Source organism: Morganella sp. HMSC11D09 (assembly GCF_001807955.1).
Taxonomy (GTDB): domain Bacteria; phylum Pseudomonadota; class Gammaproteobacteria; order Enterobacterales; family Enterobacteriaceae; genus Morganella; species Morganella morganii.
This window is the reverse complement of sequence record NZ_KV791697.1, coordinates 6,013-63,683: the sequence shown is the minus strand read 5'-3', so window position 1 is coordinate 63,683 and position 57,671 is coordinate 6,013. Positions and strand designations below refer to the sequence as shown.

Genomic DNA, 57,671 nt, shown 5'->3' with positions numbered 1-57,671 from the left:
ACGTTGCGGTCAGCCTGAATATCCAGACGGACAGCCACCAGGTCACCGCTGCTCAGGCGGTCAATACTGATCGGGTTACCGTTCAGATCCATATACGTCCGCTTGATCTTCAGTACTTCAGATGACGGGTGCGGTGCCTGTAACGGATAACCGGTGATATTCACACGACCGAACAGCTCCGCATCACCCCGGTTTGCGACACTGATGCCGTTATTCAGTTGTGCCGCAGTGAGGGTTTCACGCAGTGCGCTGTCACGGCTGACCGCAGGGGCCTGTCCGTTGATCAGGGCAGACCACGGTTTTTCGCTCTGATTAATGTACTGACGGCCTGCCAGATACAGGGCGTTGCTCTCCTGAGTGGAGAAGTAACGGTTATTCTGTATCTCCGCAGAGAGTGCCTGCAACTTGCCGTAACGCTGATCCGCATTGGAATCCGCCTCACTCAGCAAAGCAATAATCATCGCATCATCACGGATGGTGCTGCCGTAATCGCCGGTGTAGACGCCGTCACGGTTCTTCATCACACCCAGACGGATGGCTTCGTTACCGCGATCCGCATCCCCCATTTTCTTCAGGGCGATACCCAGCTGTACCAGTGCCAGTCCGCTTGCGGCATCGTCACGGCGCTGATAGACCTGACGCAGTGCACCGAGCGGTGCTTTCTGCTGCTGTGCCAGCACATAACCGGCATACGCCTGTACCGCAAAGCGCATCTGGTCGCTGTTGCCGTAATAGTTGCTGCTGATCACCGAGCGATCCTGCAGATAACGCAGCAGGCGGTTATTGGCGTTACTCAGGGCATCCGCCGGGACATCAAACCCGCGCTGTCCGGCACGGAACAGGAAATCTGTCGCGTATGCGGTCAGCCACGGTTCTTCCGCGCCGCTGTTATCCCACAGGGAGAAACTGCCGTCACTGCGCTGCATACCGAGCAGATGCGGGATACCGGTCATCACCGCCTGACGGCGTCCGGCGTCCGTCTGGGTTTTGATGCCCAGTTTTTTCAGTTCAGCCTCAGAGGAGTACAGAGACGGATACAGCCCGCTCACTGTCTGCTCCAGACAGCCGTACGGATAGGCATAGAGTTCACGGATGTAACGCGAGATATCCAGCGGCGGACGGCTGGTCAGCGTCATTTCACCGGACACAGTACCGGCATCCAGATAACCGATCTGATCTGCCGGTAACGCCCATTCCCCGCCATTGCCGAGTGACATCGAGTAAGAAACGGTTTCAGCCGGGTATGCCGGACGCACGCCGATTTTCCAGCTGTTTTTATAGGTGTTGCTGCTTTCATCAGGCAGTTTCAACCCTTTGACCGTCATAAACACCTCGCCCTGACCAAAGCCGTTGGCAGCCTCAACCGGGACATTCACGGAGGTGCGCTGGCCTTTCGCCAGGGTGACTTCTTTCTCTGTCGCCCCTTTGAGATGCACCATGCCATCCGCACTGAAATTCACCGTCAGATTCTGTGTTTCATCGGTCAGGTTGGTCAGATCCAGCGTCAGCTGTGAACGGTCACCACCGGCCATAAAGCGCGGCAGTGCCATCTGGCTGATCACCGGTGCGGCAACAATCACTTTATTCTGTGCATGGCCGAAATCTTCATCCGTCCAGGCCTGAGCCATCAGGCGCAGTTCGCCGTTGAAATCCGGAATCGACAGAGTAACTGTCCCTTCACCCTGCGCATTCAGTTCCACCGGTGCTGCCTGCTGCGCGATAATCTGCACTTCGGTCAGCGGTTTCAGGCCGCCGCGATCCAGTTCATCACCGCCGTCACCACCAAACCGCAGTGTGCCGAGACGACCGCTGCCCTCAATCAGCTGACCATAGACATCATACTGGTCCACGCTGTAGCGCTTGCGGCCGAAGAAGGCGTCATACGGATCCGGCGTTTTGTAGTCGGTGATATTGAGCACACCGGTGTCCACAGCGGAAATCAGTACATTCACTTTTTCCGGTGCCGCTTTGCCGTCCTGTGCTTTCGCTTTGATTTTAACGGTCAGATCCTGATTCGGACGGATGCGGGCCGGCGTATCCAGTGTCACATCAATCTTACGGGCCGGGTCAGCCATCGGGATATGCAGAATGCCGACCGCGCGTTTGACGGTCGCCTGACGGGAGCTGTCCCCCGGACGGACAACCACCGCAGTCGCGTACAGGTCGTGGCGTGTCCACTCTTTGTTCAGCGGGACTTCCACATCGATGCCGCCTTCCGGCACATCCACTTCCTGCCACCACAGCGGGCCGTCACTGGATTCCAGAAGCACATAGCCTTTACCGGCCTGCGGTGCGGTCACATTCAGTTTAACTTTATCACCGGCGTGATAATTTGGTTTATCCAGTTTCAGTTTCACCTGGTCCGGGCGAACCGCACCGGTACCGCCGGTGTTATCCTGCCAGGAATAGCCCGCCCAGAAACGCACACTGCTGGTCAGCCCGGTAGACGGATCCACCACTTCCAGACGGTATGCCCCCCAGGAGACCGGGACGGTCACTTTTGCGGTACCGTCTTTGGCGATACTGATTTTGTCATCAGACATCACGAGGTCTTTCTGATCATAACCGGATGACCAGCCTTCGGAGTCGGACCAGCGCCAGTAATAGTCGCGGCGCTCATAAATCAGACGCGCATTCAGATCATCCGCTTTTAACTTATTACCCTGACGGTCGGTATAGACAATTTCGAATTCAGCCAGTGAATCTTCATCCATGCTGTACTGCGACACATATTTGTCAGTGCGGTAGTCGTAAACCTCTTTTTTGGCGAAGACCGGACGAATACCGGCCATTTTCGCGGCTGGCCATACCGCGACATCCGCACGGCGGGTCACCGGACGGCCGCCGGTTTCCATCAGGCTTGCCTGGAGGATTAATTTAAACGGCGATTTCACCTCTTTCCAGTAATCATTACTGATGGTGAATGCGAGTTCACCGCTGTCATCCATGGTTTCGTCGAATTCATCCAGGGTGCGGGTCAGGTTCTCTTCCTGAATATTACCGAATTCAAAGCCCGGCAGTTTGGCGGACGCTTCGCGATCCGGACGCATAAAGAGTTGTCCGGTCAGTTGGTTACCGGCTGCCGGTGCACCATAGAGATAATGGCCTTCAATCTCAAAATCAGCGGATTGCTGTGTGGTGATCGGCTGTTTGTCGGTTTTGATTTCCATCGCCATGCGCTCAGGCATGAAATCTTCCACATTGACGCTGTAGAAGCGCGGTGTGTTATCCCCGAGATCAAAACGCAGCGTCAGCTTACCGGTTTCAATATTTTCCGGAATCGCATACTGATACTGATAAAGGCCGTTTTCCGGCTGCCAGACGAAGGTGGAAGCCACCTGACCGTCGTTTTTCAGCACATCCACTTTGACAGGCTGATCTTTGACCGGATGGCCGTCACCGTCACGCAGCAGACCGTTAATTACCAGAGTTTCCCCCGGACGGTACAGATCACGCGGACCAAAAACGAAGAATTGTTTTGCATAGCCCTGCGGACCGGCGATATCAAACTCTGCCAGGTCAAGCGCCGGGTTTTTCAGGTCGATCATACTGGTCTGGCCGTTGTTAATCGCCAGTAACAGCGCGGCATCCGCCCCGCGATCCAGTTTTGCATGACCGCTGCTGTCGGTTTCTGCTTTGCCCAGAAGCTGACCTTTGCTGTCGAGCAGACGGATTTCCACGCCTTTCAGTGCACTGCCTTTCGCCAGCGACTGAGTAAATACATCCAGCTCATTAAGATAGCTGTGCATGGAAACGCCGATATCACTCAGGGTAAAGAGTGTGGCCGGCATGGTGTAGCTGTAACGCCCGGCCTGCTGCATCACCGCCAGATACACGCCCTCTTCCTGTAACGGCTTGATATCCTTCAGCGGGATCTGCATATTTTCACGGGTGTTTTTCTGCGGATTGAGATCAAAACGCCCGGTATAGACCAGATCGGTATTATTCAGCAGGTCATCAGAATTCCAGTACTGGAGATTGTTGCCGTACTGCCAGCTGGCGAGGAAAGACGCCAGGGAATCCGGTTTGATGCGGTAAAAATTGACATCAATACTGTCCACGTTCAGCGCGAATACCGGCAGTCCCTGCAGGACATCAGCCGGGAACAGCGAGCCGCGGCTGGCAAAACCGACACTCGGTACCACATCCGCAGTGGTCAGTTTTAAGTCATAACCATTAACCAGTGTGCGCTCATTGATACCGCGCACGCCGCGATCGATACTCAGTTGCAATTCCCGTGACGGCGGCAGATGGCGCATGCGCAGTTCCATCAGGTTATCCGACAGCTCCCAGGCACCTTCCAGCTTGCCGTTTTTCACGTCCACCAGACGGGCAAACTGACTGAAATCCTGGTTCGGATCCAGCGGAACAGAGAAGGTCACCACCATCGCATTTGCGCCGTCGAGCTGAATCTCAGAGGCGTCGATGATAGTCACATCTTTTCCGGCGTAGCGCTTACTCAGCTCTGCCAGTGATGCGGCATCCTGTGTTTTTTTCGCAGACGGAGAGGAAGCAGATGAAGAAGACGAGTTTTCTTTATTATTATTGGCCGGCGCGCTGTCATTGCTGCCCGCCGCCGTGGTTTTACTGCCGGTGTCATCACAACCCATGAGCGCCAGCGCTGATGCAAGAAGCACTGCAATGCAGCGTTTTTTGCCGGGACCCTGTCCTGCAATCGGAGAACGCATAATCAATCCTTTCTGGTGAGCCCGGAAAACGGGCACTTGTTCGGTATTATTTCACGAAGTGTAAACAAAGCCTAAACAAGCGTATAGTGCATTATTCTGAATATATGCACTACACATATTCACCATCCGGATAAATTATTGTTACGCTTCTGTTACCGGAATGGCGTTACGCAGCCAGCCACCGAGACGGCGCTGATAGAATGCCTGAGTGTGCTGTGTCAGGAAGTGCGTCAGCCCGTCATTTTCATCCGGATTTAACAGACAAAAATCAATATGCTCCCCGTCAGCAAGGTGCTCCATCGCAGCCTCAGCCGCCTGACGGATCACGGTATCCGCTTCCTGCTCTTCACTCAGCTCCAGCACAATCAGCAGCACCGGTTCATCCGGGACAGTATTGTTTTTTTCGGCTGCCATTACCCAAAATGCACGGCGCACCGGTTTGTGCTGTTTAAACACGCCGGTCAGCGCATCCAGCACCGCGTCCGGTTTGTTTTCCGGTACGCTGAGCAGCAGTGCGCTGCCCTGTTCAATCATCACTTCCTGCACCGGGAGTATATCCGCCATTACAGAACTCCTTATTTCAGCATCTGTCTTCTTAAATATCACAGAAAAACGGCCACATGTTTATGTGACCGTTTTACAGCAGAATCAGCAGGGCAATGCCCGGTTACTGTCCGGCTTTTTTCAGCAGCAGTGCCGCCACAGTGCGCACACCGTACCCGGTTGCACCCGCAGACCATAAGTCTGACGGCGCTTTGCGGTAAGTGGCTGAGCAGTCAATGTGCAGCCAGTTTTTGCGGTAATCTTCCACAAAGTGAGACAGGAATGCCGCTGCGGTACTTGCCCCCGCAGTATTCGGTGCCCCGGTGTTGCTCAGATCCGCAAAGGAGGACGGCATCTGACGGCGGTGGAATTCTGCCAGCGGCAGGCGCCAGAACATCTCTTTTTCCTGATCAGCGGCTGACATCAGTTCATTGTACAGCGCATCATCGAAGCTCATCACAGAGTGATAGTCGTTACCGACGGCAGTTTTCGCCGCCCCGGTCAGGGTCGCTGCATCAATGATAAACCCGGCGTTATCTTTGTCCGCTTCAATCAGACCATCCGCCAGCACCAGACGCCCTTCCGCATCGGTATTCATGATTTCAACGGATTTACCGTTGCTGTAACGGATAATATCACCCAGTTTGAAGGCATTGCCGCTCACCAGGTTATCCGCGATGCACAGGTACAGTTTGACACGCTTTTGCAGGCCGCGGCTGATAGCCATTGCCAGTGCGCCGGTCAGGGTGGCTGCGCCGCCCATATCGGATTTCATGGAGTCCATGGAGGACGTTGGTTTCAGGCTGTAGCCGCCGGAGTCAAAGGTGATCCCTTTACCGACCAGGCTGGCGAACACCGGTGCATTTTCCTGTTTGCCCGGATTGTAATCCAGCGCCAGCAGTACCGGCGGACGAACAGAACCACGGCCGACCGTATGGATCCCCATATAGCCCTGCTCGCGTAAATCTTCCCCTTTGATGATACGGTAACCGACAGAATTGCAGGAGACGCCGCACAGCAGATCAACCGCACGCTGCGCCAGCTGTTCCGGGCTCAGTTCTTCCGCAGGGGTATTGATAACGTCGCGTACCCAGTCGATGATGCGGATACGGTGTTCCAGTTCGGTTTTATCCGCTTCCGGTAATTCCGGCCATTCAATCGAGCGTGCGCCTTTCGGACCACGGAAGCCCTGCCAGAATGCCCAGCTGGTTTCCAGATCCCAGTTGCTGCCGCTCAGCACCACATTGCGGATGCCCTGACCGTCGATTTTGCGGCCCGCGCTCTGCACGGCGCACAGCATCCCTTTACGGCTTAAATGAACGGTCATTCCTTTGTCAGTCGCGCTGACCAGGGCTTTCTCTCCCCACGCCGGAGAAGCAGGTTCATACGATAAGGTTACAGGCATGATGAGTTGCGTCATTTCGTTCTCTCTTTTGACTTTTAGACTGCCTTAACAGTCAGATTTTATTTGAGGAATGCACGGCGTGCCGGTCTGCACAGGAGGCGGTAACAGCATACGCGCATCAGAGACCGCACGCTAACACAATTGTGCGGCCTGATGCGCGTAACAAAAGACATCATTCAAATTCGTCGAGCCAGACTAACAAAATTGCTTCTAATACTTTTTCGTTAGATTTTTCAGGGGCATCGTCAAATTCTTCCAGTTCGCAGATCCACTGGTGCATATCGGTGAAACGCACGGTTTTCGGATCTGTGTCCGGGTACAGATCATACAGAGCTTCGCCGATTTCACGGCTGTCCTGCCATTTCAGTCCCATTTCAGGCTCCTTTATCAGTGCTCACGCGCGTGGTTGATGGTGTATTTCGGAATTTCCACCACCAGGTCTTCATCCGCGACTTTCGCCTGACAGCTCAGACGGCTTTCCGGTTCGAGTCCCCAGGCTTTGTCCAGCATGTCATCTTCCAGCTCACTGCTCTCTCCGAGGGAGTCAAACCCTTCGCGGACGATACAGTGACAGGTTGTGCAGGCACATGATTTCTCACAGGCATGTTCAATTTCGATACCGTTACGCAGGGCAACATCCAGAATTGACTCACCTTCATTTGCGTCGTATACCGCACCTTCAGGGCATAATGACTCATGCGGTAAAAAAACAATCTTAGGCATAATCTTCCCGTTATATCTCATCCACAGAGTGGCCCGCGAGTGCCTTGCGGACAGAATTGTCCATCCGGCGCGCCGCGAATACCTGTGTTTGCTTGTCCAGTTGTTTAATTGCGTTTTCAATGGCGGCTGGTGAGTCGCCTTCAACGCTCTCAATAAGCACACCGACTGCCGCATCAATAGCGGCATTTTCGTCGTCGCTCAGTAAATTGCCATCCTCTGAAAGCGCCTGAGTCAGGCTCTCCAGCAGGCGGGCAGCTTCCACTTTTTGTTCCGCCAGACGGCGGGTGGATAAATCGTTTTCTGCGTTTTCGAGTGAATCTTTGATCATCCCGGCGATATCGGTATCGCTCAGGCCGTAAGACGGTTTGATCTGAACTGAGGCCTGCACACCGGTGGATTTCTCCAGTGCACTGACACTCAGCAGCCCGTCCGCATCCACCTGGAAGGTGACACGGATATGGGCATTACCGGCGGCCATCGGCGGGATGCCGCGCAGGGTAAAACGTGCCAGGGAACGGCAGTCGCTGACCATTTCCCGCTCGCCCTGCAGCACATGAATGGTCATGGCGGTCTGGCCGTCTTTAAAGGTGGTAAATTCCTGGGCACGGGCTGCCGGAATGGTGGTGTTGCGCGGAATGACTTTTTCCACCAGGCCGCCCATAGTTTCCAGCCCCAGCGAGAGCGGGATCACATCCAGCAGCAGCATGTCGCTGTCCGGTTTGTTACCGGCCAGAATATCTGCCTGAATCGCGGCACCGATAGCAACCACTTTGTCCGGGTCAATCGAGGTCAGCGGCTCTTTGCTGAAGAACTCACCGACCAGCTCACGCACCAGCGGCACGCGGGTTGATCCGCCGACCATCACCACTTCGCGGACTTCATCCTGATCCGTTCCCGCATCTTTCAGGGCACGGCGGCAGGTCATCAGGGTTTTTCTGACCAGCGGACGAATGAGTTCCTCGAAGGTCTCACGGGTCAGCACACCCTGCCAGCCATCCAGGGAGATGGTGGTTTGTGCGGCATCAGACAGTGCAATTTTGGCTTCCGCCGCCGCATTTAATACTTCGCGGTGCTGCGAATGCCCCTGTGACTGAATGCCGCGCTGCTCATAAATCCAGTCAGCAATCAGATTATCGAAATCATCACCGCCGAGCGCGGTATCACCGCCGGTGGCCAGCACTTCAAATACACCACGGCTCAGACGCAGCACAGAGATATCAAACGTACCGCCGCCGAGGTCATAAACCGCAATCACCCCTTCCTGACCGGAATCCAGCCCGTAGGCGATTGCCGCCGCTGTCGGCTCATTCAGCAGACGTAAAACGTGTAATCCGGCAAGGCGGGCGGCATCTTTGGTGCCCTGACGCTGCGCATCATCGAAATACGCGGGAACAGTGATCACCACGCCATCCAGTTCACCACCGAGGGTTTCCTGCGCGCGCTGTGCCAGCACGGACAGAATATCCGCCGAGACACGGACAGGATCTGTCAGCCCGGCCGCAGTGCGGATGATTGGCAGGCCGTTTTCACCCGCCTGCAACTGATACGGCAGATCAGGATAGCGCTCAGTGATATCGGTCAGCGAGCGCCCCATCATACGTTTGACAGAGATAATCGTATTCTGAGGATCGGCCGCCGCATTTGCGCGGGCATCCCAGCCGACCCGGCGGCTGTCCGCGCTGTACTGCACGACAGAAGGCAGTAAATAACGCCCTTCGTGATCGGGCAGCACATCGGTTTCACCACTGCGCACAGTGGCGACCAGTGAATGGGTGGTGCCTAAATCGATACCCGCGGCAAGGCGGCGCTGATGCGGGGCGGGAGCCTGTCCCGGTTCGCTGATTTGTAACAGTGCCATATTTTTCCCCTAGAAACTGTCGAGCAAACGTTCTTCAAGATTTTCAATTTGTTGCGTCAGTTTACTCAAAAATCGTAATTTACGCACGCTGTCCGCTGCAGCGGTCCAGTCTTCGTCATCCAGCTGATGAATCATCTCTGCCATCCGGGTTTTTGTCATTTTAGTGATAGTGGCAGCAAAACCGGCCAGTGCATCACTGTCCTGTTTCTGTTCGATGATATCGAGGGCTTCGCGCAGCTCCAGCTGCTCCATCAGAAATGCAGTATCATGCATTGTGTGCTGTTCATTATTGATATCAATATCATGTAACAGCAGCATGTATTCCGCACGTTTCAGGGGATGTTTCAGGGACTGGTAGGCGTCATTGATGGTCGCGGCCATTGTCAGTGCCTGCGCTTGTTCTTTCGCATCACCGGCGGCAAATCTGTCTGGGTGATACTGGCGCTGCAAATCCTGATAACGACCGGCAAGTGCCTGTGTGTCAAGGTCATAACGCACAGGCAGGCTGAACAGGGAAAAATAGTTCATCGTGTTCTCTTCGCGGATAAATGGATCAGTTAAACGTGAAAACTCTCGCCGCAGCCGCATTCGCTGTTGACGTTCGGGTTATTGAATTTAAACCCTTCGTTTAACCCTTCCTTCACGAAATCCACTTCCGTGCCGTCAAGATACACAATACTTTTTCCGTCGATGATCACTTTTACGCCGTGATCTTCAAAGACGATATCATCTTCATTAATGACATCGGCAAATTCAAGTACGTAAGCCATACCAGAGCAACCGGAGGTTCTCACGCCTAACCGCAGACCTACTCCTTTACCGCGGTTTGCCAGAAAACTGGTGACCCGGTTTGCCGCACTTTCTGTAAGAGAAACGGACATTACACACCTCGCTCTATAAACCAGTATGGCGGATGACCGATGGGATCAGTATCCGCCATTATTTTATTGTTTTACCTGCTGCACACCGGCAGCGGCGGGCTATTAGTTGCCCCGGCGTTTACTTTTGTAATCCGCAATTGCTGCTTTGATCGCATCTTCAGCCAGAATCGAGCAGTGAATTTTCACCGGCGGTAATTCCAGTTCTTCCGCAATCGCGGTATTTTTGATGGCTTCCGCTTCATCCAGGGTCTTCCCTTTCATCCACTCAGTCACCAGTGAGCTTGACGCAATCGCCGAGCCGCAGCCGTAGGTTTTGAAACGTGCGTCTTCAATCACGCCGTTATCATCAACTTTGATCTGTAACTTCATTACGTCACCACAGGCCGGTGCACCCACCATGCCGCTGCCGACAGTCGGGTCTTCGTTGTCGAATGAACCGACGTTGCGCGGGTTTTCGTAGTGATCGATTACTTTATCGCTATAAGCCATTGTTTATACTCCTGAAACCGTCTGATTAATGGTGTGACCATTCAATACTGTTAATATCAACACCTTGCTTGTGCATTTCCCACAGCGGGGAAAGATCGCGCAGGCGGCCAATTGCGTTATGGATAAGTTTGATAGCATAGTCAATCTCTTCCTCAGTCGTGAAACGACCCAGAGAGAAGCGGATTGAGCTGTGCGCCAGTTCGTCGGTCATACCCAGGGCGCGCAGAACATATGACGGCTCCAGGCTGGCGGACGTACAGGCAGAACCGGATGATACCGCGAGATCTTTCAGCGCCATCATCAGGGATTCACCTTCAACATAGTTGAAACTGACGTTAAGAATATTCGGTGCGGAGTGCTCCGGGCAACCGTTCAGATAGGTTTCTTCGATATCTTTGATACCGTTCCACAGACGCATACGCAGTGCGGACAGACGCTCAGCTTCCGCTGCCATCTCTTCTTTGGCGATACGGTAAGCTTCACCCATACCGACAATCTGATGGACTGCCAGTGTACCGGAACGCATACCGCGCTCGTGACCACCGCCGTGCATCTGCGCTTCAATGCGGATACGCGGTTTGCGGCGGACATACAGTGCGCCGATACCCATCGGGCCGTAAATCTTATGGCCGGAGAAGGACATCAGATCCACTTTCAGTTTACTTAAATCAACCGGCACTTTACCAACGCTCTGGGTGGCATCCACATGGAAAACAATCCCTTTGCTGCGGCACAGTTCACCGATCGCTTCGATATCCTGAATCACACCGATTTCGTTATTCACATGCATGATTGAAACTAAAATGGTGTCTTCACGCATTGCAGCTTCGAGTTCAGCCAGGTCGATCAGGCCATTACGCTGCGGCGCAAGATAGGTTACTTCAAACCCTTCGCGCTCTAACTGACGGCAGGTATCGAGTACCGCTTTGTGCTCAGTTTTACAGGTAATAATGTGCTTGCCTTTTTTCTCATAGAATTTGGCTGCACCTTTAATCGCCAGGTTGTCAGACTCGGTGGCACCGGAAGTGAACACGATTTCACGCGGGTCAGCGCCGACCAGATCAGCAATCTGGTTACGGGCAATATCGACAGCCTCTTCGGCCTGCCAGCCAAAACGGTGAGAACGTGACGCCGGGTTGCCGAAGATGCCGTCCATTGTGAGGCATTGCATCATTTTTTCAGCAACACGCGGATCAACCGGGGTGGTTGCTGAGTAATCTAAATAAATCGGTAATTTCATCGCTCAATTGCTCCATGAACTACGGTTGCGTTGTTAACGCAGGTTTCTGCTTATGCTTGCAGATTGATAATCGTTTCGTTAATTGCCAGATTATGTGCACGACGTTTATCATCCTGGCGATCAGCAACATCAATCACTTCTTTATGATTTACTAACTCTTCCAGACTGATACTGCTTAAGAAATCAGTAATACGGTCACTCAGGTCACGCCACAGCGCGTGTGTCAGACAGCGGTCACCGCCCTGACAGCCTTCCTGGGTTCCCTGACAGCGGGTCGCATCAACGGATTCATCGACGGCCGAGATGACCTGAGCAATGAAAATCTCACCGGCACCGCGTGCCAGAAGATACCCGCCGCCCGGCCCGCGAACGCTGGAAACCAGCTCGTTTTTACGCAGACGGGAGAAGAGTTGCTCAAGATAAGAGAGGGAGATACCCTGACGTTCAGAAATGTCAGCCAGTGGTACGGGCCCCTCATGGGAGTGCAGCGCTACGTCGAGCATAGCGGTTACCGCATAGCGCCCTTTTGATGTCAGTCTCATAACCGGATCCCCGTGATAAATGGTGAAGAAATTGTGTCATTCCTGAGTAATTTAGTCAACTATTTAACCCAGTAATTTACTCAACTATTTTTTCGCCCATTTCTCAACAGAAGTCAGGATTCCACGCAGGATATTCAGCTCCTGTGTTTCCGGATGCGCGCGGGTAAATAAGCGGCGCAGACGGTTCATAATCTGACCCGGGTGTGCTTTGCGGATAAAACCGGATTCATTCAGTACCGATTCCAGATGCGTGTAAAACCGCTCCATATCATCCGCCGGCGGATAGTGTACCTCATCTGCCTCATCATTATTTGCCGGTTCGCTCTCATTCTGAGAGGCAAGAAATGCCATCCGGATCTCATAACTGACCAGCTGCACCGCCATCGCCAGGTTCAGCGAGCCGTATTCCGGGTTGGTCGGGATATAAAGATGATAATTACACTTCTGCAATTCATCGTTGGTCAGCCCGACACGTTCACGGCCGAAAATAATCGCGACCGGTGCGGTCTGTGCGATTTTAACACTTTTTTCCCCGCATTCACGCGGTTCAACCATCGGCCACGGCAGTGTGCGTGACCGGGCACTGGTGCCGATCACCAGTTCACAACCGGCAATCGCCTCATCCAGGGTGCTGACAATCTTTGCATTGCCGATAACATCACTGGCACCGGCAGACAGCGCGATGGCGTGAGAGTCCGGCTGTACCTGCGGATTGACCAGATAAAGGCTGGATAACCCCATTGTTTTCATAGCCCGCGCAGCGGAGCCCATATTGCCTGTATGTGAGGTTTCAACCAGGACGATTCGGATATTTTCGGACATAACACACTTTCTTTGAGAAATTATCGCAATATCTTAACACAAGAATAGTCAGATTGACGATCACCTGTTATACTCTGCCGCGTTTATTTTCGTTCTTTAACATCCCGGTGGACAACCCCATGCATCCGATGCTTACCATCGCCATACGTGCTGCACGTAAGGCCGGCAACCTGATTGCCAAACACTATGAAATGCCTGACACTGTTGAGACAACTCAGAAAGGTTCCAATGACTTTGTGACCAACGTGGATCGCGAAGCCGAGCAGATGATTATCGAGATCATCCGCAAATCTTATCCGAAGCACACCATTATCTCCGAAGAGTGTGGTGAGTTACCCGGTGAAGAACATGATATGCAATGGGTGATTGATCCCCTGGATGGCACCACCAACTTCGTCAAACGTCTCCCGCACTTCGCGGTATCTATCGCATTCCGTATCAAAGGCCGCACTGAAGTGGCGGTTGTTTACGATCCGATGCGTAACGAATTATTCTCTGCGGTCCGTGGTCAGGGCGCACAATTAAACGGCTACCGTCTGCGCGGTGCGACTGCCCGTGATCTCGACGGCGCGGTACTGGCTACCGGCTTCCCGTTCAAAGCCAAACAGCACGCTGATACCTATATCAAAATGCTCGGCAAACTGTTTACCCGCTGCTCAGACTTCCGCCGTACCGGCTCTGCCGCACTGGATCTGGCTTATCTCGCTGCCGGCCGTGTGGACGGTTTCTTTGAAATCGGCCTGAAGCCGTGGGACTTCCTCGGTGGTGAACTGCTGGTCCGTGAAGCGGGCGGTATCGTTACTGACTTCACCGGTAACCACCGTTATATCGACAGCGGTAACATCGTTGCGGGCAGCCCGCGTGTGGTCCGCGAACTGCTGGCAGAACTGCGTGATGAGCTGACTGAGTCTCTGAAACGCTGATTCTGTTCCGCCAGATGTGAAAAAGGGTTATGACTTTCGTCATAACCCTTTTTTATTATGCGTTTTCCGGGGTCTGCGGCCGGACTTTCGGGCGCAGGAACAGTGCCGGAAGTACTGTCAGTGCCATCAGATAAAATATGCCGCCGTGGATATCCTCATACAGATACCCCGCCACCAGCGTCATCACCGCAATCGCCCCGCCCATTGCCAGCGCAGAATACGCCGCCTGTAACGGAATGATTTCCGTGGATTTGCGCGCACCGATAAAGCGCATAGCCGCCAGATGACACACTGTATAGGTACCGCTATGCAGGATCTGCGCCGCAATCAGCACCGGCAGTGCCGCCGACATGCCCAGCAGTGACCAGCGCAGAATACCGCAGATACCGGAAAGCAGTAACAGATTGGCCGCACTCCAGCGGCGGAACAGCTTATTACTGAAGGTAAAGACAATCACTTCCGCCACCACACCCAGCGACCAGAGATAGCCGATCGCGGCATCAGAGTACCCCACCTTCTGCCAGTAAATCACACTGAAGCCGTAATAGGCGGCATGCGCCCCCTGCAACAAACTCACACACAGCAGAAAGCGGACTACCGCATTGTCTTTCAGCAGAACACGGAATTTTACCTGCGGCCCGCGCTGTTTCATTTCCCCGGACGGCATAATGCGCGGGCGCAGCAGTGACGTCAGCAGCAGTGAGCCGGTACTGACCACCAGCGCCGCCAGGATCACCTCATGCTTCCAGATATCCATCAGCATCCCGGTAACCGAGGTGGCGATGATAAATGCCACCGATCCCCAGACACGGATCGAGCCGTAATCCATCGGAAACTGTTTTTGCCAGGTTGCGGCGAGGGAATCCCCCAGCGGGATCATCGGCGAGAAAAAGAGGTTGAATCCGGCCATAACAAAAAAGAGCCAGAGCCAGTGAGAACCGAAATAAAACGCCACCGCGAACAGGAAAGAACAGAGCGCCATCAGTCTCAGGGCAAAAATCAGCCGTGACGGGTCTTTAAACAGCGGTGTGATAAACAGGCTGCCGACGAACCGCGCCACCAGCCCCACACTGAGCAGCATACCGACCGTTGCCACATCATGCCCTTCACCTTTCAGCCATGCGCCCCAGTAGGGAAGAAAAATCCCGTAGGAAAAAAAATACGTAAAATAATCAAGCGCCAGCCAGAGCGATGACGGAACAAACATCTGCCTCTCCTTTCAGGAATACAAAAAACCCGCTCGCGGCGAACGAAGCGGGTTTTGGTTACATCAGATTGGTAACGCGATTATGCGTAAACCGGATATTTCGCGCAGATAGCCAGAACTTTTTGTTTCACAGCTTCAATGGTCGCTTCATCATTGAGGTTATCTAACACGTCACACATCCAGCCGGCCAGTTCACGGGCTTCTGCTTCTTTGAAGCCGCGGCGGGTGATCGCCGGGGAACCGACACGGATACCGGAAGTCACAAACGGGCTCTTCGGATCGTTCGGCACACTGTTTTTGTTGACAGTGATGTTTGCACGGCCCAGTGCCGCATCCGCATCTTTACCGGTGATGTCTTTATCGACCAGATCCACCAGGAACAGATGGTTCTCAGTACCGCCGGACACCACTTTATAACCACGGTTCAGGAAGACTTCAACCATTGCTTTGGCATTTTTCACAACCTGGACCTGATTTGCTTTAAATTCAGGCTCCATTGCTTCTTTTAACGCCACGGCTTTACCGGCGATAACGTGCATCAGCGGACCCCCCTGGTTACCCGGGAATACCGCTGAGTTCAGTTTTTTGTACAGATCTTCATCACCGCCTTTCGCGAGGATCATCCCGCCGCGCGGACCCGCCAGGGTTTTGTGCGTGGTAGTGGTGACAACGTGAGCATGCGGAACCGGGTTAGGATAAACACCCGCAGCAACCAGACCGGCTACGTGGGCCATATCAACAAACAGGTAAGCACCGATGCTGTCAGCGATTTCACGCATTTTCGCCCAGTCAACCACACCGGAGTAAGCAGAGAAGCCGCCGATGATCATTTTCGGCTGATGTTTTTTCGCCTGTTCAGCGACATCGTCATAATCGATTTTACCGGCAGAATCGATACCGTAAGGGACGATATTGTACAGTTTACCGGAGAAGTTTACCGGAGAGCCGTGAGTCAGGTGACCGCCTTCCGCTAAGTTCATCCCTAATACTGTATCGCCCGGTGACAGCAGTGCGGAGTACACTGCAACGTTAGCCTGGGAACCTGAGTGCGGCTGAACGTTGGCATAGTCTGCGCCGAACAGTTCTTTTGCACGGTCAATCGCCAGCTGTTCAACGATATCCACATATTCGCAGCCGCCGTAGTAGCGTTTGCCCGGATACCCTTCTGCATATTTGTTGGTGAGCTGGGAGCCCTGAGCTTCCATAACGCGCGGGCTGGTATAGTTTTCAGAGGCAATTAATTCAATGTGCTCTTCCTGACGACGATCTTCGTCTTTCATCGCCTGCCAGAGTTGTGGGTCGTAATCTGCAATATTCATTTCACGCTTTAACATTCGCTTCTCCTGACTCGCCTGATGCCGATAAAAAAACACCCCTTTCCGGGGACGAATGCCCTACAGTGTAAACCCTTTTTCTGAATTGAGATAGCCCCGGAAACAAAAAATACGCAAACGATTGCATAGCGGTAAAATCAGGTAATTAGCATGCTTATTATTTCATAAGAATATCCTGTCCATCGGACACAATACCGGATTTGTGATCCCCTCTTACCCACGCTCACTGATCAATTTCGCTATTTTCACCGGATTTTCAGAAACAGCAGAAAAATTTGCGCTTTACAAATTCTGCCCTGTATTATAAGTTGCATAAAAAATACATGTTATAAATTTCACACTGATGTGATGCTTTTTCAGGAGCCCTGCTATGCTCGATGCACAAACTATCGCCACCGTAAAATCCACCGCCCCACTGATTGCCGCCACCGGCCCGAAACTGACCGCCCATTTCTATGACCGCATGTTTCGTCAGCACCCGGAGTTAAAAGATATCTTCACCATGAGCCACCAGCAGAACGGCGCACAGCGTGAAGCGTTGTTTAATGCGGTCTGCGCCTATGCCATGAATATTGATAACCTCGGCGCACTGGGTGCGGCAGTGGAAAAAATTGCCAACAAGCACGCCAGTCTGATGATCAGACCTGAGCATTATCCGATTGTCGGGGAAAACCTGCTTGCCACCATTGAAGAGTTGCTCAATCCGGGTGAGGAAGTCCTTACCGCCTGGGGGAAAGCGTACGGCGTGCTGGCGGATATCTTTATTCAGCGCGAAGCCGGGCTGTATCAGGAAAAAGCGGCTTTACAGGGCGGATGGGAAGGACTGCGTGAATTCCGCGTGATCCGCAAACAGCCGCAGAGTGAACTTATTACCAGTTTCGAACTGGCGCCGGTTGATGATAAGCCTGTCGCGGATTACCGCCCGGGGCAGTATATCAGTGTCTATATCAATGATGATGCGCTGGAAAATCAGGAGATCCGCCAGTATTCCCTGACGCAGGCACCGGACGGTAAAACCTACCGGATTGCGGTCAAACGTGAAGACAAAGGTACGATTTCCGGCTGGCTGCACGCTAATGTGCAGGAAGGCGATGTGGTCAGACTGACACCACCGCTGGGGGATTTCTTCCTGGAGGCAGAAAAAGAAACCCCGGTGGTCCTGATTTCAGCCGGTGTCGGCTTAACACCGATGATGGCTATGCTGCAGACACTCGCCGCACAACAGCATCCGGCGGATGTGACCTGGCTGCACGCGGCAGAGCACGGCGGCGTGCATGCCTTTGCGGAGGAAGTAAACCGGTTTGGTGCGCAGTTGCCTGCGTTCAGCCAGACCGTCTGGTACAGAGAGCCGCGCGCAGATGAAGCTCATCCGCACCTGACCGGGCTGATGGATTTAACGGCTCAGCAGGATGCTCTGCTCAGTAAAACCCGCCACTATTACCTGTGCGGCCCGGTAGCCTTTATGCAACACATTGCGCGTCAGCTGACTGCAATGGGCGTTAATGCAGACCAGATCCATTATGAATGTTTCGGTCCGCACAAAATTTTATAATCGCGACAGAACAACAATAACAACACGCTGGATATTCAGCGTATGTGCTTAAGCTGAAGCACATTTGAGTAACAGTGACATAACCGCCGAATTTATATCTATCCCATCCTTTCGCCCGGTTCACTGTTACTCTTTTTTTTGCCCGTCAGTTTTTATACCGGGCCCGGTTCACACATTTTTTTACTGCCTGTGAGAAATACATCACCTTGGCCGAATTGATACACGTTTCCAGCTCATCCTGTTCTTCTTTATTTAAATTCATCCCGGAAACCTCCGCAAAAAGTGCCGGTAATTCATGCTGACCGGGGTCTTTCATTGCTGACTGCAGAATAATAATACCGGCCATAACCAGAATAATAACCACAACACACACCGCCACTATCCATTGTATTGCCCGCACATGTATTGTCCGCACAGTCTTCTCCTTTTACTGACAGATAAAAGAATCCGGCGGTGTCAGAAATAACAGCCGCCGGATACGTTTGATTTGCAGGGATGCTCAGCAGAACTCAGATAGCATCTTCATCCTGTTCCCCGGTACGGATCCGGACAACCTGTGCCACATCGAACACAAAGATTTTACCGTCACCGATCTTACCGGTCTGCGCCGTCTGCATAATGGTTTCCACACAGGTTTCGAGAATGTCATCGGCGACAACAATTTCAATTTTTACCTTCGGCAGAAAATCCACCATATATTCCGCACCGCGATACAGTTCCGTATGCCCTTTCTGACGGCCGAAACCCTTCACCTCTGTCACGGTCATCCCGGTGATCCCCACTTCGGCCAGAGCTTCGCGGACATCATCGAGTTTAAACGGCTTAATAATTGCCTCAATCTTTTTCATTGTCAGATCCTGTTACCAATTTTTGCGGCCAAACCCGGATGTAATCGGGTAACGGCGATCTTTGCCAAAGTTCCGGGCGGTAATGCGCGGTCCCACCGGTGACTGGCGGCGTTTGTATTCATTGATATCCACCAGCCGGATAACCTTGCGGACCACCGCTTCATCAAACCCGGCGGCGATCAGTTCATCTGCGGACATATCTTTTTCAACATACCCGGCCAGCAGGGCATCGAGGATGTCATACGGCGGCAGACTGTCCTGATCCAGCTGACCCGGTGCCAGCTCTGCTGACGGCGGACGGGTGATAACCCGCTCCGGAATCGCCGGAGAGAGTGTGTTGCGGTATCTTGCCAGTTCAAACACCATAGTTTTCGGCACATCTTTCAGGACATTAAAGCCCCCGGCCATATCCCCGTACAGTGTGGAGTAACCAACCGCACACTCGCTTTTATTACTGGTGGTCAGCACAATGCGGCGGCGTTTGTTGGACATCGCCATCAGGATCACCGCACGGCAGCGTGCCTGTAAATTCTCTTCGGTGGTATCAACCGGTGTTCCGGCGAATTTCGGTGCCAGTTCGTGCATAAAGGCTTCAAACATCGGCTCAATAGACACCACATCAAATTCCACACCCAGCAGCTCTGCCTGCTCACGGGCATCGTGGATACTGATATCCGAGGTGTAACGGAACGGCATCATCACCGCCTGCACTTTGTCTTTACCCAGTGCATCTGCAGCAATGGCGACAGTCAGGCCGGAATCAATCCCGCCGGACAGGCCCAGCAGCGCTCCCTGAAAACCATTTTTGCGGACATAATCCCGCGTTGCCAGCACCAGTCCCTGATAAACCTGAGCCAGAACAGGTAACGACGGTGCCGGATCCACCATCGGCGTGATGGTTAAATCCGTAAAGTGACACTGCGCGACCTGCTCTGAAAACGCAGCAAGACGATGCGTTACGCTGCCATCTGCGGCGAAAACAGCGGAATCACCATCAAAAATAAGTTCATCCTGCCCGCCGACCTGGTTGAGATAGACCAGCGGCAGCCCGGTACGGCGGCAGTGTGCCTGTATCAGCACATCCCGGGTATCAATTTTATCAGTGGAATACGGTGACGCATTCAGTGTCAGAATGATTTCCGCACCGGCCGCTTTCAGGGCATCAACCGGACCGTCAGTCCAGATATCCTCACAAATAAGTAACCCGAGGCGGTAGCCGCGAAAATCAATCACACAGGTTTCTGTCCCTGCCGTAAACCAGCGTTTTTCATCAAACACGCCGTAGTTCGGCAGTTCCTGTTTGAAATAACGGGCGCGGAGTTCCCCTTTCTCAAAGAAAGAGAGGGCGTTATAAATGTGACCGTTTTCCTGCCACGGGTGTCCCACCAGCACAGCACAGTCACCGCTGGCCTGTTGGATCCGGGTGAGGCTCTGCACTATCCGCTGATGAAAATCGGGACGGAAAACCAGGTCTTCCGGTGAATACCCGGACAATGCCAGTTCGGAAAACATGACCAGGTCAGCCCCTGCCGCCTGCTGTTCCGCCATGGTTTTCAGAATACGTTCACCATTGCCTTCGATATCTCCGACCAGAAAATTCAGCTGGGCCAGGGCGATATTAAGTGTACGACGCATAAAATCCTGCTCTCCCGGGATAGATCTCACCGTATGTAAAAATTAATAATAAAACAGCTAATAATGAAGATGATAGCAAAATGTGCCGGTTCACACCGATTCTTTGCTTATTCTTTAAAGTCGGCCGCATCCAGCTCATGACGGGACAGTAATTTATAGAACTCTGTCCGGTTACGCCCTGCCAGACGGGCAGCATTGGTCACGTTACCTTTGGTCATCTGGAGAAGTTTGCGTAAATAATTGAGTTCAAACTGGTTACGGGCTTCCGCAAAGGTCGGCAGCGCCGTATTTTCTCCTTCCAGCGCCTGAGTCACCAGAGCCTCACTGATCACCGGCACGGTGGACAGCGCCACACACTGCTCGATAACGTTAAGCAGCTGACGGACGTTGCCCGGCCAGCTCGCGCCCATCAGGCATTTCATGGCATCCGGAGAGAAGCTGCGGACAAACGGCTTATGCTTTTTCGCCGCTTCGCGCAGAATATGATTGGCCAGCAGCGGGATATCTTCAGCCCGCTCATGGAGTGTCGGAATTTTCAGGTTAACCACATTGAGGCGGTAGTAGAGATCTTCACGGAATTCGTGTTTTTCCATCGCCTTGGGTAAATCGCGGTGTGTCGCGGAAATGACGCGGACATCAATATCAATGTCGCGGTTACTGCCGAGCGGGCGCACTTTGCGCTCCTGCAGAACACGCAGCAGTTTGACCTGCAGCGGCATCGGCATATCCCCGATTTCATCGAGGAACAGTGTGCCGCTCTCTGCCGCCTGGAACAGCCCTTCCCGGCTGCTCACCGCGCCGGTAAAGGCACCTTTGGCATGGCCGAACAGCTCGGATTCCAGCAACTGCTCCGGCAGTGCACCACAGTTGATGGCGATAAACGGTTTTTTCGCTCTCGGACTGGCTTTGTGGATAGCCTGGGCCAGTACCTCTTTCCCGGTACCGCTCTGACCATTGATCAGCACACTGACATCGGATTGCGCCACCATACGTGCCTGTTCCAGCAGACGCAGCATCAGCGGGCTGCGGGTCACAACCCCCTCACACCAGGATTCATCACTGACCGTGGTGGAGAGTGCCAGCGCATCGTCAATCGCTTTATATAAAGCATCGCGATCCACCGGTTTGGTCAGGAAGCTGAACACGCCCTCACGGGTGGCAGCCACGGCATCCGGAATGGAGCCGTGAGCCGTCAGGATAATCACCGGCATGCCGGAATGGGTTTTCTGGATCTCGGCAAACAGCGCCATACCATCCATTTCATCCATCCGCAGGTCGCTGATGACCAGATCGATTTTTTCTTTATTGAGTACCTTCAGCGCTTCAGGGCCGCTTTCTGCCGTTGATACCCGGAAACCTTCACTGCTCAGGCGCATACCCAGCAGTTTCAGTAAACCCGGATCATCATCAACCAATAATAAGTTTGCGCTGCGGCGTGCTGTCATGCCGGGGTTACTCCTTTTTTTCCTGTGCCGGTTTTGTTTCTGCGGCTTTTGTTTCTGCGGCAGCCGGTTTGGCTTCTGCCGGTTTGACATCCGCAGGTTTTGCTTCCGCCGGTTTCGGCTCTGCCGTACCTGCTGCCTCTTCTAATGCCTCACGGCGCTCCTCGAGCGCATTTTCCAGTTCCGCATCCGCTTTGGTCGGCTGTTTGCGGCCGGCCAGCTGGCGCTCAATGTTGCTCAGGTTATCCAGCTTGCGGGTGGTATTCTGTAATTCAAACTGCAGGCGGGAGTTAACCGCACGCAGCTGATCAATTTTGCCGTCCGTATCGCTCTGCAGGCGGCGGTAGCGCTGGCGTTCGTCACTCAGGGCAATCGCCTGTTTCAGTTGATCACGCCACAGGGTCATCAGCGGACGCAGAGAGACCGGGAACCCGGCACTGTAGGCATTCAGGGTCTCGAGCACCTTACGCTTGTCATTGGCGGAGGTGCCGGTGTTATTAAGCAGAATGCTCTGACGCAGTGCAGTATCCCAGCTGTCCGGGGTGATTTTCCCCGCCATAATGCGGGCTGTATCACTGCTGAGCAGATCAGCACAATCCATCATCCGCAGCCAGTAAAGCGCGTTTTCTGTCGCGGCCGCAGAGTTGAGTTCCCAGATAGCGTGGCAGTCCGCAATCCGGTAATCCGCCGTCCGCTCCTGCGGCAGGACAACAGAGGCCAGCGCGGAGAGATCCGGCGGCGTTGCGGTTTTTACGCAACCGGCCAGCAACAGCGGGACGGCGGCAATCAGGGACTTAAATGTCATTTTCAAGTTAATGCTGACCTGTTATTCCAGTAAGGTGTGGAACGGAAGCTGAATACGGAAGCACACATCCGCACCTTCAGAACCGACTAATATCAGTTCGCCGCCCATCCGGTTAATACAATCCCGGGCAATACTCAGTCCCAGCCCGCTGCCTTTGACAGCACCTTTGCGCTGAAGCGAGCCCTGATAGAACGGTTCGAAGATCATTTCCTGCTCTTCTTCCGGGATCGGCGTACCGGTATTGGCGACATCAATCTGTATATGCTGACCGGCTTTCCGGCTGGTTATCCGGATCTTACCCGATTCAGCGCCATAGTGTACCGCATTTGAGTAGAGATTATCGAGTACACGTGTTAATAAGACGGGTTCAGCCCAGACACTTGTTTCATCCAGAGCAAGGTCCGTAGTGATTTCTTTGCTTCTCGCCGGTAAGCTGTGGGCATTAACCACCTCATGCACTACCGTATCGAGGTTAACCCATTTGGCTTCTGTCGGGCTGTCCACCAGCGTGCGGTTATACTCCAGCAACTGTTCAATCAGCACCTGCAAATGGCGGCTGCTTTCACTCAATATTGATACCACATCTTTCTGATCCGCCGTCAGCGGCCCCGCGACTTCATCCGCCAGCAGTTCGGTACCTTCACGCATACTGGCCAGCGGGGTTTTCAGTTCATGGGAAATATGACGCAGGAATTCATGACGCTGGGATTCCAGCCAGTCGAGGCGCTCACTCAGCCAAACAATCCGCAGCGCCAGCGAGCGCAGTTCTCTCGGGCCGTTAAAATTATCAAGGCGCTGAATCAGATTGCGCCCTTCCCCCAGGCGGTTAACCATCCGTTCAATCACTTTTACCGGCCCGATAATCATGCGGGTAAACAGAATGATAAGCCCGGTGCTCAGGACAAACACCAGCAGGCTCTGCCAGCCGAATGACTGGCCTTTGCGGGCGATGGCATTCTGAAGTTCCTCACCGCGCCGGAAATTCGCCTCACGGATAGCCTGCACCAGATCAGCGTTACTGCGGGCAAAGGCTTCCAGGTGAGTGGTCATCGCCGCAACCGGCTCGCCGTTCTCACACTGCAGGACAGACAACTGTCCGAGGCTGCCGGCGATATCATCAGTATAACGCGGATCCGGGGTGGATTGTTTCTGGCGGGCGAGATAGTCCTCATAGCGGAGATACTGTTTGTGCCAGACATTTTTCAGGGTTTCATTACCCAGCACACAGTACTGGCGGTAGCTGCGCTCCATTTCCAGCGCCAGGCTCGACATTTCCTCACTGCGCCGCGCATCCTGTACAGTTGAGATACTGATTTGCGCCGCCTGATTACTCAGCTCATCAAAGCTCTGATACGCCTGCCATGCCAGTCCCAGCAACGGCAGCAATACCAGACAGAATGCCACCACAACCAACTGACGCAGCGAGCGCGGAAATAATCGCCATTTTTTCAAGATTGTCATCTCTTAACCTGTTGTCATGTGCATGATGCTAACCGGATCCGGGATAAGAGAAAAGGATCAGGATGCATCTGTGCGAAAAAGAGAACAGAAAGAATGCAGGGAAGGTATAAAATGATGACGGGACGACAGTTTCCTGCCGTCCCGTCAGTGAGATTAAGGTGGTGCCTCACTCAACGTGTCGCCCTGTGTCTGATAAAGCTTGCGCAGTTATCGGTATTAACGGACGGTAGGCACCTTACTCTGGCATCATTCCCGGGCTTATGTGGCATGTTTCCGCCATATTGCGGGCCGACATAAAAAATTGAATGAGCAACTGCAGAAGATATTGCAACTGATGTGCCAACTTTGAAAAATAAAATTCAATACACTGTTATTAAAGGGAAAATATTTTTATCTCCTGATAAAAATAGTCCGGAATACCGTTATCAGTGTATTACCTTCCGGTTTATTCCCTGTTTTACAAAAAAACGTCTCTGATTTGCGACAGTCTTTTTTGCTCTTTTTTACCTCTTTAAATATCAATGCATTAGATGTCTCCTTTTGGAGACATTAAAAATGATGACTGTCGTTATTTTATGACACAGGTGATTTTTTATACCGGACATGCAAACAAACACGCAGTTTACTTAATAAAATCCACCGTCAGGACAATGCTTTTGTCCAACCCCGGCGGCGGAATTCCTACCGGCTGATATTTATTGACCGCACTGAGCGCAATTTTATCCAGTATCCGGTTCCCCGAACTTCTGATCACCACGGGGTCAGAAAGTGCACCGGTTCCGGAAATACTGACATTAATATCAACGGCTGCGCTGACCTTTCTGATTCTGGCAGGATAATAAATATACCGCAGGATCTCTCTGCGCATTTTTTCCCGGTATAACCACAGCTCGTCGTCACTCTGCTGCCCGGCAACGGTATCGGCTGTTGTCAGGTTATGATTTCCGGCCGACAGAGATGACTGTAAACCGGTATCCGGAACCTCTGCCGGTTTATGCACATCTTTATCATGCCGCGGTGCAGTAACCGGCTTTTTAATTTTCTGCCGCAGTTTATTCTCACGTTTTTTTCTGTTTTTTTCCGCCTGCCATTCTGATTTTTTATCCGCTGCCGGGCTTATCACCGGTAACAGGCTTTTCTCGCTCTGTTCCGGTATATCCGGAGAGTGTTCCTCCGCCTTTTCCGGCGCAGGCAGCAATAACATGGCACTGCGGTTATCCGTCCTTATATTGTCGTTTTCCGCATAATCAGTCTGGCTGATACAGAATAAAAAAATAAGCAGTCCGCCGTGAAGACACAGAGAAAAGAATAAACCGGCCAGTTTGCAGCGATTCATTGATTACTCCGCAGGCAGTAATACCGCATGGAATTTTCCGGCATGACGTAAAAAGTCCTGTAAAACCATTTCAGTCTCTTCCGGAGATGCCTTTTCATTTGCCCGCAGTGAAGCGCCGATTAATAACGGGCCGCCGGTCAGCATATAACTGCGTTCAATATCTTCCAGTATGCCGGTCACCGAATTATGGGTTCGCTCAAGAATATTGCGGCTCTGAACGATTTTATTTCTGAATACCTGCCGATCAATCCCGTTGTGCTCAAATTCCGTCAGTACGCGTTCACTCAGGGCAATCAGTTCATCCACCCGTTCCGGTGCACAGGTGAACATGATCCGTCCCTCATCCTGTATTTCAGACGGGTTGTGCCAGAACCATGCGGTGACACTGTAAACACCTGATGCTTCCTCACGTAATTTTTCCCGCAGTTTTTCCTGAATCACCTCACCGCCGATCTCCAGATAATAGGCATTATCCGGCCGCCAGCCATTTTTGCGGACAAGATAGATCTCCACTTCAGCCCGCGGCTCCTGCAATCCCCTGACAATTAATGGTGTTTCCGGTGTTCCGGCTTCAATCGCAACGGGTTCTCTGCCATCCTTTTTTACACCAACAGATGCCAGATATTTTCCTGCAATTTTTTCCGCATCGCGGGGCTGAATATCACCGGTAATAAAATACGTAAAATCGGTTTTATTACTGATATAACGTTCATACAATTGCGTCAGTTTTTCCGCACTCAGTACGTCAAGATCCTGCTGTGTGGCATCATATATGGTATGTTTACCCGGATAACGCAGTGATGATATTTTCTGCATAAAGAGATGCTGACTGTCTTTATTATTCTCAGCCAGCTGTTTATCCATTTCCGATTTATATTTACGCCATACTTTTTCCGTTACCCGGCTTTCATTTAATTTCAGATGAAAAAGCGTCAGAATTTTTTCAAGATTATCCGTCTCTGCCCAGCCGGAAAAACCCTGCTGATGCTCATCCAGGAATGTTGACATTACCACCGGACTCTTATTAAAAACAGCCTGTAATGCGGATAGCGGATAACGGCCAAAACCGGTTTCATCCGTCAGGCTGACGGCAATCCGCAGCGCATGATAATCGTCATCCGGTACTGACCGTAATCCGCCGGGTGTCAGCGCCTTAAAGAACACTTTTCCCGGATTATCATTATTGTACTGATAGATTAACCGGCTGCCGTTACTCAGCTGATATTCCCTGATATTATATTCTTCAGCCGTTCTGATAAGTTTCACACTACCGGCCGTGACATTAATATCCGGTAGTTCTGTTATTTGTTCTGCGGCCGGGTCCCATTTTTTCTGTGGTAACCGGTGACTTTCAATCCAGTTTTTTTCCAGTGCTGCCGCATCCATGGCCTGCGGCTGTATTTTCTCCGGATGCGTTATCATCACCAACCGGGATTTCACGGCTGTCATAGTATGAAATGCGCTGTTCACATCGGCTAAGGTGATATTTTTCAGATAATAGCGATTGAGAAGAAATTTATCATTCTGCCCTGCAAGCAGCTGATGACTGGCTGCCGCCGTCATCATATCCGCCGCAAGATCAATACTGTAAATGGTTTTATCTTTCTGTTTTTCATTAAGGCGGGTTAACCGCTCAAGCTCTTCATCCAGTTCAGCCTGTGTAAAACCCTGCTGCTCAACAGTAGCAAGAAAATTAAAAATACTCAGTGTGGCTTCATCATATTTTTCATCTGATAATTGCAGGGAAAATACAGATTGTATGGTTTCCCGTCCGGTCGCTGAAGAGTAATAATTCGCGGTACTGATAAACTCATCATTCTCTTTTTCCAGGTGTTGTAACCGGATATTTATCAGCCGGGTCATAATCTGATTAACCAGATCATCCTTATAACGGGCCAGTGAATAATCCTCCTGATAAGGACTGAAAAAACTGATTTCCACCGCCGGTGTCCGGATTTCATCTTCATGAACAAAAGCCGTACGCCAGTGTTCCGGCAACGGTACAGAATAATCAATCATCTCAGGCGGATCTGTTCTGACCGGAAGCATCGTTAATTTTGTTTTCAGCAGAGACAGGATGTGTTGTTTATTAATATCCCCGGCGACTACCAGAGACATATTATCCGGTCTGTACCAGCGATAATAAAAATCAGCCACCCGTTTACGGCTGACATTCTGTATTGTTTCCGCATCCCCGATAGGGTCACGTAATGCATAGCGCGACCCCGCCATCTCAATGGCGCTCTTTTTATCCCCCAGCCGCAGTATAGCTCCCAGTCTGGCGCGCCACTCTTCCAGAACAACGCCCCTTTCTGCATCCAGGTCCGCCTGATTTATGGTTACCCGCCCTGCCCAGTCAGCAACAATATCCAGCGCAAGGTTAATTTTTACCGGGTCATTGTCCGGCAGATTTAATGTGTAGACCGTATTTTCAAAATCCGTGAATGCATTAATATCAATACCGAATTTTAATCCCGCTTTTTCCAGGTCACGGATCAGCTTATTACCGGGGAAATGCGTTGTTCCGTTAAATGCCATATGTTCGACAATATGTGCAACGCCTCTCTGGTCATCATCCTCATTCATTGATCCGGCATTAACAACCAGCCGGATATACACTTTTTTCTCCGGTGTGCTGTTTTCCGCCAGAAAATAACGAAATCCGTTATTCAGCGTGCCGGTTTCTATTGCCGGGTCATACCGGAGTGTTTTCATTTTCAGCAGGTCATTAACCTGTGTCTGCTGACCGGAACAGGCGGACAAAATAAATAACATGCCGGTTATCAGTAGTATTCTTTTCATAAAATCAACCCGGGCTTATCATTTCTCACGTCTTCCCTGTGAGATATTTCGATAATATGACTGTGAGCCAGTTTTTCCCTGAGTAACCGGCTCAGTGTTTTATAATTTTCCTCATCGAGTGCGGATAAGGCCTCATCGAGAAACAGCCAGGCCGGTTTTTGTATCAGACACCGCGCCAGCATTATTTTCTGAAGTTCTCCGCCGGATAATGTGTGCTGCCAGTTTTTCCCGGTATCCAGTTCAGGAATAAAATGACTGAGTCCCACATCCGTTAATGCACCGGCCAGCAATGCATCGTCATATTCCCCGTGAATATGGGGATATATTAAAATTTCCCGCAATGTGGCTTCCGGTAAATACGGTTTCTGGGGAATAAACATGCAGTTATTATCCGGAGGCATGGATAATGAACCTTTATAATGCGGCCATAATCCGGCGAGTGTGCGCAGGAATGTACTTTTCCCGCATCCCGACGGGCCTGTTATTGAGCTGCTGTCCGGAAAGGCACCGGACATATTTTCCTGAACCGGGCGGTTATCCGGTAAAAATACTGATAACTCAGACCATTCGGGAGAATCAGACTGACGGATTGTGCCGGTGCCGGTAATAGAATCCAGCTGCGAACTGAATGTCACCAGACGCCCGGTGACTGCCCGCCAGTTTGCCACTGACTCATAAGAATCGACAAACCAGCTGAATGCTTCCTGTACCCGGTAAAATCCGGTTGCGGTCTGCATCATATCCCCGAGTTGCAGGCTGCCGCTCATCAGCCGCGGCGATGCCACCAGATACGGGAAAATGCGGGCGACCTCATTATATCCGCTGTTAAAGGCCTGATATTTCATTTTCATTCCGGTCAGATATTGCCAGTTCTGCCATATTTTCCCGAATAACCGTTTTGATGAGGATAATTCCGCCTTTTCACCGCGCAGAAAACTGATCGATTCCGCGTATTCTTTTACCCGCATCAGATGAAAACGAAAATCGGCTTCACATTTTTCCTGCTGAAATGTCAGCGGGATCAGTTTTCTGGTAATTTTATGGGTGAGCCATGTACCGATAACGGAATACAATATTGCCACCCATACCATATATCCCGGTATTACCCATGTCATTCCGCCCAGTTCAAATGTCAGTATTCCGGAAAGATTCCATAAAATAACGGTAAAAGACACCAGACTGGTGATAGTCCGCAGTAATCCCAGTCCCAGCTGCAATGTCTGATCGCAAAATTCTTTTATATCCTGAGCAATACGCTGATCCGGATTATCACTCTCTTTGTATAAAAGCTGATGCCGGTAAATACGCTTATGGCTCAGCCACTGCGTAAGAAACCGCTCTGTCAGCCAGCCCCGCCAGCGGATACGTAATGTCCGGCGCAAATATTCTTCAATAAGATCGACAGAAGAATAAACCACCATGATCAGAACAAACTGACTCAGCATCGGCCAGAAATTATCCCAGTCCTTATTCTGCATAAGATTAAAAAAATCACGGTTCCAGTCGCTGTATTTCACTGCAATTTCAACAACAATATAATTAAGTGCAATAACAGAAATAATCAGCGGCCAGGCTATTTTCCATTCCCGGCTTTTCCAATACGGACAGGCCAGGCTCCAGACCTGTTTGATAAATTTATTTTTATTTAATTCAGATTTACTATTCATACTGTGTTTTGTCATGGGCTGCCGGCAGAAAACAGAATTTCCGCCGGCAGTTTCTTATGTCTCAATTAAAATTCATAACCGACTTCAAGCCAGAATTCACGTCCCGGAGTATAAATTCCGTACTCATTTGAACTGTAGCCTTTATTTTCCATTTTCCTGACCTGGTTCAGCACATTGAGTACTTCGGCACGGAAATAAAGCTGATGTGAACCGTAAATAGCCGGCTGCCAGCTCAGGCTGGTATCCCATTGAGTATGTGTTCCGAAGTTCTGCGTTTTATAAACAGTAATATCATCCGTACTGTTGGTTTCTGCATAAGAATGGACCGGTGCTTTAATATAAAATTTATTCGACCAGGTAATATTATTATCCGGGATCTTCATATCAACACCCAGACGGACCATCCACTCCTCTTCATTATTATTGACTTCTTTTTCCATCTGAGCACGGGACATCAGACGTCCATCAAGAATAACCGCCTCATCCGGATCTAATGTTTTCTCAAGATCGGCTCTGCCGGTATTCAGCCAGTCAGCACCTAATGTGGTATTCCACTCTGTCGCACCAAGAGTCCACGGTGTTTTATTGGTTATTTGCAGCGTATAAATCTGAGCATTAAAATCATCGCCGTTGATGAATGAATCAACTTTCTTATCATCCTGAGTACTGCGCTTAACCACAATCCGCTGCTTATACTTTCTGTATGTATAATCTGCGGAAATACGCCAGTTATTCCAGTCCTGATTAACCCCGAAGTTCAATTCATCGGAATGCGGCGTACTTAAATGTGTCAGTGAACGGTAATCCCGGGTACGATCCTGATTCAGTTCCAGTATTTTCCCGGATAACTTCATCGTGGCAAATGAACGTCCGTAATAACGATTAAGTCCGAACTTAAACCGGGTATCCGGTAATGCCTGCCAGTAAGCCGTAAAACGGGGAGCGATATTTGTGTTACTTAAATAATTATCCCGTTCCAGACGTAAGCCGGGACGGAATGTGAAATCACCGGTTTTAATCGTGTCCTGAGCATAAAGTGCATAATTCTGATGAGAGGTATTTACGGTTCCTTTTGACGCGGTCAGTTCACTTAAAAGAACATCCCGGCCGGTACTGTCAATTAATGATACCGTTGAGTGAACATCTTCATCCCGCTTAAACGCATATGCCGTATGACGGTAATCTGCCCCTGTATTGAAAACGTGCTCTGTATTTCCGAAGAATACGGGGTCAGCATTATAATCCAGAATTAAATTGATATTTTCCTGCGTCAGCTGACTGTTACCATAACCGCCTTCTTCAAAATCAAGACCGGTATCCAGGTCAGTCACCACACTGGCTTCGGTACTGTTGGAACGGCGTTTATCGGAAAACTTGTCATATGCTGCCGTTGATGTCAGTTTACCGCCCGGCACAGACTGAATATACCGGATCGTCGTACCGTAAGCCTGATGGGTATCATTGACGTTATTATCAATATTATTGGCGTAAAACTTACCCTCTTTATAATCTGACATGCGGAACCCGGCTTCCAGTGTCCGGCCGGTATCCGGTGTCCAGTTAAAATTGACCAGCATATTATCGGAACGGCGGGTGTGATTACGGTTATCCGTCTCTCCTTTCGAATTCAGCATCCGGGTCTGGCGGATATCAGAATCACGGCGGCTGAAGCCGAATACCATACCGGTATTCTCCGTTAATCCGTATTCCGCCGTCAGATTAAAGAATTCCTTTTTATAAACGGGCTGAAATTCTGCATTCATTCCGTTGGGGACTTTTTTATCCAGCGCGTCTTTTACAGCCTCATCCGCTTTTAATGATGCCCAGGAGGACCGGGTGGTACGGTAACTGACTGATGCGTGATTTTCCCCGCTGTACTGCCGGGTTTCCGCCACAACTGCCCCGCCGGTAAATCCGCCCAGGTTTGCCGGAACGTTATTACTGTAAACCGTTATTCCCGAAAGTAGTTTCGCATCAAAGAAATAAGCCTGCTCTGAACTCTTATTCGGATTGACGCCCATGGTGCCATCAAATAAGGAGGAAGCCGGGTCAATATCGTTATTAATATTCACCCCGTCTATCATATACGCCGTCTGTTCTGAAGGCGCACCGTTAATGGAAACAGAGAGCGGTTTAATTTCACCATTGGTAAATCCTGTTTCTGATTTACTCTCCACACGGGCACCAGGGACGGCTTTCAAATAATCACTCAGGTTACTATTAGATGATGGTGAATCCTTTATTTCCTGCTCTGTTATCGTTTGAGACGACAGAGGATCATCTGTCTCTGCGTGTGCATCCGATTTAACCGCAACCTTAATATGGTTATCGGGGTTATATTGAGCTGCATGTGTATAAAAACTACAAAATGAACTGCCTGTAATAGCTGCAATAAGTAATTTATCTGTATTTTTCATTGGGTTAACTTTATTTGAAAGCAAATGATATCTATTCGCATTATCATTATTGTTTGCAAATGCTAACATGGTGAAACTACGTATTCAACGAAAAAAATGATAATGAAACTATGTTTCATCACATTACTGATAAAATCATTATTGAATATAATTGGATGGCAATATCGATACAGTGGAATTTTAAACTGGCTAAAATACTATTTTTAAATAGATTATCTTATTATTTATGTTTGTATTCAGGTGGGAACTAATTAATAACGATTATCAATACTGTTCAGCAACTGACAGAAGCAGAGAGGATTTATTATTGCGGTAATATTATTGTGGTAAGTAAAAAAGCGGGTAAAACTGAAAAGTTATACCCGCGTGTTTATCAGCCTAATTGTTTACGGGCATTACGGAAGATCCGCAACCACGGTCCGTCCTCACCCCAGTTCTCCGGATGCCAGGAGTTGCTGACGGTACGGAAAACGCGTTCCGGATGCGGCATCATAATAGTGGCACGTCCGTCATCGGTCGTGACCGCCGTGATACCGTCCGGTGAACCGTTCGGGTTCGCCGGATAGCGTTCAGTGACCTGCCCGTAGTTATCCACATATTGCAGAGCCACCAGGCCGCGTTCCGTCAGCGCCTGCTGATGTGCAGCATCACGGAATTCCGCCAGCCCTTCGCCGTGAGACACCGCAATCGGCATCCGCGAACCGGCCATGCCGCTCAGCAGCAGAGACGGGCTTTGTGCCACTTCAACCAGACTGAAACGCGCTTCAAAACGTTCAGAGCGGTTACGGGTAAAGCGCGGCCATAAATCCGCCCCCGGAATCAGATCCCGCAGGTTTGACATCATCTGACAGCCGTTACAGACCCCGAGTGATAAGGTATCCGGACGCGCAAAGAACTGCGCAAATTCATCCCGTACCTGCGGATTGAACAGAATCGATTTCGCCCAGCCTTCACCGGCACCCAGTACGTCCCCGTAAGAGAAGCCGCCGCAGGCAACCAGCGCCTGAAAACTGTCCAGCGGAAGGTGCCCGTTCAGCAGGTCACTCATATGCACATCGATGGCATCAAACCCGGCACGGTGGAAGGCGGCCGCCATTTCCACATGGGAGTTAACCCCCTGCTCACGCAGCACCGCGACACGCGGACGCACGCCTTTTACAATATATGGCGCGGCGATATCGTCATTCTGATCGAACGTCAGTACCACATTAAGGCCGGGGTCTGTCAGATCCTGCTTGGCTTCATGCTCTTCATCCGCACAGGTAGGGTTATCACGCTGACGCTGCATCTGCCAGGTGGTTTCCGCCCACATGATCCGCAGTTCACGGCAGGACTGGTGATAGACTTCTGTATTATGGCTGCGGACAACAAAATCATCCCCCGGTACAGCTTCACCGAGAACATGCAGCATATCTGCCAGACCGGCATCGGTGAAGGCCTGCACTACACCATCCAGATCTGCTTCCCGCACCTGGAGCACGGCACCGGGCTCTTCGGTAAACAGCGCGCCGAGGATATCCTCATCAAATGCACTGATATCCGCATTCACACCGCAGTGTCCGGCAAAGGCCATTTCCGCCAGTGTGACAAACAGGCCGCCGTCTGAGCGGTCATGATACGCAAGCAGTTTTTCATCCCGCACCAGGGTCTGCATGGTGTCAAAGAATGCACGCAGCGCCTGCGGATTGCGCAGATCCGCGCCTTTCTGTCCCAGCTGGCGATACACCTGCGCCAGTGCGGTGGCACCGAGGGTATTACGGCCTTCCCCCAGATCCACCAGCAGCAGACGGTTCGGCACATCGCTCCGCAGTTGCGGCGTGACGGTCCGGCGCACATCATCCACACGGGCAAATGCCGTGATCACCAGTGACAGCGGCGAGGTCATCTCACGCTCTTCGCCCTGCTCGTTCCAGCGGGTTTTCATCGACATGGAATCTTTACCGACCGGGATAGTCAGGCCGAGCGCCGGACATAACTCCTCACCCACTGCTTTCACCGCTGCATATAACCCGGCATCTTCGCCCGGATGCCCGGCTGCGGCCATCCAGTTGGCGGATAATTTAATCCGCTTAATATCGCCAATCTGCACACCGGCAATATTCAGCAGCGCTTCCGCCACCGCCATACGCGCTGAAGCGGCAAAATCAAGCAGAGCAACCGGCGCACGTTCACCGATGGACATTGCCTCGCCATAGTAACTGTCAAGGCTGGCAGTGGTCACCGCGCAATCCGCCACCGGAATCTGCCACGGGCCGACCATCTGATCACGGGAAACCATGCCGGTCACCGTGCGGTCACCGATGGTGATCAGGAAGGTTTTTTCCGCTACCGCCGGTAAGTGCAGCACGCGTTTTACCGCTTCATGCAGATTAATATCGCGGCGATCAATCGGTGTGCCTTCCGCAGTCAGTGTGGTGACATCGCGGCGCATTTTCGGGGTTTTACCCAGCAGGATATCCAGCGGCATATCAATCGGCTGATTATCAAAATGGCTGTCATTCAGGATCAGGTCACGTTTTTCTGTCGCTTCACCAATCACCGCATACGGCGCGCGCTCGCGCTGACAGAGTGCCTCAAACAGCGGCAACTGCTCAGGCGAGACCGCCAGCACATAGCGTTCCTGGGATTCGTTACACCAGATTTCCAGCGGGCTCATACCCGGCTCATCACTGAGGATATCGCGCAGCTCGAAACGTCCGCCGCGCCCGCCGTCACTGACCAGTTCCGGCATGGCGTTGGACAGACCACCCGCACCGACATCATGGATAAACAGAATCGGGTTGTTATCCCCCAGTTGCCAGCAGGCGTCGATCACTTCCTGGCAACGGCGCTCCATTTCCGGGTTATCGCGCTGCACAGAGGCAAAATCCAGATCCGCATCCGACTGACCGGATGTCATGGAAGATGCCGCACCGCCGCCCAGGCCGATATTCATCGACGGGCCGCCTAGTACAATCAGCTTCGCCCCGGGCGGGATCTCTCCTTTCTGTACGTGGTCAGCACGGATATTACCGATGCCGCCCGCCAGCATAATGGGTTTATGGTAACCGCGCAGTTCCTCGCCGTTGTGGCTGCTGACTTTCTCTTCATAGGTCCGGAAATAGCCGAGCAGTGCCGGACGGCCGAATTCGTTATTAAATGCCGCGCCGCCGAGCGGACCTTCAGTCATGATGTCATAGGCGCTGACAATGCGGTCCGGTCTGCCGAAATCCTGCTCCCAAGGCTGGGTAAAGCCCGGGATACGCAGGTTGGAGACAGAAAACCCGGTTAATCCCGCTTTTGGTTTGGCACCGCGCCCGGTCGCACCTTCGTCACGGATTTCACCGCCGGAACCGGTTGCCGCCCCCGGCCACGGGGAAATGGCGGTCGGGTGGTTGTGGGTTTCCACTTTCATCAGGATATGAGTCTCTTCCTGATGATACTGATAACTGCGGTCTTCCCCCTGCGGGAAGAAACGTCCGGCGGAGGAGCCTTCCATCACCGCCGCGTTATCTTTATACGCGGACAGCACATGATCCGGTGTCTGCTCGAAAGTATTTTTAATCATCTTAAACAGGGATTTCGGCTGCTCTTCGCCGTCAATCACCCAGTCCGCATTAAAAATCTTGTGGCGGCAGTGTTCGGAGTTTGCCTGGGCAAACATATAGAGTTCCGCATCGGACGGATTGCGGCCGAGTTTCGTGAATGCATCCGCCAGATAATCGATTTCATCTTCCGCCAGCGCCAGCCCCAGCGATATATTGGCTTTTTCCAGTGCCGCGCGGCCCTGACCCGCGAGGTCAATCACGGTCAGCGGTGCCGGTTCATGACGGGCAAACAGCGCCTGTGCCTGTGACAGTTCGCTGAAAACCGTTTCTGTCATGCGGTCATGCAACAGCGCACTCAGTTGCTGATGTTCATTCTCTGTCAGCCCTGTGGTAGTAATATAGTAGGCGATTCCCCGCTCCAGCCGGGTAACGGCTGACAGACCGCAGTTATGCGCGATATCCGTGGCTTTCGATGACCAGGGAGATAATGTTCCCAGGCGCGGCGTGACAAGAAACAGGATCCCTTCCGGCGCATGCTCTGCCAGCGACGGGCCGTAGCGGAGCAGCTGCTGTAATTTGGTGTGCTCATCGTCGGTCAGGGGTGCGGAAAGATCAGCAAAATGCACATATTCCGCATAGATGTTGGTCACCGGCAGGTGGTGTTCAGTGAACGCGCTGATAAATTTTGATACGCGAAACGCAGATAACACAGGTGAGCCACGCAAAATTTCCATAGTTGTCAGTTCTCTCTTTTTAACACGCAGAGCCATCGGCCCGGAGGGGAAACGGGCACATTATAGAGCAATACTGACGCCGACGAAACCGTTTGCGTGACGTTTTTTCCCGGGGGGATTTTTTCCGGATTTCAGCCCCGGAAAACGGAATAAAGTTGCACAGTGACAAAATGTTGAGCAAAATGTCCGATTACTGGAAATATAACCATGGTAATTTATGCCTCAGAATGAATCCTTTTGTGTAACCGGTGAGATGCGCCTTTGGTACATAAAAAGCTAAATTATGTCGTTATCGTCGTCGTCGCGCTGTTCGCGGCGGCGCTGATCGCCATCAATATCAGCTGGCCATCGCAGCAGCCGCAGCTCAACCGTATTCTCGCGCGGGGGGAACTGCGTGTCAGCGCAGTGGCATCACCGCTTATCAGCTTTAATAAGCAGGGACAGGCCAGCGGTTTTGATTACGAACTGGCGCAGCGTTTCGCGGACTACCTCGGGGTAAAACTGGTGGTGCGGGAACGCGACGGTGTCAATGACCTGTTCAGCGACCTTGCCAATAATGATGCCGATCTGCTCGCCGCAGGGCTTATCTATAATGAAGACCGCCTGGACAACGCGCTGAGCGGCCCGACATATTACACCGTCGCACAGCAGCTTCTCTACCGCATGGGTAACAAACGTCCGCGGGATTTGGGCGATCTCGGCTCTCCGGTCTGGGTCACAGCCGGCAGTGCTCACGCCCGCCTGCTCCGCCAGCTCAAAGCAGATAAATATCCGGATCTGGATATCCGTGAAATTGCCGATAAAAACAGCAGCCATCTGCTCCAGCGCCTGGCAAAAGGTGAGATTGATTATGTCGTCAGCGATTCTGTCAGCGTGGCACAGGAACAGCATATTCATCCGAATGTCACGGTGGCCTTTGAGGTCACAGAAAACCAGCCGCTGACCTGGTATCTGAAACGCAGTGAAGACAGCAGCCTGAATGCCGCCCTGCTCGATTTTTTCAACCAGACACGGGAAACCGACACCCTGGCGCGTCTGGAAGAGAAGTATTTCAGCCACATGAATCAGTTTAATTATGTGGATACCAAAACCTTTATTAATGCCATCAACACCCAACTGGCCACTTACCGCCCGCTGTTTGAAAAGTACGCGGGGAAAATGGACTGGCAGGTACTGGCTGCGATAGCCTGGCAGGAATCACACTGGAACCCGACCGCCACCTCACCGACCGGCGTGCGCGGCATTATGATGCTGACCCGGCCGACGGCGGATTTCTTCGGGATTGAGGATCGCCTTGACCCGGAGCAGAGCATCAAGGGCGGCGGGACATATATAAATTACCTGATGGACAAACTGCCGGATTCCATCCCCGATGATGAAAAAATCTGGTTTGCCCTCGCCGCTTATAATATGGGCTACGGTCATATGCTGGATGTCCGCAAACTGACCGAGATGCAGGGGGCGGATCCGGACAGTTGGCTGGATGTGAAATCCCGTCTGCCGCTGCTGAGCAAAAAAGCCTATTATCAGTCTCTGCCGTACGGCTATGCGCGCGGTTACGAAGCTTACCGCTATGTGGAAGGGGTGCGTCGTTACCAGCTCAGTTTACAGGGCTATCTCGATTTACATCAGGAAGAGCTGCTGTTACAGCAGCCGCAGGAAGAAACGGCAGAGATTCTGACCTCTGCCGCACCAAACTGATCACTCATTCTCTGATTTCTGACTTTCCGCATGCTGTTTTTTCAGGGCTTTTTTCTCCGCACGGCGGTGGCGGAAAAATTCACTGAGCATTGCCGAACACTCCTCCCCCAGCACGCCCCCTGTCACTTCCATATAATGATTGAGACGCGGTAAGGTCAGCAAATCAATAAATGACCCCGCAGCACCGGTTTTCGGCTCTGCCGCGCCGTACACCAGACGTTTGATCCGGCTGTGGATCAGTGCCCCGGCACACATCATGCAGGGTTCGAGGGTGACATACAGTGTGGCATCGGTAAGACGGTAATTTTCCAGCACCGCCCCGGCCCCGCGCAACGTAACAATTTCAGCGTGGGCTGTCGGGTCATGGCTGAGGATCGGCTGATTGAAACCACCGGCAATGCGCTGATTATCTTTCACCAGCACAGCCCCGACCGGGATCTCTCCGGCCAGCGCCGCCTCTTCTGCCAGCGCCAGCGCCTGTCTCATCCAGAATTCATCATTATTATAAGGTGTTGTACTGTCAGTCACGTGGATACCTGCTTATTTAAAATCAGGCACAGTATAGCGTCACTTTTGTCAGGCAGGCAGTTTCTTTACGCCGTAAACAGCGCCAGTTTGGCGGCAAAGCCCATAAAAAACAGTCCGATGGTGCTGTTGCCCACTTTTGCCGCCTGTTTTTTGTGGCGGAAGAACTGTGATAATTTAGTGCCGCTGTAAATTAAAAAGGAGAGATACAAAAAACTGACCGTTTCCAGAATCAGCGCCAGCACGCCATAACTCACCGCCGGATGAGAATAATTAAAATCAATAAACTGGATAAAGAAAGAGACATAAAACAGAATCGCTTTCGGGTTTGTCAGGCTCAGGATCAGGGCTTTATTAAAGGCATTTTCCGCTTTCAGCGGCTTATCCTCATGATGCCCCTTCTTCTGCATAAAGGTGGCATAGAGGATTTTCAGTCCCAGATACAATAAATACGCGGCACCGAGGTAACGCACGGCGGTAAATAATGCCGGAGAGGCTTTAATCACTGAGGCCACGCCCAGAAATGACAACATGATCAGTACCGCATCACCGGTAAATACGCCCAGTGCGGCCTGGTAACCTTTTTTATATCCGAATGTCGCACTGGATTTAAGGACATACAGTGAGTTCGGCCCCGGCACAAGGATAATAAAAATAACGCCGATAATATAAGTACCGATATTCAGTATGCCCAGATTTTCAAACATAACGCCTCCGTGGTGTGTGCAAATTTACTGCTGATTTTTATTATTTTGTGTTCAGATTAATAAATCACAAAATACATGCCACGGATATACCCACTCTGTTATAAGGTTATTTTCCCGTTTTCCTACGGCATTTTGCGGCCGCGGGGATAAAATATCAGGATAAATACCCATACTGCCGATAATGCTGCGCCTGCCATTGCCAGATTAAACCCGCCCGCAAAGGCTTCATAAACTGTATTCTGCACGGCAACTGTCAGTTCTCCGCTCTGTGCGCCGGTAATAAGCTGCTCTGCAGACGGCAGCTGACGGTGCTGCGCAATACTGACCGCCCGCTGTATCATCAGTGTACCAAGCAGTGCCACCCCCAGCGTCATACCGGTCTGGCGCATCATATTCAGTGTCGCCGATGCCACGCCGGAACGCGCCGGATCAGCGGCATGCATAATCAGCGCCCCGGTGGCGGGAATCGATAATCCCATACCGGTGCCGAGCATAAACAGCATCAGCCCTGTCAGCGGATACGGCGTATACGGCGTCAGTAAAGTCATCAGCCCGCAGGCCGCTGCGGTCAGCAGCAGACCGGTGCCGAGGATCAGCCGGATACTCAGTTTGCGGGCGATCCGCCCGAAAGAGAATGCAAACAGCGCCATGGCGATAAATTCCGGCGACATCCGCCATCCTGCTTCAAGGGCATTCCAGCCCTGCGCTTTCTGTAAAAACAGCGCGATAAAAAACACATTGGTGTAAGCCGCAAAACCAATCACAAACGAGGCCAGATTATAGTGCAGATACTCGCGGCGTCCGAAATCCGCCAGCGGCAGCAGCGGTTTTGCCACCCGGCTTTCGGTGTACAGAAATAATAAAAGAAAAATAATTCCGCCGGTGACAGTTAACAGCGTCAGCGGATGCAGCCAGCCATGAATACCCGCCTCTGTCAGCCCGTATGTCACACAGCCCAGCGCTGCGATACTGAGTAACTGCCCTGCCGGATCAAACGCCACTTTCTCCGGATCCGCACTTTCACGGATGCCGTACTGCCCGAGCAGAAACGTGATTATACCAACCGGAATATTGATCAGAAAAATGCCTTCCCAGCCGGTGGTATGCACCAGCACGCCGCCGAGGATCGGCCCGGTAATCAGTGACAGCGCACTGACCGATGACCAGATACCAATCACACGGATCCGCTGCTGATTATCCGCAAAAGTATGCGTGATCAGCGACAAGGCTCCGGGGATCAGTAACGCCGCCGCTATCCCCTGTACCACCCGTCCTGATAGCAGCAACGGCAGCGTATCCGCCAGTGCACAAAGCAGTGAGCCAAAGGTAAAAATCAGTACTCCCGCCAGCCACATCTTTTTGCGCCCGTAACGGTCACTCAGCGGACCGGCGGACAGGATAAGGGCGGATAAGCACAATGCATAAGCATCTATCAGCCACTGTAATGACACCATCGGTGCATCCAAATCATGCTGAATGGCCGGCAGTGCCACATTCACGATACTGATATCCAGCGTTGCCATAAAAGTACCCAGGCAAATCGCGGTAGTAACGGCAAAATAACGAAGTCTGTTCATAGTGTTCTCCTTTCACAGAGGCAGAATACACATTGACCGACCGACGGTCAATCAAAATGAGAACGTGTTTCATTTGCGCATTTTTTTCGCCTTCATACCCCGGAAATGGCATAATGAGGGTTTTCCGTTATACAAGGCACGTTTATGACTCAGTCAGCAGAACACAAACCCCGTTTTAAACCTGCCGATGTCCGGATCAATGAACTAATGGATGCCGCCGAATCACTGTTTCTCGAAAAGGGATTTGATGCCACTACGGTCAGTGACATTGTGGCGCGGGCCGGTGTCGCCAAGGGAACCTATTACCACTATTTTGCCGCCAAACCGGACATTTACGAGGCATTACGCCACCGTTATATGGACTGGTTTCTGTCACAGACTCAGCAGGCGATGGATGCCTGTGCGGCAGGTGATGCGGATGCCAGACTGGCAGCCTGGTGTGATCGTTCTGTCACGGCCTATACTGAAAAACAGGAACTGCATGATGTCCTGTTCCATCAGGGATTTCACCAGCAGGGCAATGACCATGAAAATGCCGTGCTGAATCAGCTGCTTGCCCTGATTGCGGAAGGTGAGAAGCACAGTCACTGGCGGGTGGCACATCCGGATATCACGGCCATGATTATTTATCACGGTATGCATGCGGCGGTGGATACCCTGCCGCAGTCCGGACACTACACCGCACAGACGCTGGGCGGCGTGCTGTATGAACAGTTTCTGCGCTTTCTGAAGGCCTGATCTGCTCTGATAAAAAAAGCCCGGTCGCAGCCGGGCTTTGCACACTCTGTTGTTTATACAGATAAAAATCAGCGTAATGTTTCATCCGCACGCAGAGTTAACACTTCATAGCCGGTCGCGGTCACCAGAATGGTGTGTTCGGACTGCGCGGATAATTTTTTATCCCGTGTCACCACCGTCCAGCCATCTTTTTTGGTTTTGATTTTCGCGCCGCCCTGGTTAATCATCGGTTCGATGGTAAAGGTCATCCCCTCTTTCAGTTCCGTTCCTTTACCGCGCACACCATAGTGCAGCACCTGCGGGGCTTCATGCATCTCACGGCCGATACCGTGACCGCAATACTCGCGCACCACGCTGTAGCCGCGTGATTCAGCATAATGCTGAATAGCTGAACCGATATCCCCCAGCGTCGCGCCCGGTTTCACCTGCTGAATACCTTCCCACATGGCATCATAGGTGGTTTTCACCAGTTTACGGGCCAGCGGCGATGCTTCCGGCATCACATACATTTTACTGGAATCGGCAATAAAGCCGTTCTTTTCCAGTGTGATATCCACGTTAATGATATCTTTATCTTTCACCAGTTCGTCCGCTTTCGGAACGCCGTGGCACACCACTTCATTCAGCGAGGTATTCAGCACATACTGAAACCCGTACTGTCCTTTACTGGCAGGGCGTGACTGAAGGGTATTCACAATATAATCTTCAACTTTGTCATTAATCGCCAGCGTGGAAACACCCGGTTTAATGAAATCGTCCAGCATGGCAAAAACGCTTGCCAGCAGACGGCCTGATTCCCGCATCAGCTCAATTTCTTCAGGTGTTTTTATAACGATACTACTCATGCTGTTCTCCTTTCCGGCTGACAGACTCTTTTTCCAGCATTTCGCTGACAAGCATTGTGAAGGTTTTATCCGGATTCATTTCAGCCTGCATTCCGATTTTGATCCAGAATTCTGCCTGAGCATTGATAGAGCGCGACATCACTGTGCTCGCCCGGCGCAGATATTCATGTAATTCATCGGAGATTTTAACAATACCCACGTGAAATCCTTAACTGATAAACCATATATAAAACAGATATGGTTCATATAGTAGACCTCCCGCAAACGGGAATCAATCGCATCCTGCTTATTCAGCATAATCCGCAAAAAATGCGGTTCAAAAAATAAGCAGCCCCATTCCTCTTTTTACCTGATCCAGCGTCTGCTGTGTCACTTCCCGCGCTTTTTCTGTCCCGCGGCGGATAACCGAAAGCAGATAAGGTTTATCCGCCATCAGCCGCGCCCGCTCCTCACGGATCGGTGCCAGCAGTGCCTGCAGGCATTCGTTCAGCACTGATTTGCACTCCCTGTCGCCTAAACCGCCCGCCTGATAACGGGTTTTCATCTCAGCAACCAGGGCTGTATCCGGATGAAACGCATCAAGATACGCAAACACCACATTGCCCTCAATCCGCCCCGTATCAGACACCCGCAGATGCTGCGGATCGGTAAACATAGCATTGACGGCGCGCGTCAGTTCATCCGCGCTGACAGAGAGATTAATGGCATTACCCAGTGATTTTGACATCTTACCGTTACCATCAATTCCCGGCAGGCGGCCGGTTTTACCGACTTCAGCACGGCAGTGAACCAGTAATTCCTGCCCGGTAACATGATTGATTTTGCTGACAATCTCATTGGTTTGTTCAATCATCGGCAGTTGATCTTCCCCGACCGGCACCAGATCAGCTTTAAACGCAGTGATATCCGCCGCCTGGCTGACCGGATAAATCAGAAATCCGGCCGGCAGTGTACGGGAGAACTGCTTCTGAATGATTTCCTGTTTAACCGTCGGATTCCGCTCCAGCCGGGAAACGCTCACCAGATTGAGATACAGCAGTGTCAGTTCAGCCAGCGCGGGCAGCGCCGATTGCAGGCAAATCACAGAACGGGCGGGATCGATGCCTGCCGCCAGGTAATCCGCCGCTACATCATAAAAATAACGGTTTACTTTTTCGGGTTGCGCACCGTTATCCGTCAGTCCCTGCATATCCGCCATCAGAATATACTGCACGGCAGAATGCTGAAGTCTGACCCGCTGTTGCAGCGAGCCGGTATAGTGTCCGAGGTGTAACGGCCCGGTGATACGGTCGCCGGTCAGAATAACGGATTGGGTGTGATGAACAGACATACGATTTCCTCTTTTATTGTGATCAGAGGCCGCCGGGGTGAATGCAATATGTCTGAAATGAAATCGCCGCACTCCGGCGGCGATTTTTGCAATTAAAACTGAATAACAAAACCGGCGCCGCATGTTGTGCGCCACCAGAAAGCATTGTGTGATAAACAGCCTGGAATTTTATTATTCATCATGCTGACAATGTACAACCTTTATATCTTATTGCCACTCTTTTTTTTGCTGCGACGGATATTTTCATTTCTGCTGTTTTTATTTACATACTTTATTCTTTGTCAGCACACCCCGGACAAAGATGACAAATCATGACAATAAATCAGTTTTCTTTCATTGAGTTACCGGCTTTATCAGGTAGAATCAGTCAGTGAAGACACATTATGATTTATTACCTTCCGCCGGAGAATGTTTATCGGATCAGACTAAAGTTATATTAAGGAGAATATATGTTTTTACTGACACTCGGATTTATTATCTTATCCTGTCTGTTTGCCACCGTCATGAGCCCGAAATGGGATGATTAAATGAACGCAGACGTATTGTCTCTCTGAACGCCTTTCAGTGTTATATCAAAACTGAAAGGCGTTTTTATTTATGATGCTGTGCAATACTCTGTTCTCCCTTTCCTTCCCGGCAAAAGCACATTTTTTTGATCAGTCATTTTTTGACTAATTCATATAATTTAACTATCTTCAAGATGTTACCAAGCTGAAAGTAACGCCTGACGCCTCTGAACCGGTTTCGTTTGTTCAGAGGCTTTTTTATTTCCCGTCAGAAATGTTGGTCAATAACCCGGTAATGCATTGTATATCATGGAAAAAATATACTGCAATATAAGTATCCCACCTGATATAAACAACTACGTGTAAATACTAAAAATAACCGTAAATACATTTTTATGCTGTACATCTTCCGTACAGCGACTATATTGATAAGCAGTTTTAATTAATTGATATTCACATTACTGACCTGCTCCTGACTGTGCAGGTACACGTTCTGACATGATTTACCCGCACACTAACCTGTGCGGGTATTTTTTATTCCCCGGACGACTGACAGCAGCAGGATTTTTTCCCCGTCAGCGCGGCTTCCTGTACCGGCGGACAAGCCACCGTGCCGTAAGAACAAAATACACAGCAGTCTCCCGGAAGCGGTTATGGTGTGACACCGTAAAAAACAACACCTGCCACCGGTTTCCCTGTAACGGCCTTGTGTTGTGCTTTTGTTTAGACAGCTCCCTTTATTATACACACATGAACTTTCCATACTGTTCATGATTATCATACCTATATCCTTTCCGCCCGGTCACGTTTTGTGTCCGGGCTTTTTTTTATTTTTTTCACTTTCTTCCGGGCACAAAAAAGGTCATCGCAGTGACCTTATTTATTATCTTTGTATCAGCGGGGAATTTTAATGATCCCGCCAATGAAAACACCGACGATAAACGGGAATCCCCCGAAGCCCAGACCGATTCCCCCGCCGATAATCAACTGACCACCGGTTTTTTCCGGTGTTACCGACGGAGAAACATCACCGCTTCCCGGCCGGAGAAAATCAGCGATTCCGCTGCCGATGACAGCGTCACACTCACGAACAGATAATTCTTTCATACGGATATCCTTATCAATAAAAAAGTCATATAGCGACACACCGGTTTACAGATAACGTCATGGTATGTGCATATATACTCCATATTATTTAAATCTTAATCAAGAATTCCTTTTTTACATCATGAAAAACAGAGAATAATCCGTATATACCGGTATTCATGCTAACTAATCCGTGGTCTTATTTATTATTCACAGCGACAATATAATCAGATATTACCTATCACCCCTCTTCAATAAAAAATAATTTCATTATTTATCTTACACTTCAATTTTAATTACTGACTGTTATTAAATAACACATTACTTACACGGACTGAATCGTTCTTTATTAGCCTGAGACAGTTCCAATGCCGCAAAAGCTTTGGCTTTTTCATCATACTGATCACTTTTCAGTACATCAGAGGCCAGAGTTTCAATATCGCTCCGGTTTGTTTTTTAGTATTTGATTGTACCAGTACCGATGTGGCCAGTTTCTTTATCATAGGAGATGGATTTTTATGTCCCGGCACCCTGCCGCCTGTGATATTAATTTTTAAAATAATCGGGATTAATGACACTCCATTATTATTTACCAATGGAAATAAATAAAAAATAACAAGCATCATCCCCCTTTACTTTACCCCTGTTTTTTCGCAGAAGAACAAAAATAAATTCCGGAAATAATTAAAGCACCACTTAAAAAATGGAAACTGTGTAATTTTTCACTGAGGAAAAGAACACCAAAGAAACCGCCACTCAGCGGGATCAGGTGAGAGAAAATCTCCCCTCTTGTTGCACCGATAGTCAGGATACCTTTATTCCACAGCAGGTATGATAGCCAAGACGGAAAAATAACCAGATAGGCAAGCCCGGATATAAACAGCGGCGAGGCATAATTTCCCATATTGCTGATCTGAAAATCATGTGAAAACAGATAAATAATCAGTATTGGTAACATCATCAGGCTGCCGGTCACCGAGCTGATGGCCACAAATGCATTACCTTTCACCTCACGGGGTTTCAGTCTTAAAAAAGCACAATACAACGCCCAGCTGATGGCGGACCCCAGTGCCCACAAATCTCCTTTATTCAGATGACTGATCACTTCTGAAAAATTCAGATTACCTTTAAATATCAGATAAATCACACCTAACGTACTCAATAATACGCCGATATAATTTTTCCCCTGAATTTTTTCTTTAAACACCAGCGCATTGATCAGTAAAACAATTGACGGCGTTGCCGACATATAAATAGCAGCATTAAGTGCTGTGGTATATTGCAGACCAATATACAATGTGACCGGGAATAAAACCTGTCCGCATAATGACAGAAACAGAATTATCCCTTTTGCCTTTTTCATGAATTCCCACTGCTGTTTCACCTGACTGAAATACAGCGTCATCAGTAAAACCGCCGTCACCAGCCAGCGCAGTTGCGATAAAATCACCGGGTCGGCTTCTGTCACCAAAAGATGCCCGACAACATAGTTCCCGCCCCAGAAACACGCCGCCAGCGTTAAGAATAAATAAGGCATATCCCGCTCCCGCCTGGCCAATATTTATCCGACCGTAACATGGTGACCACAAAGCAGACTTGTTATTTATCAAAATAGTTATGGTTTTTAAAATAATTTTTAATGAATGTGGCCAGGAGTGGCCGCCGGTTCTGTGCCCGGAGATGTCATAATCATATTCCGCCCGCTGCTGCCGGATCTGCTGGAAGCCACCGGCATCACACAATGCACGCCGTGCTACCCGCCGATAACGGATAATCACGCTTACTGGAATCTGCTGTCACACTACAGTGCCAACAGCTTTATGCTGTCGTCAGTGGATTCGGTAAAACAGCTGATCAGCGACTATGTGCTGTATCAGGATACAGACCGGCAGCGCTGCAAACAGATAAACCAGCTGCTGAGCGGTATTCACGCGGTTGATTCAGTACTGGATGACCGTCTTGTCCGGGGAAAACCTTACCGCTGTCTGGATCTGACAATGACTCTTGATCCGCATAAATATGACAATACCGGCGATGCCTTTATGTTTGTCATGCACTTATATCATTTCTTCCCGTTCTGCCTGTCAGAAAATATGATGCTGAAAATGAATGTGCAATTTACCGATAATGATACGGTCTGGCATTTGGCGCCTTATTTACTGAACGGGTATAAATCACTGATTTAAACATGTGCATCTGAGGGAAGTAGCTGAAATAAACGGGCCGCTATCACAGATTAACAGCCCGTTTTCAGAGACAGGAATTAACAGCGTATTTATTCGTCAACCGCCAGCGCCGGCGCTGAAAGAAGCAGGCACAGAGGTAACAGTAAATTAATTTTTATTTTCATCATCATCCGTACTGTTATTTGAGTAGTTACTCCGGACATCTGCCAGCATTTTTTCCTTGGCAAAATCTTCTTCCAGCGCATTCATGCAGTAGTTGATATAGAAGTATTGAAATAAAAATGTCCAGAATCCGTTAAGACGCAGAGAAATGCCGAATTCTTTTGCTGCATAATATTCTAAAGCGCTCTTCATCTTAAATGCCCAGACAATCCAGAAAACAGTCATCCCGATTGTGATGATAGTACCCAATATATCATAAATATTGTTTGATTCAGCGATATACCCGTAATTATAGGCATCACTCATAAAGCTGAATACATCCATAAAGACACCCCCATTGCAATCGCCAGATAAATGAACACTGAACTTTCAAATGGTTTCATTTTCAGCTCTGAATTAAAGGCATCAGTATTTTTTCAGGCCCACATTATCGGATAAATACCCGCAGTTAATATGCTGAGCAATACAAATTTACCGGTTCCCTGATTTGTGATTGACTTCAATGTGTTGATATTTTTCATTGCATACCTGTTGCTTTGAGTGAAGAATATACAGGAAGTCCCTGTTCTGTTGATTCATACCGATATAAATTGTGTCAGCAATTCCTGCCACAACTGTGCAAGATAATTTTTTCACTGTTACAATATATTTTATTCTGCAAATGTTACACTTCCGGCAATAAATAATAAAGCCACAGCAATACTTCGGCCCTTTATTCCGGAAAAACAAATAACATCAAAATAATGATTTACCAATCACATCAGATCATTATTATTTTTTTATAAAAATACACAGGTAACCCCGGTGGCACTATTCCGGATTTATCACTGCTGACAATTTCTGTCATTCAACGGGGCTATGATATGAAAAACCACAGGAGGCAGCATGTTTAAACCAAACAGCATTATTCTGTACGTCAGCGACGTTGAGAAAAGTACCCGTTTTTACACCAGACTTCTTAATGCAGAGCCTGTTGAACAATACAGTGAATTTTCTGTTTTTGCCTTATCGGACGATATGATATTAGGACTTCAGGCAAAATCCGGTATCGACCCTGCACCACAACCACATATTGGCGGTACGGAAATATGCATGTCAGATATCAGTAACCGGGAAGTTGATGAGATTTTTCGCAAATGGAGTGAACTGGATGCGAAGATTATTATGAAACCCGCAATGCTGGATTTCGGCTACACTTTCGTGGCAACCGACCCCGACGGACATCGCCTGAGAGTCTGTGCGACTGACACCACAAATATTGATTGATGATAATCTGTGATCTGAAAAAATAACAGGGAATACACTCCATGTTATTTTTTGCACAAACCAGTATCAGCAACATAAACCGTTGATGACCTGAATGAGGCTTTCGGGCATTCGATATATCCCTCAGATATAAATTTTTTATCCATGTACATCGAACCGATTATTAATAAAATAAAATGAAAAAATAGCCAAAGAAAGGAATATATAAAATAACACTTTGAAAAATTTATGCTTTTTAAGAAATTTTTCTTTATTTAAAAAAATCATGATACTGCCTGATGCAAAGTACAGTAACAATGGTACAGAAAGTATAAAAAACTGACCAATATGAACCTTGATAATATCTTTTTTATTTATATAGTCTGAAAAGTACACTACCGATAACCATATATAAACAGCAGATAGCACAATCAGCAATAATACCGTGAACGCTATATTATATTTTTTCTTCACCAGCTCATCCATGTCTCTGTTCCCTGAAAATGTACATCTATGATGAAAATCATGTCCTGACTCAGTATACCGGTACATTAATTTAATTCTGTGCACAACTCAGCTTTTAAGGCCACTTTATCTCCGTTCCGGAAATTTTTGGGCATACTGTCATCTGTAACAGCTTTACCGGGTGTTACCAACCGATAAAAGCCGCTATAATCAGTTCCGGGAACACTGCCGGAAGCGGCAGAGAGTAACGTATAAGTGCAAGATATAAGTTACTGAATTTTAAATAATTTATATGGTGATAGCGACTATGGCGTTACTGATTACCGAACGTTGCATAAACTGCGATATGTGCGAACCTGAGTGCCCTAATGAAGCAATTTCAATGGGGGATTCTATCTATGAAATTAATCCTGATTTATGTACTGAGTGTGTCGGGCATTATGATAAACCGACCTGCCAGTCAGTCTGTCCGATTACCAACACCATTATTATCGATCCTGAACATACCGAAACACAGGAAATGCTGTGGGATAAGTTTGTGCTGATGTATCACGCCGATAAGATTTAAGCGTAATGATGCGCCCGCAGAGGGCGCAATTTCAGGTGTTTGTTTCGAGAATAACCGTAGCACAAGCGTAATGACGCTCGTCGGCAATAGAGACATGGTAGTGTGTGACTTCACGGGCGGCAGCCAGTTCTCCGGCATAGCCGAGAAAGGTCAGGTTAGGTTTGCCTAGTGAGTCATTACTGACTTCAAACTGGTTAAACGCCAGCCCCTGACGGATCCCGGTGCCCAGTGCTTTGGATGCCGCTTCTTTAACCGCAAACCGCTTGGCCAGAAAGCGCACCGGCTGTTTATGCTGCCGGTACACGTCCCATTCCGCGTCACTGAGGATCCGTTTTGCAAAGCGGTCGCCGGAACGCCCGATAACCGCTTCAATACGACTTATTTCAACAATATCTGTACCAATGCCGACAATTGCCATTAACGACGGGCTTCCCGCAGCAGGGTTTTCATATCCGCAACAGCAGCAGCCAGTCCGCTGAAGACCGCACGGCCGATGATCGCATGGCCGATATTCAGCTCATAAATCGCCGGCAGTGCCGCAACACGCTGGACGTTGTGATAGTTCAGACCGTGTCCGGCATTCACTTTCAGGCCCTTACCAGCCGCATAAGCAACCGCATCTTTGATACGGATAAATTCTTTGTCTTCTTCCTGAGACGTTTCCGCGTCCGCATAAGCGCCGGTGTGGATCTCAATAAACGGTGCGCCGACATCATCCGCAGCATCAATCTGGGTATGGTCAGGGTCGATAAACAGGGAAACTTTAATACCCGCTTCAGTCAGGCGTTTCACCGCACGGGCGATTTTTTCTTTCTGACCGGCAACATCCAGACCGCCTTCCGTAGTAACTTCCTGACGCTTTTCCGGTACCAGGCAGCAGAATGCCGGTCTGATACGGCAGGCGATATCGACCATTTCATCAGTGACCGCCATTTCCAGGTTCATACGGGTCTGAATGGTTTGTCTCAGCAGTTCCACATCACGGTCGGTGATATGACGGCGGTCTTCGCGCAGATGCACAGTGATACCTTCCGCCCCCGCCTGCTCTGCGACAAATGCCGCCTGAACCGGGTCAGGATAGTTGGTGCCGCGTGCATTACGGACAGTTGCAATGTGGTCAATGTTTACACCCAATAAAACTTCACTCATTTTTTATCATCCTCCGGGTAACTTTTGTTATTCAGTTTAACCTTTTTCAGACGAAGAGGAACCACTGCGGCCATTTTCTTTTGAAACCAACGGCGGGCGCACAAATTGACGAAATAATTCGCGGCTTTTCAATGGCTTTCCGCCGAGATAGGGTTTTAAAGCGATGCGGGTGAAGCGTTTGGCGGCACGTAAAGTTTCCGCATCCGGGAATTCCCGGGCGGCAAGTGCTTTCAGTTCACGGCCGGTGAAACTGCTGTTATCCACCACCAGGCTGGCGATAAAGCCTTTTTCCTCACGGTAACGGTACGTCATGGTATCAGAGACTTCCTGACCGCTGCCCGCACAGTGAAGAAAGTCAACGCCGTAGCCGATATGGTGCAGCAGTGCCAGCTCAAACTGACGCAGTGCCTGCTCCGGTGTGGTATCACTGGCCGCGAGATACTGAAGGCAGCGCAGATAATCAAAAAACAGGGCGGAATAGGTAACGCCGTTAGCCAGCACCCGGGAGAGCAGTTCATTGATATACAGGCCGCTGTAAAGAACAGTGCCGGTCAGAGGTAAAGCGAGGGAGATAGGATCCGCATCGCGCAGGGTTTTCAGTTCCCCGCGCCCGCCCCAGCGGATCAGAAGCGGCGTAAAGGGCTGTAATGCCCCTTTGAGACCTGAACGGCGGCGGCGCGCCCCTTTCGCCAGCAGGCGCTGCCGCCCTTCCTGTTCAGTGAATACATCCAGCATCAGACTGGTTTCACTGTAAGGGCGACTATGGAGTACAAATGCGCGCTGCCAGCCGTCCATTGGTGCGTTACTTCAGGTCGTCAACATAACCCAGGCTGCGCAGTGCACGTTCATCATCTGCCCAGCCGGCTTTGACTTTCACCCACAGTTCGAGGTGAACACGGGCATCAAACAGGCGTTCCATATCAATACGGGATTCCGTCCCGATAGTTTTGATACGGCTGCCTTTGTTGCCGATAACCATTTTTTTCTGGCCTTCGCGTTCAACGAGGATCAGACCGTTGATCTGAAATACGCCGTTGTCCTGCACAACAAACTGTTCGATTTCCACAGTCACCGAGTACGGCAGTTCATCGCCGAGGAAACGCATCAGTTTTTCACGGATGATTTCAGAGGCCATAAAACGCTGTGAACGGTCAGTGATGTAATCTTCCGGGAAGTGGAACGGTGCCTGCGGAATGTGCTGACGCACGATGTTCGCAATGGTATCGACGTTCATTTTCTTCTCTGCACTGAGCGGCACCACGTCGAGGAAATCCATCTGCTGGCTGAGGAACGCAATATGCGGCAGCAGTTTGGTTTTATCTTCCACGTTGTCCACTTTGTTGATGGCAAGCAGTACAGGGCAGCGCAGAGAGCGGACTTTATTCAGTACCATCTCATCATCCGGCGTCCAGTTGGTACCTTCAACCATGAAAATCACCAGCTCAACATCACCGATGGAGCTGCTGGCCGCACGGTTCATCAGGCGGTTGATTGCCCGTTTCTCCTCAATATGCAGCCCCGGGGTATCCACATAGATAATCTGGTAATTATCCTGTGTATCGATCCCCATAATGCGGTGCCGCGTGGTCTGCGGTTTCCGCGAGGTAATAGAGACTTTCTGCCCCAGTAACTGGTTCAGTAAGGTGGATTTGCCCACATTGGGACGTCCGACTATCGCGACAAAGCCGCAATAGGTGTTTTCTTCGCTCATTCAAGCTCCAACAAAATTAATGCTTGTTCCGCCGCGGCCTGTTCGGCTTTCCGGCGGCTGGAACCGGTTCCTTTTACCGGCTGTTCAACACCGCTGATTTGGCAGTGAATGGTGAACTCCTGATCGTGAGCTTCACCTTTTACCTGAACAACCAGGTAGTTCGGCAGAGGCAGATGCCGCCCCTGAAGGTATTCCTGTAACCGGGTTTTCGGGTCTTTTTGTTTATCCCCGGGCGAGATTTCGTTCAGTCTGGATTCATACCAGCTGAGGATAATCCGCTCAATTGTCTGAATATCACTGTCGAGAAAAATCCCGCCAATCAGGGCTTCGACGGTATCCGCGAGGATCGATTCACGGCGGCTGCCGCCGCTTTTCAGTTCCCCGGGCCCCAGGCGCAGACATTCGCCGAGGTTAAATTCGCGGGCCAGTTCCGCCAGGGTATTTCCGCGCACCAGTGTGGCGCGCATCCGGCTCATATCCCCTTCATCCACTTTCGGGAAGCGGTGATATAAATCATTGGCAATAACAAAACTTAAAATAGAATCGCCGAGAAATTCCAGGCGTTCGTTATGTTTGCTGCTGGCACTGCGGTGAGTGAGTGCCTGCATTAATAAGTCCTGACGGGTAAAAGTATAGCCGAGTTTTCGCTGCAGCTGGTTTATCACTATCGGGTTCATGTGCGACCAAAAATTAGGATGTTTATAAAACGCACACGCAACAGACCTGTAGCCGCGAAAAGCCGCGATACAAAACTGTTGCGTTTGCACTGGCTCCCCGTATACCGGGGAGCCAATCATTTTGCGGGGCATATTCTACACTGTGATTACAGGTAATGCTCAGCAAATTCTGTTTTTTCTATTCTATCCGTCCGAAACGGCTCAGGCGCAGACCGGTAGGCCATTCACCTTCCTGTTTTTCAAGGCTTAACCAGATAAAGCTTGCACGGCCGACCAGGTTTTGTTCAGGCACAAATCCCCAGACGCGGCTGTCCGCACTGTTATCGCGGTTATCACCCATCATAAAGTAATGCCCTTCCGGCACCACCCAGGTGTACTCCGGTAATCCCGGCTGACGGAACAGGCGCTGCCCGCTGATGCTGTCCGGGGTGATTTCCGGAACAGTCAGAATATGGTGAGCAACCGGCCCCAGGTTTTCAATCCGTTCCGCCTGACGACGATAACCGACTTCCATATCATCTTCGATAGGGAACTGACGCGCGCCGCCACTCATAAAGGAGCCGCCCAGCGGGGATTTTTCCCAGCGGATAGCCCACTCGCTTTCATACTCCTGACCATAGGTGACCGGCAGGGTTTCACAGCTGCTCTGGTCTTTGGTACAGCCCGGATAGACCTGTAACTCTTTGGCATACGGGTCATAAACAACTTTATCGCCCGGCAGGCCAATCACACGTTTGACATAATCGACACGCGGATCTTCCGGATATTTAAACACGACAATATCACCGCGCTTCGGCTCCCCGGTTTTGATCAGGGTGGTCTGCGTGATCGGGTCTTTTAACCCGTACGCGTATTTTTCCACCAGCATAAAGTCGCCGATTAACAGCGTCGGCATCATGGACCCGGACGGAATCTGGAACGGCTCATAAATAAATGAGCGCACGATCAGGACAATCGCCAGCACCGGGAACAGGGATGCGGTACCTTCCACCCAGCCCGGTTTGGCCACAGTCTCAGCCAGATGGGCCTGATCCATGGTTCCTTCAGTCAGCTCCGCCATGCGCGCCAGTTTTTTCTTACGGGCCGGCTGAATTTTAAATTTATTCACCGCCCAGATGATCCCGGTAACCAACGTTGCCAGGGTCAGGATCAGCGCAAAGGTGTTCGCCATTATGTCTCCTTACAACCTGCTGAATGATTAATCTTTGCCGACATGGAGAATGGCTAAAAACGCTTCCTGCGGTAACTCAACGTTACCGACCTGTTTCATGCGTTTCTTACCGTCTTTCTGTTTCTGCAACAGTTTCTTCTTACGGCTGACGTCACCGCCGTAGCATTTCGCCAGAACGTTTTTACGCAGCTGTTTCACTGTTGAACGCGCAATAATATGCATACCGATGGCAGCCTGGATCGCGATATCAAACTGCTGACGAGGGATCAGGTCTTTCATCTTCTCCACCAGCTCACGGCCGCGGTACATAGAATTATCGCGGTGCGTAATCAGTGCCAGTGCATCCACCCGCTCACTGTTGATAAGGATATCAACACGCACCATGTCAGACGCCTGGAAACGTTTGAAGTTGTAATCCAGTGATGCGTAGCCGCGTGAGGTGGATTTCAGGCGATCGAAGAAATCGAGCACCACTTCCGCCATCGGAATTTCATAGGTCAGAGCAACCTGATTACCGTGATAAACCATATTGGTCTGCACACCGCGTTTTTCGATACACAGGGTAATCACGTTACCGAGGTATTGCTGCGGCAGCAGCATATGACATTCCGCAATCGGCTCGCGCAGCTCTTCAATATTGTTGAGCGGCGGCAATTTGGACGGGCTGTCGACATAGACGATTTCACCGCTGGTGGTTTCCACTTCATAAACAACGGTCGGCGCGGTGGTGATCAGATCGAGGTCATATTCACGCTCCAGACGCTCCTGGATAATCTCCATATGCAGAAGACCCAGGAAGCCGCAGCGGAAACCGAAGCCCAGTGCGGTAGAGCTTTCCGGCTCATAGAACAGGGAAGCATCGTTGAGGCTCAGTTTACCAAGTGCATCACGGAAAGCTTCATAGTCATCAGAACTGACCGGGAACAGACCCGCATAGACCTGAGGTTTGACTTTTTTAAAGCCCGGCAGCGGTTTATCCGCCGGTGCGCGTGCGCCGGTTAACGTATCGCCGACCGGTGCCCCGAGAATGTCTTTAATCGCACAGACCACCCAGCCGGCTTCACCGCATCTGAGGATCTCTTTATCGACCTGTTTTGGTGTGAAGATCCCGAGGCGATCTGCGTTATACACCTGGCCGGTGCTCATCACTTTGATTTTGTCGCCTTTGCGCAGTGTGCCGTTTTTAATCCGGATCAGAGACACAACCCCTAAATAGTTATCAAACCAGGAGTCAATAATCAGTGCCTGTAACGGCGCATCAGGGTCACCTTCCGGCGGCGGAATATCACGTACCAGGCGTTCGATCACATCGGTCACGCCCACACCGGTTTTCGCCGAGCAGCGCACAGCATCTGCCGCCTCAATCCCGACGATGTCTTCAATCTCTTCCGCCACCCGCTCCGGGTCGGCAGCAGGCAGGTCAATTTTGTTCAGAACCGGGACAACTTCCAGGTTCATTTCCATCGCTGTATAGCAGTTTGCCAGCGTCTGCGCCTCAACCCCCTGCCCCGCATCAACCACCAGCAGCGCCCCTTCACAGGCAGCCAGTGAACGGGAGACCTCATAAGAAAAGTCAACGTGTCCCGGGGTATCGATAAAGTTGAGCTGGTACGTTTCACCATTCTGTGCGGTGTAATCCAGCGTCACGCTCTGTGCTTTGATGGTAATGCCGCGTTCGCGTTCCAGATCCATTGAATCCAGAACCTGCGCCGCCATTTCACGATCGGATAAACCGCCGCAAATCTGAATAATGCGATCCGATAAAGTAGATTTACCGTGATCGATATGAGCAATAATGGAAAAATTTCGGATATGGTTGATTTTCAAGATAAAATTCTTCTTTGTAATGCCCTATAAAACTAGCTTTGGACACCTGTAAGGACTCAAAGCCAACACTCTATATTGCTGGTTAATAGACTTATTGGCAGCATTCTACATGCTACAGACACTCAACTCAAAGAAACGTTCATTTTACCGCAGAAAAAAACGGGCACGGCGAATAATCCATACGGATCGCATTCGTTTTGTCATTATCACCGACACCATTTTTTATATAAATAAAATTGATGATAAAAGCAAAACAATAAAATCAGCTCATTACTCCCGCTCGCGTAATATCTTTTTTATGATTAATAATCATATAGATAATTAATTTCCATCAAAATCAGCACATCATGCTAATCGTTCTGATTGACTATCCTCATTCCAAAACCGACACTCAATTTTAGTAATATATATCAATAATTTCATTTTTTTAGAAATATAACATCGGTAAATAATGAATTTAAAGAGTACTGCAAAGTACACACTTATGTCATTAACTAAATTTCATATTTATGAGGCCATTATCAATGGATCAAATAACCCGAATTCTTGAAAAACTGAATCAGCAACGCAGCGGTGAAACAACCGTGACACTGGCAGATTTTATGCCGATGTCC

Annotated in this window: 50 protein-coding genes and 1 pseudogene (1 of these 51 running past the window's edge); 7 read left to right on the top strand and 44 right to left on the bottom strand. The window is 50.4% G+C overall.

Annotation, left to right across the window (positions count from 1 at the left end):
* The 12 genes from HMPREF3119_RS13725 to trmJ all read right to left on the bottom strand — a co-directional run.
* Positions 1–4,688: the 5' portion of an alpha-2-macroglobulin family protein gene (locus tag HMPREF3119_RS13725; RefSeq protein WP_070580026.1), read on the bottom strand. 337 nt of this gene lie to the left of the window's left edge; only the first 4,688 of its 5,025 coding nucleotides appear in the window; its start codon is at positions 4,686–4,688; its stop codon lies off the left edge, out of view.
* 141 nt (positions 4,689–4,829) lie between these two features.
* Entirely contained in the window at positions 4,830–5,252 is a 423-nt protein-coding gene (locus tag HMPREF3119_RS13720) for an enhanced serine sensitivity protein SseB C-terminal domain-containing protein (RefSeq protein WP_032098565.1), read from the bottom strand.
* A gap of 103 nt (positions 5,253–5,355) precedes the next feature.
* On the bottom strand, positions 5,356–6,651 hold the full coding sequence (gene pepB / locus HMPREF3119_RS13715) for an aminopeptidase PepB (RefSeq protein ID WP_015422612.1): 1,296 nt from the start codon (positions 6,649–6,651) through the stop codon (positions 5,356–5,358).
* A 157-nt stretch (positions 6,652–6,808) separates the two neighbouring features.
* Complete coding sequence (gene iscX / locus HMPREF3119_RS13710) at positions 6,809–7,009, bottom strand: Fe-S cluster assembly protein IscX (RefSeq protein ID WP_004236931.1); 201 nt, start codon at positions 7,007–7,009, stop codon at positions 6,809–6,811.
* 14 nt (positions 7,010–7,023) lie between these two features.
* Positions 7,024–7,359 (bottom strand): ISC system 2Fe-2S type ferredoxin, encoded by a 336-nt coding sequence (gene fdx / locus HMPREF3119_RS13705; protein ID WP_004236932.1) that lies wholly within the window; start codon positions 7,357–7,359, stop codon positions 7,024–7,026.
* Between the two features lie 10 nt (positions 7,360–7,369).
* On the bottom strand, positions 7,370–9,217 hold the full coding sequence (gene hscA, locus HMPREF3119_RS13700) for a Fe-S protein assembly chaperone HscA (protein ID WP_036418514.1): 1,848 nt from the start codon (positions 9,215–9,217) through the stop codon (positions 7,370–7,372).
* Positions 9,218–9,226: 9 nt separating this feature from the next.
* Positions 9,227–9,745, bottom strand: a complete 519-nt coding sequence (gene hscB / locus HMPREF3119_RS13695) for a co-chaperone HscB (RefSeq protein ID WP_004236934.1) — start codon at positions 9,743–9,745, stop codon at positions 9,227–9,229.
* Between the two features lie 29 nt (positions 9,746–9,774).
* Positions 9,775–10,098 (bottom strand): iron-sulfur cluster assembly protein IscA, encoded by a 324-nt coding sequence (gene iscA / locus HMPREF3119_RS13690; protein WP_070580021.1) that lies wholly within the window; start codon positions 10,096–10,098, stop codon positions 9,775–9,777.
* Positions 10,099–10,200: 102 nt separating this feature from the next.
* The gene (gene iscU / locus HMPREF3119_RS13685) at positions 10,201–10,587 is read right to left on the bottom strand and encodes a Fe-S cluster assembly scaffold IscU (RefSeq protein ID WP_004236936.1); all 387 of its coding nucleotides are present in this window, start codon (positions 10,585–10,587) and stop codon (positions 10,201–10,203) included.
* 25 nt (positions 10,588–10,612) lie between these two features.
* Entirely contained in the window at positions 10,613–11,827 is a 1,215-nt protein-coding gene (locus tag HMPREF3119_RS13680) for an IscS subfamily cysteine desulfurase (RefSeq protein ID WP_004236937.1), read from the bottom strand.
* Between the two features lie 50 nt (positions 11,828–11,877).
* Positions 11,878–12,369, bottom strand: a complete 492-nt coding sequence (gene iscR / locus HMPREF3119_RS13675) for a Fe-S cluster assembly transcriptional regulator IscR (protein ID WP_004236939.1) — start codon at positions 12,367–12,369, stop codon at positions 11,878–11,880.
* Positions 12,370–12,453: 84 nt separating this feature from the next.
* Positions 12,454–13,191 carry a tRNA (cytosine(32)/uridine(32)-2'-O)-methyltransferase TrmJ gene (gene trmJ / locus HMPREF3119_RS13670; RefSeq protein ID WP_004236940.1) on the bottom strand — a complete coding sequence of 246 codons (738 nt, stop codon included), beginning with the start codon at positions 13,189–13,191 and terminating at the stop codon, positions 12,454–12,456.
* 119 nt (positions 13,192–13,310) lie between these two features.
* Here trmJ and suhB point away from each other — a divergent pair, with 119 nt between their 5' ends.
* Positions 13,311–14,114, top strand: a complete 804-nt coding sequence (gene suhB / locus HMPREF3119_RS13665) for an inositol-1-monophosphatase (protein ID WP_032098561.1) — start codon at positions 13,311–13,313, stop codon at positions 14,112–14,114.
* 55 nt (positions 14,115–14,169) lie between these two features.
* Here the strand turns inward: suhB and HMPREF3119_RS13660 are convergent, their stop codons facing one another.
* Positions 14,170–15,321 carry a 3-phenylpropionate MFS transporter gene (locus tag HMPREF3119_RS13660; protein ID WP_004236942.1) on the bottom strand — a complete coding sequence of 384 codons (1,152 nt, stop codon included), beginning with the start codon at positions 15,319–15,321 and terminating at the stop codon, positions 14,170–14,172.
* 80 nt (positions 15,322–15,401) lie between these two features.
* Positions 15,402–16,655, bottom strand: coding sequence for a serine hydroxymethyltransferase (glyA, locus tag HMPREF3119_RS13655; protein ID WP_004236943.1), 1,254 nt, complete (start codon positions 16,653–16,655; stop codon positions 15,402–15,404).
* A 370-nt stretch (positions 16,656–17,025) separates the two neighbouring features.
* On the opposite strand from glyA, the gene hmpA reads away from it, so the two are divergent.
* Positions 17,026–18,207 carry an NO-inducible flavohemoprotein gene (gene hmpA, locus HMPREF3119_RS13650; protein WP_036418509.1) on the top strand — a complete coding sequence of 394 codons (1,182 nt, stop codon included), beginning with the start codon at positions 17,026–17,028 and terminating at the stop codon, positions 18,205–18,207.
* A 145-nt stretch (positions 18,208–18,352) separates the two neighbouring features.
* Here the strand turns inward: hmpA and HMPREF3119_RS13645 are convergent, their stop codons facing one another.
* The 11 genes from HMPREF3119_RS13645 to purL all read right to left on the bottom strand — a co-directional run bounded on the left by HMPREF3119_RS13645 (position 18,353) and on the right by purL (position 36,881).
* Positions 18,353–18,622: a hypothetical protein gene (locus HMPREF3119_RS13645; protein ID WP_125112263.1), complete on the bottom strand. Its 270-nt coding sequence runs from the start codon at positions 18,620–18,622 to the stop codon at positions 18,353–18,355.
* A 94-nt stretch (positions 18,623–18,716) separates the two neighbouring features.
* On the bottom strand, positions 18,717–19,055 hold the full coding sequence (gene glnB / locus HMPREF3119_RS13640) for a nitrogen regulatory protein P-II (RefSeq protein ID WP_004236946.1): 339 nt from the start codon (positions 19,053–19,055) through the stop codon (positions 18,717–18,719).
* Between the two features lie 12 nt (positions 19,056–19,067).
* A complete protein-coding gene (locus tag HMPREF3119_RS13635; RefSeq protein WP_070580019.1) occupies positions 19,068–20,690 on the bottom strand; it encodes an NAD+ synthase in 1,623 nt (540 codons plus the stop codon).
* A 107-nt stretch (positions 20,691–20,797) separates the two neighbouring features.
* Positions 20,798–22,135 (bottom strand): two-component system response regulator GlrR, encoded by a 1,338-nt coding sequence (gene glrR, locus HMPREF3119_RS13630; RefSeq protein WP_049242989.1) that lies wholly within the window; start codon positions 22,133–22,135, stop codon positions 20,798–20,800.
* Positions 22,136–22,142: 7 nt separating this feature from the next.
* Positions 22,143–22,937: a two-component system QseEF-associated lipoprotein QseG gene (gene qseG / locus HMPREF3119_RS13625; RefSeq protein ID WP_015422610.1), complete on the bottom strand. Its 795-nt coding sequence runs from the start codon at positions 22,935–22,937 to the stop codon at positions 22,143–22,145.
* Between the two features lie 21 nt (positions 22,938–22,958).
* Complete coding sequence (locus tag HMPREF3119_RS13620) at positions 22,959–24,398, bottom strand: sensor histidine kinase (RefSeq protein WP_004241960.1); 1,440 nt, start codon at positions 24,396–24,398, stop codon at positions 22,959–22,961.
* 622 nt (positions 24,399–25,020) lie between these two features.
* Positions 25,021–25,734, bottom strand: coding sequence for a cell envelope integrity protein TolA (locus tag HMPREF3119_RS13615; RefSeq protein WP_070580018.1), 714 nt, complete (start codon positions 25,732–25,734; stop codon positions 25,021–25,023).
* Positions 25,735–25,737: 3 nt separating this feature from the next.
* Positions 25,738–28,536 (bottom strand): M16 family metallopeptidase, encoded by a 2,799-nt coding sequence (locus tag HMPREF3119_RS13610; protein WP_070580016.1) that lies wholly within the window; start codon positions 28,534–28,536, stop codon positions 25,738–25,740.
* The gene (locus HMPREF3119_RS13605) at positions 28,533–30,203 is read right to left on the bottom strand and encodes an ABC transporter ATP-binding protein/permease (protein WP_225806405.1); all 1,671 of its coding nucleotides are present in this window, start codon (positions 30,201–30,203) and stop codon (positions 28,533–28,535) included. Before HMPREF3119_RS13605 ends, HMPREF3119_RS13610 begins: the two co-directional genes overlap by 4 nt.
* A 65-nt stretch (positions 30,204–30,268) precedes the next feature.
* On the bottom strand, positions 30,269–32,620 hold the full coding sequence (locus HMPREF3119_RS13600; RefSeq protein WP_070580014.1) for a TonB-dependent receptor plug domain-containing protein: 2,352 nt from the start codon (positions 32,618–32,620) through the stop codon (positions 30,269–30,271).
* Between the two features lie 373 nt (positions 32,621–32,993).
* Positions 32,994–36,881, bottom strand: coding sequence for a phosphoribosylformylglycinamidine synthase (gene purL / locus HMPREF3119_RS13595; RefSeq protein WP_070580058.1), 3,888 nt, complete (start codon positions 36,879–36,881; stop codon positions 32,994–32,996).
* 261 nt (positions 36,882–37,142) lie between these two features.
* Here purL and mltF point away from each other — a divergent pair, with 261 nt between their 5' ends.
* A complete protein-coding gene (gene mltF, locus HMPREF3119_RS13590) occupies positions 37,143–38,582 on the top strand; it encodes a membrane-bound lytic murein transglycosylase MltF (RefSeq protein ID WP_004236959.1) in 1,440 nt (479 codons plus the stop codon).
* On the opposite strand, the gene tadA is transcribed toward mltF, so the two are convergent.
* The 3 genes from tadA to HMPREF3119_RS13575 form a co-directional block, all read right to left on the bottom strand.
* Entirely contained in the window at positions 38,583–39,110 is a 528-nt protein-coding gene (gene tadA, locus HMPREF3119_RS13585) for a tRNA adenosine(34) deaminase TadA (protein WP_004241953.1), read from the bottom strand. It abuts the gene before it with no gap.
* A 65-nt stretch (positions 39,111–39,175) separates the two neighbouring features.
* On the bottom strand, positions 39,176–39,814 hold the full coding sequence (gene leuE / locus HMPREF3119_RS13580) for a leucine efflux protein LeuE (protein ID WP_004236962.1): 639 nt from the start codon (positions 39,812–39,814) through the stop codon (positions 39,176–39,178).
* Positions 39,815–39,936: 122 nt separating this feature from the next.
* Entirely contained in the window at positions 39,937–41,391 is a 1,455-nt protein-coding gene (locus HMPREF3119_RS13575; protein ID WP_070580012.1) for an MFS transporter, read from the bottom strand.
* A 144-nt stretch (positions 41,392–41,535) separates the two neighbouring features.
* Between HMPREF3119_RS13575 and HMPREF3119_RS13570 the strand changes: the two genes are divergently transcribed.
* A complete protein-coding gene (locus HMPREF3119_RS13570) occupies positions 41,536–42,129 on the top strand; it encodes a TetR/AcrR family transcriptional regulator (protein ID WP_004236965.1) in 594 nt (197 codons plus the stop codon).
* A gap of 68 nt (positions 42,130–42,197) precedes the next feature.
* Here the strand turns inward: HMPREF3119_RS13570 and map are convergent, their stop codons facing one another.
* From map to HMPREF3119_RS13540, 6 genes and pseudogenes are all read right to left on the bottom strand, one after another.
* Positions 42,198–42,974 carry a type I methionyl aminopeptidase gene (gene map / locus HMPREF3119_RS13565; protein ID WP_004236966.1) on the bottom strand — a complete coding sequence of 259 codons (777 nt, stop codon included), beginning with the start codon at positions 42,972–42,974 and terminating at the stop codon, positions 42,198–42,200.
* Positions 42,967–43,173: a ParD-like family protein gene (locus HMPREF3119_RS13560; protein WP_004241949.1), complete on the bottom strand. Its 207-nt coding sequence runs from the start codon at positions 43,171–43,173 to the stop codon at positions 42,967–42,969. Before HMPREF3119_RS13560 ends, map begins: the two co-directional genes overlap by 8 nt.
* A 117-nt stretch (positions 43,174–43,290) precedes the next feature.
* Positions 43,291–44,304, bottom strand: a complete 1,014-nt coding sequence (gene trpS, locus HMPREF3119_RS13555; RefSeq protein WP_070580010.1) for a tryptophan--tRNA ligase — start codon at positions 44,302–44,304, stop codon at positions 43,291–43,293.
* Between the two features lie 1,040 nt (positions 44,305–45,344).
* A pseudogene (locus tag HMPREF3119_RS19980) lies at positions 45,345–45,461 on the bottom strand (GDCCVxC domain-containing (seleno)protein); the annotation flags it as partial.
* 243 nt (positions 45,462–45,704) lie between these two features.
* Entirely contained in the window at positions 45,705–45,917 is a 213-nt protein-coding gene (locus HMPREF3119_RS13550; protein WP_004236972.1) for a hypothetical protein, read from the bottom strand.
* Positions 45,918–46,533: 616 nt separating this feature from the next.
* The gene (locus tag HMPREF3119_RS13540) at positions 46,534–47,433 is read right to left on the bottom strand and encodes a DMT family transporter (RefSeq protein WP_004241939.1); all 900 of its coding nucleotides are present in this window, start codon (positions 47,431–47,433) and stop codon (positions 46,534–46,536) included.
* Between the two features lie 133 nt (positions 47,434–47,566).
* On the opposite strand from HMPREF3119_RS13540, the gene HMPREF3119_RS13535 reads away from it, so the two are divergent.
* Positions 47,567–48,082, top strand: coding sequence for a type VI secretion system baseplate subunit TssF (locus HMPREF3119_RS13535; protein WP_225310101.1), 516 nt, complete (start codon positions 47,567–47,569; stop codon positions 48,080–48,082).
* Between the two features lie 147 nt (positions 48,083–48,229).
* Here HMPREF3119_RS13535 and HMPREF3119_RS13530 read toward each other — a convergent pair whose 3' ends face one another.
* Positions 48,230–48,568, bottom strand: a complete 339-nt coding sequence (locus HMPREF3119_RS13530) for a hypothetical protein (protein ID WP_004236976.1) — start codon at positions 48,566–48,568, stop codon at positions 48,230–48,232.
* A gap of 561 nt (positions 48,569–49,129) precedes the next feature.
* Here HMPREF3119_RS13530 and HMPREF3119_RS13525 point away from each other — a divergent pair.
* Positions 49,130–49,510: a VOC family protein gene (locus HMPREF3119_RS13525; RefSeq protein ID WP_004241915.1), complete on the top strand. Its 381-nt coding sequence runs from the start codon at positions 49,130–49,132 to the stop codon at positions 49,508–49,510.
* A gap of 44 nt (positions 49,511–49,554) precedes the next feature.
* Here HMPREF3119_RS13525 and HMPREF3119_RS19855 read toward each other — a convergent pair whose 3' ends face one another.
* On the bottom strand, positions 49,555–49,683 hold the full coding sequence (locus HMPREF3119_RS19855; protein WP_305777636.1) for a DUF1240 domain-containing protein: 129 nt from the start codon (positions 49,681–49,683) through the stop codon (positions 49,555–49,557).
* Complete coding sequence (locus tag HMPREF3119_RS13520; RefSeq protein ID WP_070580008.1) at positions 49,649–49,975, bottom strand: hypothetical protein; 327 nt, start codon at positions 49,973–49,975, stop codon at positions 49,649–49,651. The genes HMPREF3119_RS19855 and HMPREF3119_RS13520 overlap by 35 nt, the downstream gene beginning before the upstream one ends.
* A gap of 286 nt (positions 49,976–50,261) precedes the next feature.
* Here HMPREF3119_RS13520 and HMPREF3119_RS13515 point away from each other — a divergent pair, with 286 nt between their 5' ends.
* Positions 50,262–50,522, top strand: coding sequence for a YfhL family 4Fe-4S dicluster ferredoxin (locus HMPREF3119_RS13515; protein ID WP_015422607.1), 261 nt, complete (start codon positions 50,262–50,264; stop codon positions 50,520–50,522).
* Positions 50,523–50,553: 31 nt separating this feature from the next.
* Here the strand turns inward: HMPREF3119_RS13515 and acpS are convergent, their stop codons facing one another.
* The 7 genes from acpS to lepA all read right to left on the bottom strand — a co-directional run bounded on the left by acpS (position 50,554) and on the right by lepA (position 57,051).
* Positions 50,554–50,940 (bottom strand): holo-ACP synthase, encoded by a 387-nt coding sequence (gene acpS / locus HMPREF3119_RS13510; protein ID WP_004236981.1) that lies wholly within the window; start codon positions 50,938–50,940, stop codon positions 50,554–50,556.
* A complete protein-coding gene (gene pdxJ, locus HMPREF3119_RS13505) occupies positions 50,940–51,671 on the bottom strand; it encodes a pyridoxine 5'-phosphate synthase (protein ID WP_004236982.1) in 732 nt (243 codons plus the stop codon). The genes acpS and pdxJ overlap by 1 nt, the downstream gene beginning before the upstream one ends.
* 36 nt (positions 51,672–51,707) lie before the next feature.
* Positions 51,708–52,466: a DNA repair protein RecO gene (recO, locus tag HMPREF3119_RS13500; RefSeq protein WP_070580006.1), complete on the bottom strand. Its 759-nt coding sequence runs from the start codon at positions 52,464–52,466 to the stop codon at positions 51,708–51,710.
* Between the two features lie 7 nt (positions 52,467–52,473).
* Entirely contained in the window at positions 52,474–53,382 is a 909-nt protein-coding gene (gene era, locus HMPREF3119_RS13495) for a GTPase Era (RefSeq protein WP_004236984.1), read from the bottom strand.
* Entirely contained in the window at positions 53,379–54,059 is a 681-nt protein-coding gene (gene rnc / locus HMPREF3119_RS13490) for a ribonuclease III (protein WP_004236985.1), read from the bottom strand. The genes era and rnc overlap by 4 nt, the downstream gene beginning before the upstream one ends.
* A 178-nt stretch (positions 54,060–54,237) precedes the next feature.
* Entirely contained in the window at positions 54,238–55,230 is a 993-nt protein-coding gene (gene lepB, locus HMPREF3119_RS13485) for a signal peptidase I (protein WP_004236987.1), read from the bottom strand.
* A 27-nt stretch (positions 55,231–55,257) separates the two neighbouring features.
* Positions 55,258–57,051, bottom strand: a complete 1,794-nt coding sequence (gene lepA / locus HMPREF3119_RS13480) for a translation elongation factor 4 (RefSeq protein WP_032098592.1) — start codon at positions 57,049–57,051, stop codon at positions 55,258–55,260.
* Positions 57,052–57,671: the final 620 nt, after the last annotated feature.

Coding starts and splice junctions, on each gene's coding strand:
- HMPREF3119_RS13605 (WP_225806405.1), bottom strand. CDS start 30,203: ATGAATAGTAAATCTGAATTAAATAAAAATAAATTTATCAAACAGGTC.
- HMPREF3119_RS13610 (WP_070580016.1), bottom strand. CDS start 28,536: ATGAAAAGAATACTACTGATAACCGGCATGTTATTTATTTTGTCCGCC.
- iscR (WP_004236939.1), bottom strand. CDS start 12,369: ATGAGACTGACATCAAAAGGGCGCTATGCGGTAACCGCTATGCTCGAC.
- pepB (WP_015422612.1), bottom strand. CDS start 6,651: ATGACGCAACTCATCATGCCTGTAACCTTATCGTATGAACCTGCTTCT.
- HMPREF3119_RS13570 (WP_004236965.1), top strand. CDS start 41,536: ATGACTCAGTCAGCAGAACACAAACCCCGTTTTAAACCTGCCGATGTC.
- hscB (WP_004236934.1), bottom strand. CDS start 9,745: ATGAACTATTTTTCCCTGTTCAGCCTGCCTGTGCGTTATGACCTTGAC.
- HMPREF3119_RS13620 (WP_004241960.1), bottom strand. CDS start 24,398: ATGACAATCTTGAAAAAATGGCGATTATTTCCGCGCTCGCTGCGTCAG.
- leuE (WP_004236962.1), bottom strand. CDS start 39,814: ATGTTTGAAAATCTGGGCATACTGAATATCGGTACTTATATTATCGGC.
- qseG (WP_015422610.1), bottom strand. CDS start 22,937: ATGACATTTAAGTCCCTGATTGCCGCCGTCCCGCTGTTGCTGGCCGGT.
- trpS (WP_070580010.1), bottom strand. CDS start 44,304: ATGTCTGTTCATCACACCCAATCCGTTATTCTGACCGGCGACCGTATC.
- HMPREF3119_RS13520 (WP_070580008.1), bottom strand. CDS start 49,975: ATGGATGAGCTGGTGAAGAAAAAATATAATATAGCGTTCACGGTATTA.
- pdxJ (WP_004236982.1), bottom strand. CDS start 51,671: ATGAGTGAAGTTTTATTGGGTGTAAACATTGACCACATTGCAACTGTC.
- recO (WP_070580006.1), bottom strand. CDS start 52,466: ATGGACGGCTGGCAGCGCGCATTTGTACTCCATAGTCGCCCTTACAGT.
- glrR (WP_049242989.1), bottom strand. CDS start 22,135: ATGACAGCACGCCGCAGCGCAAACTTATTATTGGTTGATGATGATCCG.
- iscX (WP_004236931.1), bottom strand. CDS start 7,009: ATGGGACTGAAATGGCAGGACAGCCGTGAAATCGGCGAAGCTCTGTAT.
- HMPREF3119_RS13550 (WP_004236972.1), bottom strand. CDS start 45,917: ATGAAAGAATTATCTGTTCGTGAGTGTGACGCTGTCATCGGCAGCGGA.
- HMPREF3119_RS13680 (WP_004236937.1), bottom strand. CDS start 11,827: ATGAAATTACCGATTTATTTAGATTACTCAGCAACCACCCCGGTTGAT.
- glyA (WP_004236943.1), bottom strand. CDS start 16,655: ATGTTAAAGCGTGAAATGAATATTGCAGATTACGACCCACAACTCTGG.
- hmpA (WP_036418509.1), top strand. CDS start 17,026: ATGCTCGATGCACAAACTATCGCCACCGTAAAATCCACCGCCCCACTG.
- HMPREF3119_RS13660 (WP_004236942.1), bottom strand. CDS start 15,321: ATGTTTGTTCCGTCATCGCTCTGGCTGGCGCTTGATTATTTTACGTAT.
- purL (WP_070580058.1), bottom strand. CDS start 36,881: ATGGAAATTTTGCGTGGCTCACCTGTGTTATCTGCGTTTCGCGTATCA.
- HMPREF3119_RS13635 (WP_070580019.1), bottom strand. CDS start 20,690: ATGCGTCGTACACTTAATATCGCCCTGGCCCAGCTGAATTTTCTGGTC.
- iscA (WP_070580021.1), bottom strand. CDS start 10,098: ATGTCCGTTTCTCTTACAGAAAGTGCGGCAAACCGGGTCACCAGTTTT.
- HMPREF3119_RS13615 (WP_070580018.1), bottom strand. CDS start 25,734: ATGAATCGCTGCAAACTGGCCGGTTTATTCTTTTCTCTGTGTCTTCAC.
- lepB (WP_004236987.1), bottom strand. CDS start 55,230: ATGGCGAACACCTTTGCGCTGATCCTGACCCTGGCAACGTTGGTTACC.
- glnB (WP_004236946.1), bottom strand. CDS start 19,055: ATGAAAAAGATTGAGGCAATTATTAAGCCGTTTAAACTCGATGATGTC.
- acpS (WP_004236981.1), bottom strand. CDS start 50,940: ATGGCAATTGTCGGCATTGGTACAGATATTGTTGAAATAAGTCGTATT.
- HMPREF3119_RS13575 (WP_070580012.1), bottom strand. CDS start 41,391: ATGAACAGACTTCGTTATTTTGCCGTTACTACCGCGATTTGCCTGGGT.
- HMPREF3119_RS13530 (WP_004236976.1), bottom strand. CDS start 48,568: ATGGATGTATTCAGCTTTATGAGTGATGCCTATAATTACGGGTATATC.
- HMPREF3119_RS13720 (WP_032098565.1), bottom strand. CDS start 5,252: ATGGCGGATATACTCCCGGTGCAGGAAGTGATGATTGAACAGGGCAGC.
- HMPREF3119_RS13515 (WP_015422607.1), top strand. CDS start 50,262: ATGGCGTTACTGATTACCGAACGTTGCATAAACTGCGATATGTGCGAA.
- hscA (WP_036418514.1), bottom strand. CDS start 9,217: ATGGCACTGTTACAAATCAGCGAACCGGGACAGGCTCCCGCCCCGCAT.
- era (WP_004236984.1), bottom strand. CDS start 53,382: ATGAGCGAAGAAAACACCTATTGCGGCTTTGTCGCGATAGTCGGACGT.
- fdx (WP_004236932.1), bottom strand. CDS start 7,359: ATGCCTAAGATTGTTTTTTTACCGCATGAGTCATTATGCCCTGAAGGT.
- rnc (WP_004236985.1), bottom strand. CDS start 54,059: ATGAACCCGATAGTGATAAACCAGCTGCAGCGAAAACTCGGCTATACT.
- suhB (WP_032098561.1), top strand. CDS start 13,311: ATGCATCCGATGCTTACCATCGCCATACGTGCTGCACGTAAGGCCGGC.
- iscU (WP_004236936.1), bottom strand. CDS start 10,587: ATGGCTTATAGCGATAAAGTAATCGATCACTACGAAAACCCGCGCAAC.
- trmJ (WP_004236940.1), bottom strand. CDS start 13,191: ATGTCCGAAAATATCCGAATCGTCCTGGTTGAAACCTCACATACAGGC.
- HMPREF3119_RS13540 (WP_004241939.1), bottom strand. CDS start 47,433: ATGCCTTATTTATTCTTAACGCTGGCGGCGTGTTTCTGGGGCGGGAAC.
- HMPREF3119_RS13600 (WP_070580014.1), bottom strand. CDS start 32,620: ATGAAAAATACAGATAAATTACTTATTGCAGCTATTACAGGCAGTTCA.
- map (WP_004236966.1), bottom strand. CDS start 42,974: ATGAGTAGTATCGTTATAAAAACACCTGAAGAAATTGAGCTGATGCGG.
- HMPREF3119_RS13525 (WP_004241915.1), top strand. CDS start 49,130: ATGTTTAAACCAAACAGCATTATTCTGTACGTCAGCGACGTTGAGAAA.